The 57,671-nt window shown below is 71.5% G+C and carries 36 protein-coding genes, 1 tRNA gene and 1 pseudogene (2 of these 38 only partly in view); 11 read left to right on the top strand and 27 right to left on the bottom strand.

The genetic code is table 11. The annotated features are described in order from the left end of the window. Both ACFXKZ_RS40700 and ACFXKZ_RS40695 read right to left on the bottom strand, forming a co-directional pair. A protein-coding gene (locus ACFXKZ_RS40700; protein WP_380009232.1) for a transcriptional regulator crosses the window boundary here: on the bottom strand, positions 1-137 show its 5' end (the start). 964 nt of this gene lie to the left of the window's left edge; only the first 137 of its 1,101 coding nucleotides appear in the window; it begins with the start codon at positions 135-137; the stop codon falls past the left edge of the window. Between the two features lie 978 nt (positions 138-1,115). Then, positions 1,116-1,292: pseudogene (locus ACFXKZ_RS40695) on the bottom strand (helix-turn-helix domain-containing protein); the annotation flags it as partial. 175 nt (positions 1,293-1,467) lie between these two features. On the opposite strand from ACFXKZ_RS40695, the gene ACFXKZ_RS40690 reads away from it, so the two are divergent. Both ACFXKZ_RS40690 and ACFXKZ_RS40685 read left to right on the top strand, forming a co-directional pair. Beyond that, positions 1,468-2,175: a DUF4232 domain-containing protein gene (locus ACFXKZ_RS40690; RefSeq protein ID WP_380009136.1), complete on the top strand. Its 708-nt coding sequence runs from the start codon at positions 1,468-1,470 to the stop codon at positions 2,173-2,175. A 136-nt stretch (positions 2,176-2,311) separates the two neighbouring features. Beyond that, positions 2,312-2,387: transfer RNA gene (locus tag ACFXKZ_RS40685), tRNA-Arg, on the top strand. A 49-nt stretch (positions 2,388-2,436) separates the two neighbouring features. On the opposite strand, the gene ACFXKZ_RS40680 is transcribed toward ACFXKZ_RS40685, so the two are convergent. The 15 genes from ACFXKZ_RS40680 to sbnA all read right to left on the bottom strand — a co-directional run bounded on the left by ACFXKZ_RS40680 (position 2,437) and on the right by sbnA (position 30,042). Then, a complete protein-coding gene (locus ACFXKZ_RS40680; protein WP_380009133.1) occupies positions 2,437-3,081 on the bottom strand; it encodes a LuxR C-terminal-related transcriptional regulator in 645 nt (214 codons plus the stop codon). Then, complete coding sequence (locus tag ACFXKZ_RS40675) at positions 3,033-4,364, bottom strand: sensor histidine kinase (RefSeq protein WP_380009130.1); 1,332 nt, start codon at positions 4,362-4,364, stop codon at positions 3,033-3,035. Before ACFXKZ_RS40675 ends, ACFXKZ_RS40680 begins: the two co-directional genes overlap by 49 nt. A gap of 136 nt (positions 4,365-4,500) precedes the next feature. Continuing rightward, positions 4,501-4,977: a MaoC family dehydratase gene (locus ACFXKZ_RS40670; protein ID WP_380009127.1), complete on the bottom strand. Its 477-nt coding sequence runs from the start codon at positions 4,975-4,977 to the stop codon at positions 4,501-4,503. 144 nt (positions 4,978-5,121) lie between these two features. After that, positions 5,122-6,153 carry a 2,3-diaminopropionate biosynthesis protein SbnB gene (sbnB, locus tag ACFXKZ_RS40665; protein WP_380009125.1) on the bottom strand — a complete coding sequence of 344 codons (1,032 nt, stop codon included), beginning with the start codon at positions 6,151-6,153 and terminating at the stop codon, positions 5,122-5,124. A 73-nt stretch (positions 6,154-6,226) separates the two neighbouring features. Further along, the gene (locus ACFXKZ_RS40660) at positions 6,227-7,939 is read right to left on the bottom strand and encodes a phytoene desaturase family protein (RefSeq protein ID WP_380009122.1); all 1,713 of its coding nucleotides are present in this window, start codon (positions 7,937-7,939) and stop codon (positions 6,227-6,229) included. Next, positions 7,939-8,667 (bottom strand): 3-oxoacyl-[acyl-carrier-protein] reductase, encoded by a 729-nt coding sequence (fabG, locus tag ACFXKZ_RS40655; RefSeq protein ID WP_380009119.1) that lies wholly within the window; start codon positions 8,665-8,667, stop codon positions 7,939-7,941. Before fabG ends, ACFXKZ_RS40660 begins: the two co-directional genes overlap by 1 nt. Next, the gene (locus tag ACFXKZ_RS40650) at positions 8,664-9,791 is read right to left on the bottom strand and encodes a beta-ketoacyl synthase N-terminal-like domain-containing protein (RefSeq protein WP_380009116.1); all 1,128 of its coding nucleotides are present in this window, start codon (positions 9,789-9,791) and stop codon (positions 8,664-8,666) included. Before ACFXKZ_RS40650 ends, fabG begins: the two co-directional genes overlap by 4 nt. A gap of 7 nt (positions 9,792-9,798) precedes the next feature. Beyond that, the gene (locus ACFXKZ_RS40645) at positions 9,799-11,061 is read right to left on the bottom strand and encodes a beta-ketoacyl-[acyl-carrier-protein] synthase family protein (RefSeq protein ID WP_380009113.1); all 1,263 of its coding nucleotides are present in this window, start codon (positions 11,059-11,061) and stop codon (positions 9,799-9,801) included. A gap of 61 nt (positions 11,062-11,122) precedes the next feature. Next, a complete protein-coding gene (locus tag ACFXKZ_RS40640; RefSeq protein WP_380009110.1) occupies positions 11,123-11,371 on the bottom strand; it encodes an acyl carrier protein in 249 nt (82 codons plus the stop codon). Positions 11,372-11,482: 111 nt separating this feature from the next. After that, complete coding sequence (locus tag ACFXKZ_RS40635) at positions 11,483-12,370, bottom strand: ABC transporter permease (protein ID WP_380009107.1); 888 nt, start codon at positions 12,368-12,370, stop codon at positions 11,483-11,485. Next, entirely contained in the window at positions 12,367-13,344 is a 978-nt protein-coding gene (locus ACFXKZ_RS40630) for an ATP-binding cassette domain-containing protein (protein WP_380009104.1), read from the bottom strand. The genes ACFXKZ_RS40635 and ACFXKZ_RS40630 overlap by 4 nt, the downstream gene beginning before the upstream one ends. After that, entirely contained in the window at positions 13,341-13,547 is a 207-nt protein-coding gene (locus tag ACFXKZ_RS40625) for an MbtH family protein (RefSeq protein WP_078975915.1), read from the bottom strand. Before ACFXKZ_RS40625 ends, ACFXKZ_RS40630 begins: the two co-directional genes overlap by 4 nt. 77 nt (positions 13,548-13,624) lie before the next feature. Next, on the bottom strand, positions 13,625-20,947 hold the full coding sequence (locus ACFXKZ_RS40620; protein WP_380009100.1) for an amino acid adenylation domain-containing protein: 7,323 nt from the start codon (positions 20,945-20,947) through the stop codon (positions 13,625-13,627). Next, entirely contained in the window at positions 20,944-28,938 is a 7,995-nt protein-coding gene (locus ACFXKZ_RS40615) for an amino acid adenylation domain-containing protein (protein WP_380009097.1), read from the bottom strand. The genes ACFXKZ_RS40620 and ACFXKZ_RS40615 overlap by 4 nt, the downstream gene beginning before the upstream one ends. Positions 28,939-29,010: 72 nt before the next feature. Then, the gene (sbnA, locus tag ACFXKZ_RS40610) at positions 29,011-30,042 is read right to left on the bottom strand and encodes a 2,3-diaminopropionate biosynthesis protein SbnA (protein WP_380009094.1); all 1,032 of its coding nucleotides are present in this window, start codon (positions 30,040-30,042) and stop codon (positions 29,011-29,013) included. A gap of 176 nt (positions 30,043-30,218) precedes the next feature. Between sbnA and ACFXKZ_RS40605 the strand changes: the two genes are divergently transcribed. Next, on the top strand, positions 30,219-37,490 hold the full coding sequence (locus ACFXKZ_RS40605; RefSeq protein ID WP_380009091.1) for an amino acid adenylation domain-containing protein: 7,272 nt from the start codon (positions 30,219-30,221) through the stop codon (positions 37,488-37,490). Between the two features lie 81 nt (positions 37,491-37,571). Here ACFXKZ_RS40605 and ACFXKZ_RS40600 read toward each other — a convergent pair whose 3' ends face one another. From ACFXKZ_RS40600 to ACFXKZ_RS40580, 5 genes are all read right to left on the bottom strand, one after another. Continuing rightward, the gene (locus tag ACFXKZ_RS40600; RefSeq protein WP_380009229.1) at positions 37,572-38,249 is read right to left on the bottom strand and encodes a BTAD domain-containing putative transcriptional regulator; all 678 of its coding nucleotides are present in this window, start codon (positions 38,247-38,249) and stop codon (positions 37,572-37,574) included. A gap of 216 nt (positions 38,250-38,465) precedes the next feature. Then, positions 38,466-38,756: a helix-turn-helix transcriptional regulator gene (locus ACFXKZ_RS40595; protein ID WP_078975919.1), complete on the bottom strand. Its 291-nt coding sequence runs from the start codon at positions 38,754-38,756 to the stop codon at positions 38,466-38,468. 267 nt (positions 38,757-39,023) lie between these two features. Continuing rightward, on the bottom strand, positions 39,024-41,219 hold the full coding sequence (locus ACFXKZ_RS40590) for an MMPL family transporter (protein ID WP_380009088.1): 2,196 nt from the start codon (positions 41,217-41,219) through the stop codon (positions 39,024-39,026). A gap of 161 nt (positions 41,220-41,380) precedes the next feature. Then, positions 41,381-42,163 carry a 4'-phosphopantetheinyl transferase family protein gene (locus tag ACFXKZ_RS40585; protein WP_380009085.1) on the bottom strand — a complete coding sequence of 261 codons (783 nt, stop codon included), beginning with the start codon at positions 42,161-42,163 and terminating at the stop codon, positions 41,381-41,383. A gap of 422 nt (positions 42,164-42,585) precedes the next feature. Next, a complete protein-coding gene (locus ACFXKZ_RS40580; protein ID WP_380009078.1) occupies positions 42,586-43,566 on the bottom strand; it encodes a trypsin-like serine peptidase in 981 nt (326 codons plus the stop codon). 448 nt (positions 43,567-44,014) lie between these two features. Between ACFXKZ_RS40580 and ACFXKZ_RS40575 the strand changes: the two genes are divergently transcribed. The 3 genes from ACFXKZ_RS40575 to ACFXKZ_RS40565 all read left to right on the top strand — a co-directional run bounded on the left by ACFXKZ_RS40575 (position 44,015) and on the right by ACFXKZ_RS40565 (position 46,673). After that, a complete protein-coding gene (locus tag ACFXKZ_RS40575; protein ID WP_380009075.1) occupies positions 44,015-45,556 on the top strand; it encodes an ATP-binding protein in 1,542 nt (513 codons plus the stop codon). After that, complete coding sequence (locus ACFXKZ_RS40570; RefSeq protein WP_380009072.1) at positions 45,489-45,965, top strand: Rieske (2Fe-2S) protein; 477 nt, start codon at positions 45,489-45,491, stop codon at positions 45,963-45,965. The genes ACFXKZ_RS40575 and ACFXKZ_RS40570 overlap by 68 nt, the downstream gene beginning before the upstream one ends. Positions 45,966-46,097: 132 nt before the next feature. Then, entirely contained in the window at positions 46,098-46,673 is a 576-nt protein-coding gene (locus tag ACFXKZ_RS40565) for a DUF4383 domain-containing protein (RefSeq protein WP_380009069.1), read from the top strand. A 99-nt stretch (positions 46,674-46,772) separates the two neighbouring features. Here ACFXKZ_RS40565 and ACFXKZ_RS40560 read toward each other — a convergent pair whose 3' ends face one another. Next, complete coding sequence (locus tag ACFXKZ_RS40560) at positions 46,773-48,290, bottom strand: MFS transporter (protein ID WP_380009066.1); 1,518 nt, start codon at positions 48,288-48,290, stop codon at positions 46,773-46,775. 166 nt (positions 48,291-48,456) lie between these two features. Between ACFXKZ_RS40560 and ACFXKZ_RS40555 the strand changes: the two genes are divergently transcribed. The 4 genes from ACFXKZ_RS40555 (at position 48,457) to ACFXKZ_RS40540 (ending at position 52,666) form a co-directional block, all read left to right on the top strand. Continuing rightward, positions 48,457-49,179: a TetR/AcrR family transcriptional regulator gene (locus ACFXKZ_RS40555; RefSeq protein WP_380009063.1), complete on the top strand. Its 723-nt coding sequence runs from the start codon at positions 48,457-48,459 to the stop codon at positions 49,177-49,179. Positions 49,180-49,285: 106 nt separating this feature from the next. Next, the gene (locus ACFXKZ_RS40550) at positions 49,286-50,383 is read left to right on the top strand and encodes a P1 family peptidase (RefSeq protein ID WP_380009060.1); all 1,098 of its coding nucleotides are present in this window, start codon (positions 49,286-49,288) and stop codon (positions 50,381-50,383) included. A gap of 132 nt (positions 50,384-50,515) precedes the next feature. Continuing rightward, entirely contained in the window at positions 50,516-51,385 is an 870-nt protein-coding gene (locus ACFXKZ_RS40545) for an MHYT domain-containing protein (RefSeq protein ID WP_380009057.1), read from the top strand. A 150-nt stretch (positions 51,386-51,535) separates the two neighbouring features. Then, positions 51,536-52,666 carry a hypothetical protein gene (locus ACFXKZ_RS40540; protein ID WP_380009054.1) on the top strand — a complete coding sequence of 377 codons (1,131 nt, stop codon included), beginning with the start codon at positions 51,536-51,538 and terminating at the stop codon, positions 52,664-52,666. Between the two features lie 217 nt (positions 52,667-52,883). Here ACFXKZ_RS40540 and ACFXKZ_RS40535 read toward each other — a convergent pair whose 3' ends face one another. The 4 genes from ACFXKZ_RS40535 to ACFXKZ_RS40520 all read right to left on the bottom strand — a co-directional run bounded on the left by ACFXKZ_RS40535 (position 52,884) and on the right by ACFXKZ_RS40520 (position 57,443). Next, entirely contained in the window at positions 52,884-54,008 is a 1,125-nt protein-coding gene (locus ACFXKZ_RS40535; RefSeq protein WP_380009051.1) for an NAD(P)H-dependent flavin oxidoreductase, read from the bottom strand. A 114-nt stretch (positions 54,009-54,122) separates the two neighbouring features. After that, on the bottom strand, positions 54,123-55,280 hold the full coding sequence (locus ACFXKZ_RS40530; RefSeq protein ID WP_380009048.1) for a thiolase domain-containing protein: 1,158 nt from the start codon (positions 55,278-55,280) through the stop codon (positions 54,123-54,125). Further along, positions 55,277-56,386, bottom strand: coding sequence for a lipid-transfer protein (locus tag ACFXKZ_RS40525; RefSeq protein WP_380009045.1), 1,110 nt, complete (start codon positions 56,384-56,386; stop codon positions 55,277-55,279). The genes ACFXKZ_RS40530 and ACFXKZ_RS40525 overlap by 4 nt, the downstream gene beginning before the upstream one ends. 61 nt (positions 56,387-56,447) lie before the next feature. Continuing rightward, entirely contained in the window at positions 56,448-57,443 is a 996-nt protein-coding gene (locus ACFXKZ_RS40520; RefSeq protein WP_380009042.1) for a Zn-ribbon domain-containing OB-fold protein, read from the bottom strand. Between the two features lie 177 nt (positions 57,444-57,620). Between ACFXKZ_RS40520 and ACFXKZ_RS40515 the strand changes: the two genes are divergently transcribed. Further along, a protein-coding gene (locus tag ACFXKZ_RS40515; RefSeq protein ID WP_380009039.1) for a VOC family protein crosses the window boundary here: on the top strand, positions 57,621-57,671 show its start. Its footprint extends 360 nt past the window's final position; only the first 51 of its 411 coding nucleotides appear in the window; it begins with the start codon at positions 57,621-57,623; its stop codon lies off the right edge, out of view.

Below are 57,671 nucleotides of genomic sequence, written 5' to 3'. Positions count from 1 at the left end.
TCGTCGCTTCCCGGGCCCTGCTCGGACGAGCCGACCGAACCGGCCGAGGGCACTCCGGCCGAGCCCGAGAAGCCGACCGAAGCCGCTTCACGAGAAGCCGCCGAGCCGGCCGGGGACGCCCCGGAGCCAGAAGCCACAGCAGCACCACCCCCGGCTTCCGCCCCTGAGCCCACCCCCGGCCGGGCACCTCCGCCCGCTTGGCCCACCCCGACATCCCGACCCACGCCCGAAGACGATTCGGCCAAACCCGGACGAAAACCCCCAGTCGCACCCGAACCCCCAGCCGAGGCCCGACCCGGGCTCGGAGCCTCAGCCGGAGCCGCAAGCCCGGGCGAGGCAGAGGCCGAAGCCGAAGCCTCGCCCCAGGTCGGCGTCGGGGTTGAGACCTCAACCGGAGCCGGGGCCGCCGTCGGGGCCGAGGCCGAAACCTCAGCCGACGTCGATGCCAAGACCGGCGCCGGAGCCGAGGCCCCGGCCGGAACCTGGCCCCCGGCCGGGCTCCGGGCCGGGGCCGAGGCCGAGGCCGAAACCCCGGCGGCACTCGAACGCGCCACCTCGGCGACAGCCGAAGCCTCAGCGTCAACCGGAACCGGAGCCCCGGCAGGAATCGAGGGCGAAGTCGGCTCCGAAGGCGAAGCCCCCGCAGGAGGCGTAGTCGGGCCCGGATCCGAGCCCTCCGCCGGGGCCGAGGCCACAGTCGGACCCTGCCCCCCGGCCGGGGCCCAGGCCAAAGCCCCGGCGGGAGCCGGAGGCGAGGGCGGGCCCGATGCCGGACCCCCGACAGGAGCCGGGGGCGGGGTCGCGGCCGAGGACGGCCCCCCGGCGGGAGCCGAGGGCGGGTCCGAGGCCGAAGCCCCGACAGGAGCCGAGGGCGAGGGTGTGGCCGAGGGCGGACCCTCGGCGGGGGTCGGGGGCGCGGGCGGGTCCGAGGGGGAAGTCCCCGCCGGAGGTGAAGTCGGGTCCGGGGCCGAGGTCCCGGCCGGCGCCGGCGTACGCGGACCGGCCGTAGCCGGCCGGCGGCCTCGCATCGCGTCCGCCAGGATCCAGTGTCGGTGCAGCTCCACCAGCTCCTGTGGGGTCGCCCGGCACGCCCTCGCGAAGCGCTCCACCGGTGCGTACTCGTTCGGCACCGCGGTGCCGTTGCAGTAGCGGTGCAGCGTCGAGGTACCCATGTGCAGCCGCTTGGCCAGCGCCCCGTAGCTGAGCCCCGAGCGGTCCTTCAGCCCCCGCAACACACGCGCGAACGCCTCCGTTTCCGCTGCTCCCGCTGCCTCCGACACCCGTTCCTCCATCGCCCCGTGTCCCAAGCCGGCGTTCCAGGGGTCCGGCATTTCCCCTGGTCAGACCCGGTTTCGCCGTTCCGGCGTCCCCAATCGGCCGCTGTCCGTAGCCGCTGGGACGAACCCTGCCACAGGCTCGTGGTCGTTCAAGCAGCGCATCACCCGAACTCCCGAGGAGCCCGATCACATGTCCCGCGTCCGCACTTCCCGCACCCGTCTCGCCGGTGTCACGACGCTCGCGCTGGCCGCGCTCCTGCTGACCGCGTGCAACAACGACTCGGACAAGGACGGCAAGCCCGCCGCCGCCCCCGTCGTGACCACCCCGCCGAGTGCCCCCGCGGCCGCGCCGACCGCGGCGCCGATCGCCTCGACCCCCGCCGGCGCCCCCTCCTCCCGACCCGCCTCCTCGAACACCAAGCCGGGCGCAGCCTCCGGCCAGGACTCGGGCGGGCGAACCGATCCCGACAACGCGGTCACCTGCGAGGGCTCCAACACCAAGACCGTCGCGGCCCCGCTGAACCGCCCGATCAACCACGTGCTTCTGACCGTCACCAACACCGGCGGCAAGATGTGCTTCCTCTACGGCTACCCGGCCCTGCGCTTCGGCGAGGCCCAGTCCGTACCCCCGGTCATCGACGAGTCGAAGCCGCAGGCGGTCGTCACGCTCAAGCCCGGCGAGTCCGGCTACGCCTCCGTCAGCCTGTCCGCCGCGGACGGCAGCGGCGGCACCGGCCACACCGAGAAGACCCTCACCGTCTACTTCCACGGCCCCTCGGGCAACCAAAGCGTCGGCAGGGGCGCCACCCCGTCGCTGCCCGCCCAGGGCCTGTACATCGACGACTCCCTCAAGACCACCTACTGGCAGCAGTCCATGGACGACGCCACCAGCTGGTAGCCCGCCCGCCCCGGGCGCCGAGCCGGCACCGCCCGAAAACGCCCCGACGTCCACCCGACCCCGTCCGCTATCCTGTGCGCGGGATCCGATCCCGGGGACCGAAAGCCCATCGCCCCCGGACCCGGTTCCCCGCCCCGCCTCCATAGCTCAGGGGATAGAGCACCGCTCTCCTAAAGCGGGTGTCGCAGGTTCAAATCCTGCTGGGGGCACCACGCCTGAACAGGCAGGAAACCCCGGCCTCGGCCGGGGTTTCGGTGTGGGTCACTGGTCCAGGTATGCGAGGACCGCCAGCACGCGGCGGTTGTCGCCGTCGGCCGGTAGTAGGCCCAGCTTGGTGAAGATGCTGCTTATGTGCTTGGCGACGGCCTTCTCCGAGATGAAGAGGGACTGGGCGATGCCCGCGTTGGAGCGGCCCTGGGCCACCCACACCAAGACCTCGCGTTCGCGACCGGACAGGGTGCTCATGCTCTCGTCGCGCTCCTTGCGCACCAGGAGCTGGGAGATCACGTCGGGGTCCATCACGGTGCCGCCCTCGGCCACCCGTCGGATGGAGTCCAGGAACTGCGCCCCGTTGGTCACCCGGCCCTTGAGGATGTAGCCGATCCCGTTGCCGCCGCTGCTCAGCAACTCGCGCGCGTACAGCGGTTCGACGTACTGGGAGAGGAGCAGCACCGGCAGGTCGGGCATCTCGCGCCGGGCGGCGAGGACGGCGCGCAGGCCCTCGTCGGTGAAGTTCGGCGGTAGCCGGACGTCGACGATCGCGACGTCCGGTCGCTCCTCGGTGAGCGACTCCAGCAGGTCCGCTCCGTTTTCCACCGCGGCCACGATCTCGTGGCCGTGTGCCTCCAGGAGGCGGATCAGTCCGTCCCTAAGGAGGAAGTGGTCTTCGGCGAGGACAATTCGCACGGAAGCTCCATCGTCACCATCGTCGGGCCGTTGACGGGGCTGTTCACGGCCAATACACCGTCGAAAGTGGCAAGTCGTCGCTCGACGCCCTGCAGACCGGTGCCACGGGCGGCGTCCGCGCCGCCGTGTCCGGTGTCGGTGATGGTGACGCGCAGCATTCCGTGATCGTAACGGACGTCGATCCAGGCCCGGTCCGCGTTCGAGTGCTTGGCGACATTGGTGAGGATCTCCGAGATCGCGAAGTACGCGGCCGACTCGATCGGCATCTCGGGGCGGCCGGGCAGGTCGACGGTGACCTCGGTGGGGACCGGGCAGACCATGGCCAACGACCGCACCGCGTCGACGAGTCCGCGGTCGGCGAGCACCGGCGGGTGGATGCCGCGGACCAGATTGCGCAGTTCCTGCAACGCCTTGGCCGAGGACTGGCGTGCCTCGATCAGCAGGGCGCGCACGGCCTCGGGGTTGGTCTCCAGGAGGCGTTCCGCGGCGTCCAGGTTCATGCCCATCGCCACCAGGCGGGCCTGAGCGCCGTCGTGCAGGTCGCGCTCGATCCGGCGGATCTCGGCCATTTGTGTGTCCGCCGCGTCCGAGCGGGTCGTGGCCAGGTGCTCGATGCGGCCGGCCATCATCTCGTTCTCGCTCGGGGCGAGCATCGCGTAGGTGTACAGGGCGTGCTTGTGGACGGCGCGGGGCGCCAGCCACAGGGCCAGCGGCAGGTGCAGGACGCCGAGGATGCCCGCGAGCACCGCGGTGGCCGATCCCCCGACCGGGATGAAGTAGTACCACAGGCCGTCCCACTCCTCGGAGAGCGAGACGCCGAAGAAGGCGAGGAAGATGCCCCACGCGCTGCCGAGGAGCAGGGCGATCGGGAAGAAGGCCAGGAAGGCGCCGGCGACGGGGTCGGAGAGCACCCAGACGAACTCCCGCCGCAGTTGTGGGTCGTTCATGATCCAGCGGTAGCGGGCGACGACTCCCGAGGCGCCCGCGGGCACCGGCGGCTGCCGGCCGGCCGGGGTCGGGATCCGCACGCCGGACCAGCGCGCGGCCAGCACACGTTGGCGGTTGCTCAGCCCGCGTACGCCCTCCATGGCGCGCGGCACCATGCCGAGGCCCGGACCCACCAGGGTGATCGCGGAGGAGACGGCAAGAGAGCGGCCGAGGGCCGCGATCGACATCCAGCACAGGACCAACGCCCGCCGCAGACCGACGAACCCGGCAGGGACGGAGAACCCTTTGATCTCGCCCGACGACGGGCTTTCCCCGAGCTGCCTCGTGCCGTCCATGTATTCACTCCTCTTGCCATTCGCGGTGTCCCGGCCACAGTGGCCGTGTCGCTATTGTGGCGGAGGTCGGGCACCGAAATCGGTAGTATTTACTCCCCTCTTGGACGGCGGAGGGGGGGTGTTTCCCCTACCTCCGTCAGGGCGCGGCCAAAGGCGTCCCGGGGGCGACGAAGAGCGACAGGGTATCCGCCACGCAGGCCGCCTGTTGCCGGCCCTCGACCTCCACCGTCATGCGCACCGCGGTCAGGTGACCCGAGGGTGTTTCGCGGACGTTGGTGAGTCTGGCGCCGCCGCGGACCCGGGCCCCGACCGGCACGGGGCGGGGAAAACGCACCTTGTCCAGGCCGAAGTTGACGCCCAGCTCCACCTTTTCGATCGCGAAGATCGCCCGCATCATCGCGGGCAGCAGCGCGAGCGTCATATAGCCGTGGACGATGGTCCCGCCGAACGGTCCGGTCGCCGCCCGCTCGGGATCCACGTGAATCCACTGGAGGTCGCCGGTCGCACCGGCGAATTGGTCGACGCTTCCCTGGGTGACTTCGAGCCATTCGCTGTAGCCGAGGTGTTCGCCGGCCGCGCCGGCGAATTCCTCAAGGCTGGAAAAGGATCTCATGCGGCAGATTCTGTGTGGGCGTCGAGGACGCGGCAAGGTGCTCCGGGGCCGGTTGTTCGTTCGGTCAGCGCGCCGTCAGCCGGCTGTCAGCGGTCGCCGGGGATCACCCCGTCGCGGCGCGCTCACAGCCGGCCCGGCACGGCGTCAGCCGTAGCGCTTGAGCTCGTGGAAGAAGTCCGGGACGGTGTGCAGTCCGTCCGTCTCGCGCACGCGGTCGTACACGTACTTCGCGACGGCCATGTCCAGGACCCCCAGGCCGAACGGCGAGAAGACCACCGGCCGGTCGGCCGGCGGGGTGATCGCCCCGGTGAGCACGTCGTACAGGGTTCCGGCGACGAACTCGCGGTTGCCGACCAGCTGTTCGGCCAGATGCGGCGAGGTGTTCGCCTTCATGCAGTGCTCGATGTCGTCGACGATGTTCCACGAGTCCAGGACGATCTCGGGGGACAGGTCCCGCAGGGAGACGTGCAGCACCAGCGGGTTGTGCGCGAACCATCGCGGGTCGCTCACATGCGGCTCCCCCGCGACGGTGGCGAAGACCACCAGATCGCTGGAGCGGATCAGGTCCTCGGCCTTGTCGTGGATGGTGATCCCGCGGTCCTCGCCCTCGGCCCGGCGCAGGTAGCCCGCGAAGCCCTCGGCGTACTCGGCCGACACGTCGTGCACACCGATCGACTCGAAGGCGAAGCCGCTGCCCGCGAGGTACCGGTGCACATAGCGGGCGATCAGACCGACCCCGAAGAAGCCCACCCGCGTGGGGCGTTGCCCGCGCGCCTCGCCGAGCCGCGCCGCCGCGAGGGCCGCGGACGCGGCGGTGCGCGCCGCGCTGATGATGGAACTCTCCAGGCACGCGAACGGGTAGCCGGTCTCGGCGTCGTTGAGAATGAGCACGGCCGAGGCACGCGGGATGCCGGCGGCCACGTTCTCCGGGAAGCTGGAGATCCACTTGATGCCGTGCACCTCCACGTCGCCCTTGATCGACGCGGGCAACGCGATGATCCGCGACGACGGACGATCGGGGAAGCGCAGGAAGTACGAGTCGGGGTTGACCGTCTGCCCCTCGCCGTGCAGCCGGTAGGCGGCCTCGATCGTTGCGACGACCTCTTCCTCACGCCCGCTGAGGACGCGGTCCACCTGAGCGCCGGAGACCACGGCGAAGGAAGGTACCTGATTCATGGGAACACTGCTCCTGGTGGGACGAAAGGACCGGGTCGGGATGGGAAGGTGACGGTCGCGGGCCGGCCGGCCCTCAGCCGATGCGGGCCAGGCCCTTCGCGCCCTGCCGCGCCTGTCCGCGCGAGACGGCCAGTGGGTCCCAGTCCGGTGCCCGTTCGGGCAGTCTGGAGGCGTCGCCGAGCACCTTTCCGGTGTACGCCTCGGCGAACAGCCCGCGGCCGAGGATGCGCGAGGCGGCGGCGATTCCGCAGGTCGCCACGCCGCCGATGCCGCTGCCGTAGCGGACGTTCTGGCCGACCACGTACAAACCCTCGACCTCGGTCCGCACGTCGGGCCGCCGGGCCGTGCCGCCCCAGGTGGCCATGCCGTACGGGGTGCCGCCGCCGGCTCGGATGTAGCGCTCGTTGGTCAGCGGAGTGGCCGTCTCCACGTGTGTGATGCGGCTGCGGAACGGGCCGAGGATCTTCTCGGCGGTGTCCAGCATCGCCTCGGTCAACTCCCGTTTGCGGGCGAGGTAGACGGGGTTGCGGCGGTACGGCTCGCCGTCCACCGGTCCGCCCGGCACCCCCCAGAAGTCGTAACCGAACGGGCAGTTCATCATGAGCTGGAAATTGCTGTGGCCGGGCGGGCACACGGCGTGCGCCCCCGGGTCCCGGAGGGAGGCGAAGAACAGGGCGAGTTGCGACACCGTGTCCATCGTTTTGTCGCGCGCGTACCGCTCCAGCATCGCCGCGTGCGCGCCCTCCATGTCGTCGCTGCCGTGCCACCAGATGTTGGCGTTGGGCAGCGCCGGCAACTCGGTGTCGAGCGCGACGTACACCGAAACGATGGCATTGCGCATGGTCGCCTCGCGGGTCCGTGCCACGACGCCGGCGGGGAAGGCCGCCTCACCGCCGCACAGGTCGAGGACGGTGCGCCGGTAGTCCGCGTTGGAGATGATCAGCGGCGCCGAAATGCGCTGCCCGTCGATGAGTTCGACGCCGGTGGCGCGCCCGTTCTCGATCAGGATGCGGCGCGCCTCGCACCGGGTGCGCAACTCGCCGCCGTACGCCTCCAACGCCTCGACGAACGCGGCCACCAAGGCTTGGCCGCCGCCCTCGGGGTAGTACGCGCCGCGCAGGTAGTGGTCGGTGATGTTGACGTGCTCGGCGAAGCCGACCCCGTCGGGCATCGAGCCGTAGTTGCCGGCCTGGGCCGCGATCAGGGTGCGCCCCTTGGCGGACAGGCCGCAGTGGTCCAAGGCCTCGCCCAGCGTACGGCGAGTCCAGCGCATCGCCTCAGGGAACCTGCGGCACAACTGCGCCATCGAATCACCCGTCAGACTGGCCCGGTTCACGGCGGCCAGCGCCGTGGCGAGGTCGATGAACCGGTCGACGCGGTCGGCCTCCTCGGGCAGTGCCTGCCGAAGCCGGTCGGCGTAGGCGTCCCACCCGGCCGGCACGTCCAGGGTCGCGGTGGGCGTCATGACCCGGTCGAAGCCGTGCTCGTTGTCCATGGGCAAAAAGCGCACCCGGTCACGGACGCCGAGGCCGGACAGGATCGTGGGGATGAGCCCGTCGGGCCCACAGTCGCCGAGGTAGTGCATGCCGACGTCGAACTCGTACTTGCGCCGCCGACGGAAGGCGTGCGCGTTTCCGCCCGCCACGTCGTGCTGTTCGAGGATGAGCACGCGGCGCCCGTCGGCGGCCAGATAGCCGCCGGTGACCAGGCCGCCGATGCCGCTGCCGACGACGATCACGTCGTAGCTGTCCCGAAGGCCCCCGGCCCCCTGCGTTCCGGTCCCCATCAGAAGGTGCCACCACCGTGGATCTCGAAGACCGACCCCGTGATGTACGAGGCCCGGTCCGACACCAGGAAGGACACCAGGTCCGCCACCTCCTCGGGGCGGCCTGCGCGCCCGAGCGCCACGCTCCCCAGCATCCGCTCCACCGCGGCCTCGGACATGTCGTCGACCATGTCGGTCGCGATCAGGCCCGGGGCGACCACGTTGGCGCGCACACCGCGCGGTCCGCACTCCTTGGCGAGGGACTTGGTGAAGCCGATGATCCCGGCCTTGGAGGCGGCGTAGTTGGCCTGCCCGATGTTTCCGTGGATCCCGGACACCGAGGACAGATTGACGATCGCGCCGTTCCTGCGCTTGCTCATGGAGAACGCCGCGGCGCGGCACACGTGGTAGACGCCGTCCAGATTGGTCCGCAGAACTTGGCCCCAGTCCTCCTCGGGCATCAGGATCACCGGCCGGTCCCGGGTGATGCCCGCCGAGGTGACGGCGACGTCGACGGGGCCGAGTTCGCGCTCGGTTCGCGCGTACCAGTCGCGCACGTCCGCCGCGTCGGACACGTCGCAGCGGGCGGCGCTGACACGCGTGCCGAACTCGCTTGCCTGCTTGACCAGTTGCTCGGCGGCCTCGTCGTTCGAGCGGTAGCAGAACGCGACGTCGTACCCGTCCCGGGCCAGGCGCAGCACGATGGCCTTGCCGATGCCCCGGGACCCGCCGCTGACCAGCGCGATCATGCGTGCTCCCCGAGCAGTCGCAGGACGGCACAGGCCACCGCGCCGTCCCGGTCGACGGCGGACACCAGCGCGATCCGACCGGACGAGGTCGGGTCGGCCTCGGCCACCCCGAGCACCGCCTGGATCTGGAAGGAGGCGGAGGCCGCGCTCGTATCGCCGAGCAGCTCCATGGACGGCACCCGGGACAGCGCGTCGGCGGGCAGCAGCGCCGCCAGCGCCTCCGACTCGGCCCGGCCGGCGGCGGTGGGGGCGGCGCATGGGACGGCCGCCCACACCTCGTCGGGGGTGACGCCCGCGCGGTTCAGGGCGCGGCGCACGCAGCCGGTGACCGCGGCCCGCGGGTCGTCGTCGATGTCGATGCCGCTCTCGATGCTCAACACGGCGGCCAGCGCGGGGCGTTCGGCGGCGCCGGCGTGCTCGACCAGGAAGAGCCCGCAGCCCTCGCCGAGCAGCGGCTCGGGGTCGCCGGCCGCGAGGGCGGTGTACTCGAACCAGGCGTGGATGGCGGAGAACTCCTCGACCGAACCCACCAGGTACTTCGTCGCACGGCCCTGCCTCATCAGCCGCCGCGCGTAGTTGAGGGCGAGCAGCCCGCTGACCCGGCCGCCCGCGACCGTCGTGTTGGGGCCCTTGAGGTCGTGCCGGATCGCGCAGGCGCCCGCGGCGTGGTTGAGGCTGCCGAAGGGGATGCGGCCCGCGTCGACGTGGAAGGGCAGCGCGTTCGTGTAGGACTGACGCAGGAGGTCCGTCATGTTCTCCAGGCTGCCCATGGAGATCCCGAGAACCACACCGGTGGCCTCGTCGGTCCGCACCGCCCTGTTGCCTTCGGCGTCCAGGAGCAGCCCGTCGGAGGCGACCAGGGCCAGCGCGGTGAGCCGGTCCATCTTGGCCGTGCCCTTCGGACCGAGCAGGCCCGGGATGTCGAAGTCCGGGACCGTGCAGACGTTGGGCGACGGCAGCGTGCCGAGCGCCGCGTCCGCCTTCACGGCCGTCTTCGCGCCGCCGCGCACGCCCGCGGCGAAGGCTTGCCGGGTCACGCCGTGCGGGGATACGGCCGACCAGCCGGTGATGACTAGCGTCTCCGGTGGCAGCGAGGCCGCCGGGGTGACTGCTGCGGTACTCATGTGGGACTCACTCTCCGTACGTCCCCAGAATCAGGATGGCGTTGTTGCCGGCGAAGGCGCTGGAGTTGTTCTGCACGAGCCGCACGTCCGCGTCGAGGGCGTGGTTGGGTACGACGTCGAGCGGGCAGGCCGGGTCCGTCTCCCGATGGTGGATGGTCGGCGGAATGAACCCGTGCTCGATGGCGAGGCTGCAGGCGATGGCGCCGAGGGCGCTGGCCGCTCCCATCGCGTGGCCGAGCATCGACTTCAGGGCCACGGTGCGCGGCGGCGCGTCGCCGTACACGTCGAGGATGGCGGCCGACTCCGTGCGGTCGTTGGCCTTGGTGCCGGTGCCGTGCGCGGAGATGAAGTCGATCTCCTCCTTCTTGACCCCGGCGTCGTCCAGGGCGAGGCGAATGCCGCGCGCGATGCCGAGGCGGTCCGGTGCGGTGGCGTGATTGGCGTCGCAGCTGAGGCCGTAGCCGAGCACCTCGGCATAGATGTGCGCGCCGCGCGCGAGCGCGGATTCCAGGCTCTCCAGGACGAGGATGCCCGCACCCTCGCTGGTGAGGATGCCCTGCCGGTTCTTGTCGAAGGGCCGTACCACGTCCGGGGTGAGCGCGCCGAACCGCTTGAAGGTGAGGTACGCCTTGCGGCACACCGCGTCGGCTCCGCCGCACAGCGCGACGTCGACCTCGCCGGAGCGGATCGCGTCCAGGCCGTAGCCGATCGAGTAGTTGCCCGCCGCGCAGGCCGTCGTGATGGTGGTGGCCTCCACGTTCGGTATGCGCAACTCGCGGGCGATCACGGTGCTCAGCCGGCCCGCGTTGATGCGGCGGGACAGGACCGGGTCCATGGCCTCCGGGTCCCCGGCGGCCAGTTCCTGCTCGACGAGCACCCCGATGTCGTGCGACTCGCCGTCGGTGGTGCCGATGCTGATGAGCGCCTGCCGCTCACGCAGGTCGGCCTCGCTGAGTCCGGCGTCCACCACCGCCATCCGGGCGGCGGCGACGGCGAACTGCCCGGCGCGGCCCATGTCGTCGAGGGGTACGTTGCGGATCCAGCGCTCCGGCTCGAACTCGGAGACCTCGCATGCGGTGTTGTGGCCGAACCCCTCGGTGTCGAAGCGGGTGATCGGCCCCGCGCCGGAGCGACCGGCCCGCAGCGCCGCGGTGAACTCCTCGACACCCGTGCCGATGCTGGAGATCGCGCCGAGGCCGGTGAGGACGGCCCGGCGGCGATCCGCCGGTGCGCGGGCGGGGGGCGCCGGTGGTGGCTGTGCGGTGGACATCGGACTCCTTAAGCAGTGGGATGCCTGTGGACGGGGGGTCCGGGACGGGGACCCCCGCTGCTCACCAACCGGCGGCGGCGGCGGTCACCTGGTACGTGGTCTCCACGTTCACCATCTTCGGGAGCTCGTCCATGTCGATGACGATGGAGTACTCCATCTCCAGGGCGCTGAGCACGTCGATGAGTTTCAGGGAGTCGGCGCCCAGTTCGTCGATGAACAGTGTGCTGTCCGCGAACTCGGTGTGAACATCGATGTTCTCGGCGATGATTTCCCTGATGCGGGTAAGGCGCTCGGGCACAACCGTGGTCATGTTTTTTTCTCCGTTTCCCAGGTTCTCGAATTTGCCTTACGGCAAAAATTAGTCAGCCTCGATGACGGGCCGATGACATTCAACTGACCGCTCACTGACGGCAGTTGCCGGTCACCTTCCGACGGCCTTTTCGAAGCCCCGTACACTGCCGGCGACCGCGATGACCAGGATCGTCGTCAGGGTGATGGCGGCGACCACGCCCGGATGGTCGGCGGCGAACCCGCTGCCCGCCGCGCCCGAGGGGTCGTTGCCCCACAGCCTGCGGCAAGTGGTGATGACGGCGGTGACCGGGTTCCATTGGGCCACCGGGCGCAGCCATTCCGGCAGGCCGTTCACACCGACATACGCATTGGAAAGAAAGCTGAAGACGACGAGTACGAGCGCGCCCGTGCCGTCGATGGCCTCGACATTCTTCTGGGTGGTGCCGAGCAGAATTCCGAGCCACAGCATGGTGTAGATGAAGGCGAGCAGCACGGCGAATCCGGCGGCGGTGCGCAGCACGCCCTCGTGTGGCCGCCAACCGACGGCCAGGCCGACCAGGGACACCGCCGTCAGACTGACCGCGCCGACGCACAGGTCGGCCAGGGTGCGGCCGATGAGCACCGAACTCGGTGCGATCGGCAACGAGCGGAACCGGTCCACCAGGCCGTGGCGCAGATCGAGGGCGACACCGATGGCCGTGGGGCCGACGCCGGACAGGCCGACCTGGACGGCGATGCCCGCCAGGATGAAGTCCTCGTACGGGACGCCGCCGGGAACGTTCATCGACTTGCGAAAGAGGTAGCCGACGGCGACGAGCATCACCAGCGGCGTCATCGTCACGAGCACGAGCCGGCCCGGGGAGCGGCGCAGATGGATCAGATGGCGTCCGGCCAGGGCGAGGGTGTCGCCAAGGTAGCCGAGCAGCACGCCCCTGGACTCCGCGGATCGCGGCACCGGGGACGAGGCCGCGGGGGCGAGCGCCGTCGGCGACACCGCGGCGTCGGTCGTCGATGTCATCGCCGGCTCTCCTTCTTCTGTCCCGTGCCCGTGAGCTGGAAGAACACGTCGTCGAGCGTGGGCTTGCAGACCTCGAAGTCGACGGTGTCCACGCCCTTTTCGCGCAGCGCGACGGCGGCACGCGCCACCTCGTCCAGGCCGCCCCGGTCGAGGTGCACCGATACCCGCAGAGTGGCCGGATCGGCGACCGGTTCCTGGGCGCTGCCGAGTGTGGCGAGCGCGGCGACCGCGTCGGCCAGGCTCTCCGGGCGGGCCACGGTCACCTCCAGGCGCTCGCTGCCGACCATGCGCTTGAGCGCCGCGGGGGTGTCCTCGGCGATGACGCGGCCGGCGTCGATGACGGCGATGCGATCGGCGAGTGCGTCCGCCTCCTCCAGGTACTGGGTGGTGAGCAGGATGGTCACGCCGTTGGCGACCAGGTCGCGCACCACGTCCCACAGGACGCTTCGGCTGGTGGGGTCCAGGCCCGTGCTGGGTTCGTCGAGGAACAACACCTGCGGATCGCCGATGACACAGGTCGCCAGGTCGAGCCGGCGGCGCATGCCGCCCGAGTAGGTGCCCACGGTGCGGTCGGCGGCGTCGGTCAGCTCGAACCGTTCGAGCAGCTCGGCCGCGCGCAGGGCCGCACCGCGTCGCCCGTAGCGCAGCAGCTTGGCCAGCAGGACCATGTTCTCGCGCCCGGTGAGGAGTTCGTCGACGGCCGCGTACTGTCCGGCGAGGCCGATGCGCCGCCGGACCTCCTTACCCTCGCGCACCACGTCGTGCCCGGCGACGACGGCGCGGCCGGCGGACGGCTCGACCAGGGTGGCCAGGATGCGGACGGTGGTCGTCTTGCCGGCGCCGTTGGGGCCGAGTACGCCCAGGACGGTGCCTGCCGGCACCGCCAGATCGACGCGGTGCAGTGCCGTGTGGCCGCGGTACTGCTTCTGCAGCCCTTCGGCGAGGATGGCCAGGTCGGACGAGGCCACGGTCATCCCGCCCGACGCTGCAGGCTGAGCGGACGCATGTCCGTCCAGTCGCGCTCGATGTGGGCCACGGCCGTGGCGCGGTCGGTCTCTGCGAGCGTCACCCGCCAGCCGTCGGGCACGGCGGCGAAGGACGGCCACAGCGAGTACTGCCCCTCGTCGTTGACGAGGACGAGGAACCGGCCGTCTTCGCGGTCAAAGGGGTTGGCCATGGATGTTCTCCAGATCTCGGTTGGTGCTCGAATGCGTCGAGTGCGGCGAATGCGTCGGGTGGTCGGGTGGTCGGGGGTCAGGCGGGCTCGGCGGCGGCCCGGGCCGCCGCCAGGGCGGAGAGCGCGTGCTCGACGGCCCGGCCGATGGCCGCCGCCGGGGCGGGTCGCATCATCTGTTGGTGGGTGCAGTCCACGTCGTACGTGTCGATGGCCCGGCCGACGTGCGGCTCCCAGCTCTTGAGCTTGAGGGCGCGCTCGTCCCGCGTGCCCCTGTCGCTGCCCCCGGTCGCCACGAAGAGCGTCATGGGGCAACCGTCGAAGCGGCCGGGGGTGAAGCTCCGGAACAGCTCCAGGTTGTTGCGCATGACGCTCAACAGGCGCTCCAGGGTGGCCTGTTCGAACGCGGCGAGCGGGCCGCCGGAACCGGCGAGGTGCGCGGCGACGCCCTGCGGGGTGAGCCGGTCGAACCCCGCCGGGTCGACACCGGCCTCCGTCAGGAAATCGGCGAGGAACTCCTCGTCGCTCGGTGCGGCGCCGTGCGCGTCGTCGGGGTAGGCGTCCAGGTTCGCCAGGTAGGCCACTTCCTCGCCCGCCGCCCGCAGTCGCACGGCCATCTCGTGGGCGACGACACCGCCGTAGGACCAGCCGAGCAGGTGATACGGGCCGGTCGGCTGGATGGCCCTGATCCGGGCCAGGTAGTCGTCGGCGACCTCCCCGATGTGCTCGGGCAGCGGGCCCGGCTCGGCGATGCCGCGCGCCTGGAGGCCGTAGACGGGCTGCTCCGGGTCCAGGTGCTCGGCGAGCGCGGCGAACGGGATCGCGAAGCCCAGGCCGCCGTGTACGCAGAACAGCGGCGGCCTGCCGCCGGTCGGGCGGATCGGCAACACGGGCCCCAGCGGGTCGCCGGCCTCGCCCTCGGTGACCGCGCTCGCGGCGAGGGCCTCGACGGTGCGATGCTCGAAGACCGCGCCGAGGCTGATCCGCAGCCCGAGCCGGGCGGCGCCGTCGACCAGCCTGATCACCTTCAGACTGTCCCCGCCCAGTGCGAAGAACCCGTCGTCCGGACCCACGCCGTCGACATCGAGCACCTCCTCGATCGCCGCGCACAACAACCTTTCCCGCTCGGTGCGAGGCCGCTGCGGCGCGCGGTCGGCGCCGGCCCGGGGGCGGTCGGGGGTGGGCAGGGCCTTGACGTCGAGCTTTCCGTTGGCGTTCAGCGGCAGCGCGGGCAGCGGGAGATAGCTGTCCGGCACCATGTAGCCGGGCAAAAAGCGCGCCAAGTGCCGTTGCAGCTCCGCCGGTTCCGGGTTCCGGCAGCCGGGGGCGGGCACCACGTAGGCGACCAGGCGACGCTGGCCCGTGCGCTCGGCGGGAGCCAGCACGGCGGCCCGCGCGATCGCCTGATGAGCAGTCAAATGACGCTCGATCTCGCCGAGTTCGACGCGGTAGCCGCGGATCTTCACCTGCTGGTCGGCGCGCCCGACGTAGTCGATCCGGTCGTGCCGGTCCCAGCGCACCAGGTCGCCCGTCCGGTACATCCGCTCGCCCGGCGCCCCGAACGGGCAGGCCACGAAGCGGTCGGCGGTCGTACCGGGCCGGTTGAGGTACCCGCGGGCGAGGCCCTCACCCGCCAGGTACAGCTCGCCGACCACACCGCGCGGCACCAGTCCCAGCGTCTCGTCCAGGACGTAGGCGCAGGTGTCCCCGATCGGCAGCCCGATGGGGACGGTGGCCCCGCCGCCGACCAGGGCGGTGTTCTGGGAGGTGGCGAAGGTGGTGGCCTCCGTCGGGCCGTACACGTTGAATACGACGGTGTCCGGCAGCGCGGCCCGCAACCGCTCGATGTGGTCCGGGGACAGCGCCTCGCCGCCGGTGAACAGGGCCCGCACGGGGGCCATGGCGCGGGGCCGGGTGTCGGCGAGGGTGTTGACGAGTTGAGTGGTGAGGAAGGCGATCGTCACCCCCGCCCGGCCGACGAACGCCTCCAACGTCTCGGGGTCGGCGGGCCCCGGCGGGCAGATCGCCAGCCGCGCGCCGTGGGTGAGCGGCGCCCAGATCTCGAAGGTGGACGCGTCGAAGGCGACCGCCGCGAAGCACAGGAAGGTGTCGTCCGGGGTCGGCGCCAACTCCGGCAGCCCCCCGACCAGACGCACGGCGGCCCGGTGCGAGACGGCGACGCCCTTGGGCTTTCCGGTGGAGCCGGAGGTGTAGATGACGTAGAGCAGGTCGTCGGGTTCGACGACCACGGCGGGCCCCGGGGCGGCGGGCAGCGCGGCCGACGCGGCCACGGTGTCGGGGGCATCGAGGACCACGACCTCGACCCCGGCACGCTCGGCGCCGAGGGCGGCCCGGCTCGCCAGGGACTCCTGGGTCAGCAGCAGGCGGGCACCGCTGTCGGTCAGCATGTCGTGGACCCGCTCGGCGGGGTACGACGGGTCGAGGGGCAGATAGGCCGCGCCCGCCCTGGCGATCGCCAGCACCGTGATCACGGTGGCCGGTCCGCGCTCCAGGAGCAGGGCCACCAGGTCGCCTCGGCCGATGCCGCGGGCGATCAGCAGGTGCGCCAGACGGTTCGCCGCCGCGTCCAGTTCGGCGTACGTGACCCGGACCAACCGCTCCGGGGCACCCGGCTCGGCGTGGATCAGGGCCACGGCGTCCGGCGCGGCCGCGACCCGGGCCGCCACCAGCTCGGTGACCGTGGTGTGCGGGGTGCCGATGCGATGGGTGCCGAGGGCGAGCAGTTCGGCGTGCTCCCGGGGGTCGACGATGTCCAGGCGGGACAACGGCCGACCGGGCTCGGCGAGCGCGGCGGCCAGCAGCCGCAGGTAGGCGTCGGTGATGCGGCGCGCCGTCGCGGGCTCGAAGAGGTCGGCGGCGTACTCGACGGCCAGCGACAACCCCGGCCCGGCCGCGTCCCCCGCCTCCTCGGTGAGCTGGAAGAGCAGGTCCCACTTGGCGGTCTCCCCCGGCACGGGCTCCTGCGTCACCGAGACCCCGGCGTCGGCGTCCTCGGGGGTCTTCGCGTCCGGGCCCGGTGCCGCCTGCTGGAAGCCGAGCATCACCTGGACCAGCGGGTGCCGCGACATCGACCGCTCGGGGTTGAGCACCTCCACCAGCTTCTCGAAGGGCACGTCCTGGTGCCGATAGGCGGCCAGGTCGCACTCCTTGACCCGCTCGACCAACTCCCGCAGGCTCGGGTCGCCCGAGGTGTCGGTGCGCAGCACCAGCGTGTTCACGAACATGCCGACCACGTCGTCGAGGCGCTCGTCGGTGCGGCCCGCCACGGGACTGCCGAGCGCGATGTCGGTGCCCGCGCCCAACCGGGTGAGCAGCGCCGCGAGCCCGGCGTGCAGCAGCATGAACACACTGACGCCCCACTCGGCCGCGAACCGGTACAGGTCCTCGCCGAGCGCCCGCGGCACCGCGGTGCGGACGTGGCCGCCGCGAAAGCCCGCCCGGGCGCCGCGCGCGAAGTCGAAAGGCAGCGCCGGCTCCTCCGGGAGACCGGCCAACGCCTCGGTCCAGTAAGCGAGTTGGCGAGCCAGTTCGCTGCGCGGATCATCCGCGTCGCCGAGCAGTTCCCGCTGCCACAGGGCATAGTCCGCGTACTGCACCGGCAGCGGCGGCAGTTCGGGCGCACGCCCGGTGCGTCGGGCCCGGTAGCACTCGGTCAGATCACGGGTGAGTGGGGCAAGGGACCACCAGTCGGCCGCGATGTGGTGCACCACCAGCAGCAGCACGTGCTCTTCGGGTCCGAGCGCGAACAGGGTGGCCCGCACCGGGATCCGGGTCTCCAGGTCGAAGCCGCGCGCCGCCTCGGCGGCGAGCGCGGCGGGCAGGCGATCCTCGGTCGTCTCGCTCACCGGCATCGGGACGAGGGCGTCGGCCGGCGCGAGCACCCGCTGTTCGGCCGGACCCGCGCCGTCGTCCCCGGCCGTGGCGCGCGCCGGGAAGACGGTGCGCAACGCCTCGTGGCGCGCGACGACGTCCCGCAGCGCCCCCTGGAGCGCCGTGACGTCCAGGGGGCCCGAGAGCCGGACCGCCAGCGGAATGTTGTAGAGCCCGTCGGGCGCGCCGAGGCGTTCGATGAACCACAGCCGCTGCTGCGCGTACGAAAGCGGCAGCGACGCCGGACGCGGGCCCGCGACGAGCGGAGCCCTGCCGCGCTCCGCACCGGGCAGCCGCTGCGCGAGGCGCGCCGGCGTCGCGGCCTCGAACAGGTCCCGGATCCGCAGTTCGGCGCCGAGTTCGGCGCGGACCCGATTGACGATGCGCGTCGCAAGCAGCGAGTGGCCGCCGAGCGCGAAGAAGTCGTCCTCCACGCCGACACGTTCGAGCCCGAGCACCTCGGCGAAGACGCCGCAGAGCAGTTCCTCCTCGCGGGTGCGCGGGGCGCTCGCCGACGTGGCGTACTCGGGTGCGGGCAGCGCCCTGCGGTCCAGCTTGCCGTTGGCGGTCAGCGGCAGCGCGGCCAGCCGCACCACGGCCGCCGGGACCATGTAGTCGGGCAGCCGTTCGCCGACGAACGCCCGCAGTTCCGCGCCCGGTTCGGCCGCCGCCTCCTCGCCCGCGTCGTCGCGCAGCACCACGTACGCGACCAGACGCTGGTCGCCCGGCCGGTCCTCGCGGGCGACCACGGCCGCCTCGGCGACGCGCGGGTGCCGGCCGAGTACGGTGGCGATCTCGCCCGGCTCGATCCGGAATCCGCGCAGTTGCACCTGCTCGTCGGCGCGCCCCAGGTATTCGAGGGTGCCGTCGGATCGCCACCGGCCCAGGTCGCCGCTTCGGTACATGCGGGCGCCCACGGGCTCGAACGGGCAGGCCACGAAGCGCGCCGCCGTCAGGTCGGGGCGCCCCAGATAACCGCGCGCGAGGCCGGGACCGGCGACGTACAACTCGCCGGGCACGCCCGCCGGTACGGGCTGGAGGGCGCCGTCGAGCACGTACACCCGCAGGTCCGCGATGCCGCGCCCGATCACGCTGCCGCCGTTGCCGGCCGCCGTCGCGGCGTGCAACTCCTGGTAGCTGACGTGCACCGTCGTCTCGGTGATCCCGTACATGTTGACCAGCAGCGGCAGGTCGGGGGCATGCCGGGCGTACCAGTCGGCGAGCTTGCCGACATCGAGCGCCTCGCCGCCGAACACCACACGACGCAGTGCGAGTTCGCGCGGGCTCTCGGAGTCGGCGCGGATCAGCTGATAGAACGCGGACGGCGTCTGATTGAGGACGGTGACCCCTTCCGCGGCAAGCAGGTCCAAGAACGCGCCGGGCGAACGTGACACGTCGTACGGCACGACGACCAGGCGCCCGCCGCGCAACAGCGCCCCCCACAGCTCCCACACCGTGAAGTCGAAGGCGATGGAGTGGAAGAGGGTCCACACGTCGTCGGGCCCGAAGCCGAACCGATCGTCGGTGGAGTCCAGCAGTCGCACCACGTTGTGGTGCGGTACCACCACGCCCTTGGGACGGCCGGTGGAACCGGAGGTGTAGATGACGTACGCGGGGTGCTCCGGATCCGCGTCGACACCCGGCTCCGTGTCCGGGCAGGCGGCGAGCGCGGCCGCGGTCTCCTCGGCCCCGAGGTCGACGCGCTCCACGGCCGGTGCGTCGGGCAACTCCGGCAGTCCCGCGTCGACGCACGTCAGCAGGAGCGTGGGGCGCGCGTCGCGCAGGACGTAGGTGATCCGGTCCGCCGGATGGCCCGGTTCCAGGGGCAGATAGGCCGCACCGGCCTTGAGGACGGCGAGGACCGCGACGATCAACTCCGCGCCGCGCGGGAGCGCCAGGGCCACGAACGTCTCGGGCCCCGCGCCCCGCGCGGCGATGAGGTGGGCGAGCCGGTTCGCACGGGCATCCAGCTCTCGGTAGGTGAGGGCGCCGCCGGGCCCGTCGGTCCCGGGCACGGTGACCGCGACGGCGTCGGGGGTGTGCGCAGCCTGCGCGGCGAACAGCGCCGGGATGGTGGTGCGGCGCGCGGGCTCGCGAGGAGCGGCCGACGCGCCGCTCCACTCGGTGAGAAGGCGCGCCCGCTCGGCGGGGTCCGGTGCGCCGAGGCGGGCGAGGAGCGTGTCCGGCTCGTCCGCGACCTCCTCGAGGATGCGGACGAACCGGTCCAGGACACGTGTCGCACCGACCCGGGCCGTCGCCTCGCTCCGCCCCAGCGTCGCGTCCTTGTAGGCGAGTCGCAGATCGAGGCGCTCGCCGGGGAACACCGTCAGGCTCAGCGGGTAGTGGGTGGCCGCGTGCATCTCGGCCGCGCTCACCTCACCGCCGAACTCGCGGCGCAGCGTCTCCCCGTCCAGCGGATAGTTCTGGAACGCGAGCACGGTGTCGAAGAGTTCGCCCTGGATGCCGGAGGCGGCCTGCGCCTCGGCGAGCGGCAGGTGCTCGTGCGGCATCATCTCGACCTGCTGCCGGGCCAGCGCCCGGAACAGCTCGCTCGCCCTCAGGTCCGGGCGCAGGTCGGCCCGCACGGGCAGGGTGTTGGCGAAGAGCCCGATCATCGACTCGACGTCCGGCACCTCGGCGGGCCGGCCGGAGGTCACGACGCCGAAGACGACGTCCTGGCGGCCGGTGAGCCGGCCGACCAGCAGCGCCCAGCAGCCCTGCACCACGCTGTTGAGGGTCAGACCCTGCCCGCGTGCCCACCCGGCGAGCGCCGCCGTGCTCCGCGGTGACAGGACGTGCTCGACGAACGAGGGCGGTTCGAGTGCCCGGCCCGCGTCGGGAAGCACCCGCACGGGTCCCTCCAGGCCGGCGAGCAGCGCGGCCCAGGCCGCCCGCGCCGCGTCCCGGTCGCGGTCGTTCAGCCAGGTCAGGAAGGACCGGTACGGCGCGGGCGCGGCCAGTGCCGCCCGCTCGCCCCGCGCGCCGAGGAGCAACAACTCGTGGACGGCGAGCGGAAAGGACCAGCCGTCCATCAGGATGTGGTGCACCGACCACAACAGCCGGTGGCGTCGCTCGCCGAGCCGGATCAGCGTGAACCGCATCAGCGGCGGACGCGACAGGTCGAACCGGCGCAGCCGGTCCTCGTGCGCGAGCCGCTGCGCCGCGGCCTCCCGCGCGGCCTCGGGCAGCCCCGTCAGGTCCCGGAAGTGCCAGTCCGGCTCGACCTCGCTCTCCTTGAGCACGATCTGCACGGGTTCGCCGCTTTTGCGATTGCGGAAGCAGGCTCTGAGGTTCGAGTGTCGGCTCAGCAGCGTCGCCGAGGCCGCGCGCAGCCGGGCGGCGAGCCGGGGCCCGTCGTCCGTGTCCCGGTCGTCGATGTCCGCGACGAACTGGAGCGTGTAGAGGTCGGGTGCCGCCGGGTCGTACGAGGACAGGAACAGCAGCCCCTGTTGCAGCGGTGAGAGCGGCAGTACTTCGCTGATCTTCGACCCGGCTCCGGGAGCGGTCGTCACGACAATTCCTCATTCAACTCGAATTCGAGATCGGCCAGTTCCTCGTCGGAGAGGGAGATCAGGCTGCCCTCGGGCTCCACGGCGGCGCGTTCGGGACCGTCCTGCTCGTGTTCGGCGGCGATCTGTGCCAGGGCGGCGGCCGTCTTGTGGGTGAAGATGTCGCGGGTGGTGAGGGCGAGGCCGGCCTTGCGGGCGCGGCTGACGAGTTGGATCGAGCGGATGCTGTCCCCACCCAGGGTGAAGAAGTCGTCGTCGATGCCCACATCGGCGAGGCCCAGGACGTCGCCGAGGATGCCGCACAGCAGCCGCTCGTTCTCGTTGCGCGGGCCGCGCGCGGTATCGCGGTCGGCGGTGGCGGGCGACGGTAGGGCCTTGCGGTCGAGCTTGCCGTTCGAGGTCAGCGGCATCGCGTCCAGCACAACCCAGGAGGCGGGAATCATGTACGCGGGCAACAGTTGCGCGAGTTCCCCGCGTACTGTCGCCGCGTCCACACCGGGCCCGGTCAGGTAGCCGACCAGGCGGGGGTTCCCGGACGCATCGGGCAACACCGCGACGGCGGCGTCGGCAACCGTCTCCAGAGAGCGGATGACGGCCTCGATCTCACCGGTCTCCACCCGCCGTCCACGGATCTTGATCTGGTGGTCACGGCGCTCGATGAACTCCAACTGCCCGTCGGCCCGTTGCACGACCCGGTCACCGGTGCGATACATCCGGGCACCGCCACCCACGAAGGGATCGACGACGAACGTCGCCGCGGTACGGGCGGGATCATGCAGGTAACCGCGGCCGACACCCGCGCCGCCCACATACAACTCGCCCGGCACACCGGCCGGAACCGGCCGCAGCTCGTCACCCAGCACGTACAGACGGGTGTTCCGCACGGCCGTACCGATCGGCACCCGCGACCCGAGGATGTCCGAGGCGGTGATCACGGCGTGCGTCACATCGTCCGAGCACTCGGTGGGCCCGTACGCGTTCATCAGCGGGATCTTCGGATGACGGGCATGCCAACGCCAGCACAGGTCGACCGGCAGCGCCTCCCCCGTAGTCATCAGCCAACGCAGATCCGGCAGTTCCGGAGCGGCGTCCTCGACATCCCACGCGTCCAGGGCCGCGCGCAGCAGCGAGGGAACGACCTCCAGGACCGCAACCCGTTCGTCGCGGACCAGCGCGAACAGCGCGGCGGGGTCGGCCGCCATGTCGGTGCCACACACCCGGACCCGACCACCGACCACCAGCGGAGCGAACATCTGCCACACCGACACGTCGAACGTCAGCGGCGCGTTCTGCACGACCGTCTCACCGGCCGCGAGGTCGAGATCGGCGACCTTGGCCCAGAGATGGTTGAGCATGCCCGACCGCTGCACCATCGCCCCCTTGGGACGACCGGTGGACCCCGACGTGAACATCACATACGCCAGATCCGACCCACCGCCGACGCAAGCCGGCAGCTCGCCGGGAATCGGCGCGCCCTCCAGGTCGACGACCGTGACGGGGACGGTGGTTGTCGAGGCGGCAAGCTCGGCCGCCGCCGTCTCGTATCCCGCGCCCACGAGCAGATGGCCGGCGCCGCTGTCCCCGAGCAGGGACGTGTTGCGGGCGGCGGGCGCGTCCGGATCGAGCGGCAGATACGCGCCACCCGCCCCCAGCACACCCAACACACCCACCACGAACGGCACCCCGGGATCGGCGAACATCGCCACCACCGCACCCGCCGACACCCCGGCCTGCGCCAGCCGGACGGACAGTCCACCGGCCGCGGCGACCAGCTCCCCATAGGTGAGGGATGTGGTGCCGTCCGACACGGCGGTCTCGTCGGGAATGCGGGCGGCCACCGCCCGTACCCGCTCGACGACGCCGAGGCTCTCCTCGGGGATCGACGGGTCCCATGTGCCGAGCAGCCCGCCCAGCTCACCGCTCGTACCGGGGCCGGCCGCGGTCGCCGGGGCGGTCACATCGATGTGGGCGAGCGGCAGTTCGGGCCGCTCCGCGACCGTGCGCAGCAGGTGCTGGAAGATCACCGCGGTTCGCTCGACGTCGTCCCGGGTGAACCGGTCCGGCGCGTAGTCCAGGCGCAGGGTCAGGGCGTCGCCGGGGAAGACCACCATGCTCAGCGGATGGTGGCGGGCGTCCCTGGCCTCGGCGCGCACCACGCGCGGACCGTCGGCGCCGGTGTCGAGGCCGTTCTCGTCCAGTGGGAAGTTCTCGAAGAGCACCACGGTGTCGAAGACTTCGCCGGAGAGCCCGGCGGCCTTGTGGATCTCGGCGAGGCCGAGGTGTTCGTGCGGGAGCAGCGCGGTCTGCTGATCCTGGAGGGCGTGCAGCAGTTCGGTGAGGGTGGCGCCGGGGTGCAGCCGGGCGCGCACCGGCACGGTGGTGAGGAACATGCCGATCATCGACTCGACGTCCGGGACCTCGGCGGGGCGGCCGGAGGTGACGGCGCCGAAGACGACGTCCCGGCGGCCGGTGAGCCGGCCGAGCAGCAGTGCCCAGCAACCCTGCACCACGATGTTGAGGGTCAGCCCCTGTGCCCGCGCCCACCCGGACAGGGCGGCCGTCAGCTCGCGGGGCACCTCGGCCTGTACCGATTCGGGCAACATCGGGGCGTGGTCGCGATCGCCCGGGACGAGCAGCGTGGGTTCGGCCACGTCGGCGAGCACCGCGTGCCAGGCCGCCTTGGCCGCCTCCCGGTCCTGCGCGGTCAGCCAGGCGAGATAGGAGCGGTACGGGGCCGGGTCGGCGGACAACGCGACGTCCGCGCCGGTCGCGCACAGCGTGAACAACTCCCGTACGAGCAGCGGCATCGACCAGCCGTCGACCAGGATGTGGTGGCTGGTCCAGATGAAGCGGTGCCGGTCCTCGCCGTGGGTGACCAGCGTGAAGCGCAGCAGCGGCGGCGCCGCGAGGTCGAAGCGACGGGCCCGCTCGGCGTCGGCGATCCGGTCCAGTTCGGCGGCCCTCGCGGACTCCGGAAAATCCGTCAGGTCGATTTCCCGCCAGGGCAGTTCGGCGTGCCGCGGGATGAGCTGTACGGGTGCGCCGGTGGCGCGGGCCCGGAACGAGGCGCGCAGATTCGGATGCCGATCGAGCAGCGCCTGGCCCGCGGCACGCAGCATCGCGGGGTCGAGGTAGCCCTCGATGTCCGCGACGATCTGCAGGGTGTAGACGTCCACCGCGTCCGTGTCCGCGTCGTCCTCGGCCTCGGTCGCGCCCGCGGTGTCGTAGTCGGCGTGGAAGAGCATGCCCTGCTGCAGCGGGGTGAGCGGCAGGACGTCCACGAGGACCGTGCCGGTCCGCGCGAACTCGGCCTCGTACTCCTCGATCTCGTCCTGCGCCGGCTCCACCAGCGGCAGGTCGGACGGAGTGAGGCCGCCCGCGCCCGGCGCACCGGCGTGCCGGGCGAGCAGTTCCAGGGCGCGGAACCAGGTCTGCGCGATGTCCTGGGCGTCCTCCTCGGCCACCGTCCGGCCCGCCCACGCCCAGTTGGCGATCAGGTGCGGTCCGTCGTGGCGGTCCTCGGTCGCCGGGGTGACGTCGAGCAGGTGCGGCAGCGGCATGCCCGGGTGCGCGCCGGTGCCGACGACGCCGTTGCCGGCGACGGGTTCCCACAGCCGGGTGTCCCGGGCGTCGAAGCGGCCCATGTAGTTGAAGCCGATCTGCGGCCGGTTTCGGCCGGCGAGGGCGCGGGCGGCGTGCGGGTTGAGGTAGCGCAGCAGGCCGTAGCCGACGCCGCGGTCGGGCAGCGCGCGCAGCTGTTCCTTGATCCGCTTGAGAGCCGTGGACAGGGCGGGGCCGCCCGTCCACACCTCGTCCCAGTCGAGCGTGCCGGGGTCGAGGCGCACCGGGAAGGCACTGGTGAACCAGCCGACGGTGCGGGACAGGTCGAGGTCGTCGCCGAGCTGCTCGCGGCCGTGGCCTTCCAGCTCGATGAGGGTCTGCGCGTACCGGGCGTGGCCGTGCCGCCGGCGCCAGTCGGCGACGGCGAGCGCGAGGCCGGTCAGCAGGACGTCGTTGACCTCCGCGTGGAAGGCCGCGGGGACCTCCGTGAGCAGCGGCCCGGTGACATCGGGGCCCAGTTCGAGGCGGAGGGTGCGCCGGGTGCCGTACACGTCCGTGGCGGGGTCGAGCCGGTGGGTGCCGACCAGCGGGTCGGGTCCGGCCAGGATGTCCTGCCACAGGGCGAGTTCGGGCCCACGCACCTGGGTGCGGGCCTGCTCGGTGAGCAGTTTCGACCAGCTGCGGTACGAGGTGCCGACGGGGTCGAGGGCCGGGGCGCGGCCGGCGGCGAGTGCCTCGTAGGCAGCCGCCAGGTCGGGCAGCAGGATGCGCCACGACACGCCGTCGATGACGAGGTGGTGGGCGCAGAGCACCAGCCAGGCGGTGTCGGCGTCGGCTCCCGCGCCGATCAGCACGGCCTGAACCATGACGGCGCCGGCGGGGTCGAGCCGGGCGCGGGCCGCGGCCGCCTGCCGCTCGGTGTACCCGAGGACGTCCTCGGCGTCCGCACCGCCGTCGAGGCCCTGAACGGCGATGACCAGGCGTTCGCCGGAAAGCGCGCCGGGCGCCAGGACCTCCGTGTGCCAGAGTCCCGGGGCCGGTTCGGTGGCCCGGGTGCGCAGCGCGTCGTGGTGGTCGACCAGGGCGTGCAGGGCCGCGTCGAGCCGGTCGGCGTCGAGCGCGGCGGGAACGCGCACCACCACGTGCTGGCTGTACTTGACGACCGGCCCGGTGAGACTGCCGCTGTCGTCGTGCAACTGGGCCATGATCGGCGTGAGTTCGTAAGGACCGCTGCCCTCGTCGTCCGCACCCGCGCCGGCGCTGCCCGCGGCCTCGGCGTCGATCCTGCCCGCCGCCTGTGCGAGGGCGGCGGCGGTCTTGTGGGTGAAGATGTCGCGGGTGGTGAGGGCGAGGCCGGCCTTGCGGGCGCGGCTGACGAGTTGGATCGAGCGGATGCTGTCCCCACCCAGGGTGAAGAAGTCGTCGTCGATGCCGACGTGGGTCAGGCCCAGGACCTCGCCGAAGATGCCGCACAGCAGCCGCTCGTTCTCGTTGCGCGGGCCGCGCGCGGTGTCCCGGTCGGCAGCCGTGGGCGAGGGCAGCGCCTTGCGGTCGAGCTTGCCGTTCGAGGTCAGCGGCATCGCGTCCAGGACCACCCAGGAGGCGGGAATCATGTACGCGGGCAGGAGTTGGGCCAGCTCGGCGCGTATCCTGCCGGCGTCCACGCCGGGCCCGGTCAGGTAGCCGACCAGACGGGGGTTCCCGGACGCATCGGGCAACACCGCGACGGCGGCGTCGGCAACCGTCTCCAGGGAGCGGATGACGGCCTCGATCTCACCGGTCTCCACCCGCCGTCCACGGATCTTGATCTGGTGATCGCGGCGCTCGATGAACTCCAACTGCCCGTCGGCCCGTTGCACGACCCGGTCACCGGTGCGATACATCCGGGCACCGCCACCCACGAAGGGATCGACGACGAACGTCGCCGCGGTACGGGCGGGATCATGCAGGTAACCGCGGCCGACACCCGCGCCGCCCACATACAACTCACCCGACACACCGGCCGGAACCGGCCGCAGCTCGTCACCCAGCACGTACAGACGGGTGTTCCGCACGGCCGTACCGATCGGCACCCTTAGGTCGAGGGTGTCGGAAGCGGTGATCACGGCGTGGGTGACGTCGTCGGAGCACTCGGTGGGCCCGTACGCGTTCATCAGCGGGATCTTCGGGTGCCGGGCGTGCCAGCGGTGGCACAGATCGACCGGCAGCGCCTCCCCCGTGGTCATCAGCCAACGCAGATCGGGCAGTTCGGGGGCAATGCCCTCGATGTCCCAGGCATCCAGGGCCGCGCGCAGCAGCGAGGGAACGACCTCCAGGACCGCAACCCGTTCGTCGCGGACCAGCGCGAACAGCGCGGCGGGGTCGGCCGCCATGTCGGTGCCACACACCCGGACCCGACCACCGACCACCAGCGGAGCGAACATCTGCCACACCGACACGTCGAACGTCAGCGGCGCGTTCTGCACGACCGTCTCACCGGCCGCGAGGTCGAGATCGGCGACCTTGGCCCACAGGTGGTTGAGCATCCCGGAACGCTGCACCATGGCGCCCTTGGGGCGACCGGTGGACCCCGACGTGAACATCACGTACGCCAGGTCCGACCCGGCACCGACGCAAGCCGGCAGCTCGCGGCAGGCAGACGTGTCCGCCAGGCCCACGACCGTGACCGGGACCGTGGTGACCGAGCGGACGAGTTCGCCGGCCGATGCCTCGTATCCCGCGCCCACCAGCAGGTGGCCGGCGCCGCTGTCCCGCAGCAGCGCACCGTTGCGGGCGGTCGGCGCGGCCGGATCGAGCGGCAGATACGCGCCACCCGCCCCCAGCACACCCAACACACCCACCACGAACGGCACCCCGGGATCGGCGAACATCGCCACCACCGAACCCGCCGACACCCCGGCCTCCGTCAGCCGGACGGAGACACCTGCGACGCGCGTAACCAGCTCGCGATAGGTGACGCTCTCGGCGCCGTCGGACACGGCCACGGCATCGGGCGTTTCCGTCGCCACGGCACGTATTCGTTCGATGAGCCCTTCGTCTGCCTCCCCCTCCGCGGCGGGGTCCCACTCGCCGAGCAGGCCGAGCAGCTCACCGGTCGCGCCCAGACCGACCCGGCCGAGCGGCTGGTCGGCGGGCATGGCGGCGAGCGCGGCCAGGAAGGTCTCGAAACGGGCGAGGTGGGTGGCGAGTTCCGCGGAACCGTACAGCTCGGGGTTGCCGTCGAGGTGGATCTCCATCGTGCCGTCGGCCGTGTTCAGGACCGTCATGATGAGGTCCTTGACGATGCCGGTGGACAGGTTGACCACCAAACCGCGGCAGTCGTCGGAGAAGGCCAGCTCCGGGTCCTGGTTGAGCACGTTGATGAACGGCCCGAAGGCGCGCTGGTCGTCGGTGCGCAGGCCGATGTCGCGGCGGATGCGGTCGCCGCGGTAGCGCTGGTGTTTGAGCGCGCTCGCCACCTCCACCCAGGCCCGGCGCAGCAGCTGGGTACGGGTCATCTCCGGGCTCACCCGCACGGCGAGCGGCAGGTAGTTGGCGAGCATGCCGGGGATCTGCCGGCTGATGGCGCCGACCCGACCGGTCACCGGCAGGGTGAGCAGCGGCCCGGCGACACCGGTGACCCGCTGGGTGTAGGCGGCCATCGCGGCGACCATCAGGACGGGCATGGTGACCTTGCCGTCCTGGGCGAGGGCGCGCAGCGCGTCGGTGGCCTCGGGAGAGAGGCGGGAGGTGTGGCGCAACGCACCGCGGCCGGGGGCAGGCTCCTCCTCGGAGAGGGAGACCAGCTCGGGCGCCGGCCCGTGCGCACCGGAGGTGAGACGCTGCGTCCAGTAGGTACGGTCCCGCTCGACCAGCGGCGAGTCGCGGTATTCGCGCTCGGCGTCCAGAAGGAGGTGGAACGCCGGGATCGCGCCGGGGTCCGCCGCCGAATCGGCGATGCCGGCGACGAGCCGGGTGTACAGCTCGGCGAGCCTCGGGTAGAGGAGCACGCGGCTGTAGCCGTCGATGAGGATGTGGTGCATGCACAGGTAGAGCAGGTGGTGCTCGGGTGCCAGCTTGATCAGCGCGCCGCGGTACAGCGGGAAGTCGGTGACCTTCAAAGGCTCGGCGTGGTCGGCGCGCATCCACCGCTCGGCGGCGGCCAACGGCTCGGTCTTTTCGCTGAAATCGAAGATCTTGAGCGGGAGTTGGGCGAGTGGACGGATGATCTGCCCAGGGACGCCGTCCTCTTCGAGGAACTGCGCGCGCACTCCCTCGGCCTCGTCGGCGAGGCGGTGCATCGCCTGTACGAGCAACTCCACGTCGAGTGGCCCGCGCAGTTCGATGTAGTCCGCCATGTTGTAGGCCAGCGGCCCGGTGGCGAACCGCTCGTCGAACCAGATCTCGGCCTGCGCCGCGGTGAGCGGAAGGACAGTACCCCGGTTGTTTGCCATCGCTTTGCTCTCCGTCATCCTCAGCTCAGCCTCGAATCGACTCTCGATCCTTTGGTACCGCTCGGTCCGCGGTCAGCCGGAAATCGTTTCGAGTCCGGCGGTGAATTCGGACCCGATGTCCGCGTATTCGACGCCTGCCGTGAGACCTTCCGGGCCGATCGAATCGCGCACCCAATCGTCGCGGTAGACGGTCTCCATATAGCGCTCGCCCAGGTCGGGCGAAATGGTCACGGCGGTCACCTGGTCGGGTGCGCCGGCGGTGCCATAGTGCTCGTCGAGCCAGTGCAGCGCTCCGCTCACGGCGGTTCCGGTGGAGCCGCCGAAGAGGAACCCGTGGCGCATCAACTCGCGGCAGGTGCGGACGGTGTCCGCCTCCTCGACATGGATCGCGGCGTCCACCAGCGACTCGTCCAGGAGCGGCGGACGCACGCTGGTGCCGAGGCCCGGGATGTGCCGGGTGGCCGCGGGGCGCCCGAAGGTCACGGAGCCGACGCTGTCGACCGCGATCACGCGCACCGACGGGCGCCGCTCACGGAAGTAGCGCGCGCAGCCCATCAGGGTGCCGGTGGTGCCGGCGCCGATGAACAGCACGTTCAGGTCGGGGAACTGGCGGGCGATGGCGGGCGCGGTGGTCCGGTAGTGGGCCATCCAGTTGCCCGGGCTCAGGTACTGGTTGAGCCAGACCTTCTTGTCGTCGGCGGCGAGCAGCGCCTTCACGTGCCGGATCCGCGCGCCGAGGAAGCCCTCGGTCTCGTGCGGCTCGGTGACCACGTGCACCTCGGCGCCGAAGGACTCCATGGTGCGCCGGGTCACCTCGTTGCACCGGGTGTCGGTCACGCACAGGAACCTGAAGCCCCTGTTCGCGGCGAGCACGCTCAGGGCGACGCCCATGTTCCCGGACGAGGACTCCACCAGGGTCGAGCCGGGGCCGAGCACACCCGCGGCCTCCGCCTGCGCGACGATCTCACGGGCCGCCTTCAGCTTGATGGACCCGGCGAAGTTGAATCCCTCGACCTTCAGAAAGAGCCGACGCCCGAAAAGCGGCTGTAAATTCACGAAGAGGTCGCTGACCTCGAATTCATGCGACGCGGAAATAACCGGCACTGGCGACTCCTGGCCCTCGGCAACCAATTAGCCTGGACGGCCAGCCTCTCGCCGTGCGCTGACGAGGTGCTGACGGACTGCTGACGAGGGCGGCGTCACGAGCGCGCCGCCCACCTCGCAAGATGCGTCAGTGGCCCGTCAGTTATCGGTCACTTGAGTGTCAGTGCGATCGGCCTATGTTTGTCATTCCGCCCGTCCAGCTCTTCCGCGAGGAGTCCGGTTTGAATCGGCCGTCCGCGATCAGCGAAGTCCTCTCGCTCTCGCCGCTGCAACAGGGACTGCTCTTTCTTTCGGAGTACGACCGCGAGGGAACGGATGTCTACACCATCCAGCTGGTGCTCGATTTCCGGGAAACGACCGACGCCGACACCGCCGCGCTGCGCGCCGCGGCGACCGCGCTGCTGGAGCGGCACTCGAATTTGAGGGCATGCTTCCGGCATCGCAAGAACGGCGAGGCGATCCAGATGATCCCCAAGTCGGTGGCGCTGCCGTGGCACGAGGTGGAGGTCGGCGCCGGGAGTGGGCGGGCCGCGTCGGTGGAGGCCGAGTTCGACCGGGTGGCCGAGGAGGACCGGCTGCGCCGCTTCGACCTGGCCCGGCCGCCGCTGCACCGGTTCACCCTGATCCGGGCGGACGACGGGCGTTGCCGCCTGGTGTGGACGGTGCACCACATCCTGGTGGACGGCTGGTCGATGGTCTCGCTGATCGGCGAACTGAGCGCGCTGGTCGAGGAGTCGAAGTCGGGGTCCGCCCACCCCTCGCCGACCGGCGCCGCCTCGGCCTCCTACCACGCGTACCTGGCCTGGCTCGGCGCGCAGGACAAGCCGGCCGCCCGGCAGGCCTGGGCACGGGCACTGGCCGGTGTCACCGAGCCGACCCGGCTCGTCCCGGTGGGCCACGCCCACGCCGAGGGCCGGGGCGCGCTGCCCGAGTCGGTTCCACTCGACCTCTCCCCCGAGGTCTCCGCCGACCTCGTCCGGTTCGCCCGCTCGCGGGGGCTGACCGTCAACGCGGTGGTGCAGGGCTGCTGGGCGCTGCTGCTGTCCAGGTCGACCGGCCAGGACACGGTGTTGTTCGGCGCCGTGACGTCGGGCAGGCCGGCCCAGATCCCCGATGTCGAGCACATGGTGGGCCTGTTCGCCAATACGCTGCCGGTCCGCGTCGACGTCGACCCGTCCCGCACCCCGGCCGAGTTGTTCGCCGCGGTGCAGCGGGCCCAGGCCGACCTTCTGCCGCACGAGCACCTGCCTTTGGCGGAGGTGCAGCAGCTCACCTCCGTGCGCGGTGAACTCTTCGACACGGCGCTGATGTTCCAGAACTATCCGATGGGGCCGATGCCGCACACCGCGGCCGCCGGCTCCCTGGTGACCGGCGTCGACATCCGCTCCGCCACCCACTACCCGATCACCCTCACGGTCTTTCCGGGCACCCCGCTCGGCCTCGCGGTCAATCATCGGCCCGGGGTGGTCACGCGCGCCGAGGCCCACCGGATCGGGCGGCGCTTCGCGCGGCTCCTGGAGTCCGCCGTCGCCCGGCCCGACGTGCCCTGCGGCCGACTCGACATCCTGGACCGGGCGGAGCGGGCACACATCGTCGACGGGCGCAACGACACCGGGGTACCGCTCCCCGGCCACTGGCTGGCGCCGCTGCTCGACGCCCGGGCCGAGCACACCCCGCACGCACCCGCCGTCAGCTGCGGCGACGAGCGGCTCGACTATCACGAACTGCGGACCAGGGCGGATGAGTTGGCCCGCGCGCTGCGTGCGGCCGGCGCGGGCCCGGAACGCACGGTGGCCATCGCGCTCGACCGGTCCTGCGCCCTTGTCGTGGCTGCCCTGGCCGTGCTCAAGTCCGGCGCGGCCTACCTGCCGCTCGACCCCGACTACCCCGCCGACCGGCTGCGCTACATGCTGGCGGACGCCGCCCCCGTGGTCACCCTCACCGACCGACGGGTGCGCGAACTCCTCATGGGCGACGACGAGACGAGCACGGGGCAGTGGTGGGCCCTGGACGAACCGGGGTCCGTACCCACGGTGCCCGTCGTCCCCGGGGAGGCCCCTGCTCCGACCCCGCACGCCGACCATCCGGCGTACGTGATCTACACCTCGGGCTCGACCGGCCGCCCCAAGGGCGTCGTCGTGCCGCACGGCGCGCTGACCAACCTGGTCCACGACATGGTCGAGCGCTTCGCGGTGACCGCCCGGGACCGATTCCTCGCGGTCACCACCTTCGGCTTCGACATCGCCAACCTGGAGCTGTTCGTACCGCTCGCGGCCGGCGCCGAACTGCTCGTCGCCGCGCGCGAGACCGTGCGCGACCCGGCCGTCCTGGCCGCCGCCGTCACCGACCTCGGCGCCACCCTGATGCAGGCCACCCCCAGCCTGTGGGAGTCCCTCGCCGCCGACCACGCCCCCCGGCTGGCGGGTCTGCGGGCCCTGGTGGGCGGCGAGGCGCTGCCCGAGCCGCTGGCGCGCACGCTCACCGCGCACTGCGCGTCCGTGACCAATGTGTACGGCCCGACGGAGACGACGATCTGGTCGACAGCCGCGCCCCTCACGGCGGACACCCCGACCGCGCCCGGCCCGCCGCCCATCGGCGGCCCCCTCGCCAACACGCGTGTGTACGTGCTCGACGGCGCCCTGCACCCGGTGCCCGACGGCACCTTCGGCGAGCTGTACATCGCCGGGTCCGGGCTCGCCCGCGGCTACCTCAACCGGCCGGGCCTGACCGCGGAGCGGTTCGTCGCCGACCCGTTCGCGCCGCGCGGCGCGCGCATGTATCGCACCGGGGACGTGGTCCGCTGGGACGGCACCGGCAGTGCCCTGGAGTACTCGGGGCGCAGCGACCACCAGGTCAAGATCCGCGGCCACCGCGTCGAACTCGGCGAGATCGAGTCCGTGCTCGCCGCGCAGCCCGGTGTCCGGCAGGCCGCCGTCACGGCCGCCGCCGACCGGGCGGGGCACACCCGCCTGGTCGCCTATGTCGTACCGGCGGGGACCGATACCGACCGGCTGCGGGAGCGGGTCGCCTCGGTGCTGCCCACGCACATGGTCCCCGCCGTGTACGTTCCCCTGGACGCGCTGCCGCTGACCCCGAACGGCAAGACCGACCGCAAGTCCCTGCCCGCGCCGCCCGACGAGCGGGCGGGCACCGGACGGGCGCCCGTGGGCGAGCACGAGGAACTGCTGTGCGCGGTCTTCGCGGAGGCACTCGGACTCGAACGTGTCGGCGCCGACGACGACTTCTTCGCCCTGGGCGGTCACTCGCTGTCCGCGACCACGGTCACCAACCGGCTGCGCGCGGCCCTGGGTGTGGACGTCCCGGTGCGATCCCTGTTCGATGCCCGCACGGCCGAGGCGCTGGCCCCCACCCTGTCCCCGGCCCTCCCCGGTACCGAGGCCGGGCCGGACTCCGGCGACGCGCGCTCCGCGACGGTGTCCCGTACCCGGCGCCCCGTGCTGCGCTCCGTGCCGGGTCGCCCGTCGTCGGTGCTCCTGTCCTACGCCCAGGAGCGTCTGTGGTTCCTGGACAAGATGGACGGCCCTTCGGGCGCGTACAACATCCCGCTGGCCGTGCGCCTGACCGGCCCGCTCGATGCCGGGGCGCTGACGGCCGCCGTACGCGACGTGGTGGCCCGACACGAGAGCCTGCGCACCGTGTTCGCCGAGGCCGACGGGCTGCCCTCGCAGTTGATCCTGTCCCCCGACGAGGCGGACCGGGCGGGTGCGCGGCTGGTCCACGTCACCCTGCCGGGCTCGGCACCGGCCGGCCCGACCGCGGACACCGAAGCCGCGCTCGCCGACGCGCTCGCCGCCGAGGCCGTCCACCCCTTCGAGCTGTCCGCCCAGGTGCCCCTGCGGGTCCGGCTGTTCACGATCGGGCCCGACCGCCACGTGCTCGCGCTGACGGTGCATCACATCGCGGCCGACGGCTGGTCGCTCGGCCCGCTCACCCGCGATCTCGCCGACGCCTACGCGGCGCGGCTCACGGGCGGCGCGCCGCGGTGGGAGCCGCTGCCCGCGCAGTATGCCGACTATGCCCTGTGGCAACGGGAGCTGCTCGGTGCCAAGGCCGACGCGGACAGCCTGGTCGCCTCCGAACTGGCCCATTGGCGCCGGGCGTTGGCGGGCATCCCGGAGGAGCTGGACCTGCCCACCGACTTCCCGCGCCCGGCGCGGGCCGGTCACCGCGGCGCGGAGGTCGCGTGTACGGTGCCCGCCGACGTCCACGTGCGCCTCGCGGAACTCGCGCACACGAGCGGCGCCAGCCTGTTCATGGCGGTCCAGGCCGGACTCGCCGCCCTGCTCACCCGGCTGGGAGCGGGCACCGACATCCCCCTGGGCAGCGCGGTCGCGGGGCGCAGCGACGACGCGCTCCGCGACCTCGTCGGCTTCTTCGTCAATACGCTCGTACTGCGCACCGACACCGGGGGTGATCCCACCTTCGGCGCCCTGCTCTCGCGCGTACGCGAGAGCGATCTGACCGCGTACTCGCACGCCGAGCTGCCCTTCGAGCATCTTGTCGAGGAGCTCAACCCGGTGCGCTCGATGGCCCGGCAGCCGCTCTTCCAGGTGATGCTGGCGTTCGACAACGCGGACCCGCTGCCCGGACTGTCGGGGATCTCGGCCGCGGTCGAGCCGATCGGCACGGTGACGGCGAAATTCGACCTCTCCTTCCACGTGACGGAGCAAACGACCGCGGACGGCGCGCCGAACGGCCTCTACCTTCGCCTGCACTACCGCGAGGACCTGTTCACCGAGGCGACGGCGGATCGCCTCGCGCGGGCCCTCGCCACCCTCCTCGGCTCCGCCGCACGCGCCCCCCACTCCCCCCTCAGTGCCCTCGACCTGCTCACCGCCGAAGAGCGCTGCACGCTCCTGTCGGACCGGAGCGGACGCCTGGTCCCGCGGCCCCCGGTCACGCTGCCGGCCCTCTTCGAGGCGTACGCGGCCCAGGCGCCGGACCACGCGGCGCTGATCACTCCCGACGGCGTACCCGCCGGCCCCGGCTCGGTCCGGCTCGGCTACGCGGAACTCGACACCCGGGCGAACCGTCTCGCCCACCTCCTCCTGGCCCGCGGGATCGGCCCCGGGGACGTGGTCGCGCTGGCCCTGCCCCGGTCCGCGCGGATGGTCGTCGCGCTGCTCGCCGTCCTCAAGGCCGGCGCGGCCTATCTGCCCGTCGACCCCGCGTATCCCGCCGAGCGCATCGCGTACATGCTCCGGGACGCGGCGCCGGCCGCGGTGTTGACCGACGCGGCGGTCGCCGACCGGCTCCCCGACCTGCCCGAGGGCGCCGTCCCGCTCGTCCTGGATGCCCCCGCCGTTCTGGCCGAGTCGGCCGAGCGGCCCGGCACCGCCCCCACCGACGCCGACCGCACCCGGGCGCTGACCCCGCAGGACACCGCGTACGTCATCTACACCTCCGGCTCGACCGGTCGCCCCAAGGGCGTCGCCGTGCCGCACGCGGGGGCCGCCAACCTGGCCGCCAACCTGCGTTCGGGCCTGGGCGCGGGGCCCGACACGCGGGTCCTGCAGTTCGCCTCGTTCAGCTTCGACGCCACCGTGTGGGAGTTGTGCGCCTCACTGTTCTCCGGCGGCGCCCTCGTCTTCGCCACCGACGACAGCCGGCTGTCCGGCGAACTGCTCGCCGACCTGATCGCGGAGCACGGCGTCAACCACACGATCCTGCCGCCCACCGTCGTCGCCGGCATCCCGGATGCCGCGGTGTTGCCCGAGGGGATGACTCTGCTGGTCGGCGGCGAGGCCTGCCCGCCCGCCGTAAGCAATCGTTTCTGCCGGCATGTCGAACTGCGCAACGCCTATGGCCCGACCGAGGCTTCGGTCTGCGCCACCTGGAGCGACCCGCTGACTCCGGAGGGCAGGCCGCCGATCGGACGACCCCTGGACAACTTCCGGGTGTACGTCCTGGACACCGGCCTGTCCCTGTCACCCATCGGCGTCACCGGCGAGCTGTACCTCGCCGGGGCCGGCCTCGCGCACGGGTATCTGGGCCGCGCCGCCACCACCGCCGAGCGTTTCGTCGCGGACCCGTTCGGGCCGGCCGGCACCCGCATGTACCGCACCGGCGACCTCGTGCGGTGGCGACCCGACGGCACCCTGGACTACGTCGGCCGCTCCGACCACCAGGTCAAGCTGCGCGGCTTCCGCATCGAGTTGGGGGAGATCGAGGCCACCCTCGTCCGCCACCCGGTGATCACCCAGGCCGCCGTCGCCGTCGTGCCCACGCCCACCGGAGAACCCCAACTGATCGGGTACGTCGTGCCCGTGCCCGGCGTCGCTGCCGTCGATGTGCCGGTGCTGCGCGCGTTCGCCGCCGAAACGCTGCCGGCGCACATGGTGCCCGTGTCCCTGGTCACCTTGCCCGCGCTGCCGTTGACGGCGAACGGCAAGCTCGACACCCGCGCCCTGGCGGCGGCCGGAACGGGCATCGCCGCCCCGGTCCCGGTGCGCGCGCCGGGCACGGCCGCCGAGCAGGTCGTCGCCGGGGTCTTCGGCGAGATCCTCGGCCTCGAACAGGTCGACGTCGACGGGGACTTCTTCGCGCTGGGCGGCGACAGCCTGCGCTCGGTACAGGTGGTCAGCCGCGCCGCGAAGGCCGGGCTCACCCTCTCGCTGGCCGATGTCTTCACCCACAAGACGGTGGCGGCCCTCGCCGCGGCGGCCCGGCCCACCACCCCGCGGGCACCCGCCACACTCCCGGCCGCCATGACCGCGCCCGTCCTGCCCATCCGACCGGCCGGCACCGCGGAGCCCCTCTTCTGCGTGCACGGCGGGGTCGGCTTCGGGTTGCCGTACGCGGAGTTGGCCCCGCACATCGACGCGGCCCGGCCCGTGTACGCGCTGCAGTCCGACGGCATCGCGCCGCACGGGGACGACGCGGAGCAACCCCGGGACGTACCGGCGCTGGCGGCCACGTATCTGGCGCGCGTCCGGCAGGTGCAACCACAGGGTCCCTACCACCTCCTGGGCTGGTCCTTCGGCGGTCTGGTCGCGCACGAGATGGCCGTCCAGCTCCAGACAGCGGGTGAACGCGTCGCCTTCCTCGCGGCGTTGGACATCTACCCCGTGGCCCCGCACGACCCGAATCCCTCCGACGAAGAGGTCCGTGCCGCCTTCGTCGAACACCACGCCGCGGGGACCGCGATCACCGAGGAGGAACTGCGCCGGCTGACCGCGATCATGCGCCGACACATCGATCTGGCGAGGGTGTTCACGCCGGGCCGCTTCACCGGAGCGCTGACCCTGTTCGTCGCCACCGGCGAGCAGCGGGAGATTCCGGTCGCCGAACTCGTGGATCGCTGGCACCCGCACTTGGACGGACCACTCACGGTGCACGAAGTGCCGTGCGACCACGAGCAGATGCTCTCCCCCGAGGCTGCCCGGCAGATCGGCACGGTCACCGACGCGGCCCTGAACCGGGCCTGACCGGGCCTGACCGGGCCTGAACGCACGACGGCAGCTCCGCGGGGAGCTGCCGGTATCAGTGACGAGTCGCCGTCTCGGCGCTCACAACGAAGGGTCCTGCATCAGGATCGCCTGGTAGAGGTGGTGAAGGCGACTGTTCGGCTTGAGCCCCAACTCCTGGTCGAGCCACTTGCGCGTGCGGTGGAAGACGTCGACGGCCTCGGACTGCCGTCCGCAGCGGTACAGGGCGATCATCAACTGCTCGCTGAACCGCTCGCGTTCGGGGTACTGCGCGAGCAACTGCTTGAGTTCGGCGACGACGGTCCCCGCCTCGCCGAGCTGGAGCTGGGCCGCGATGAGGTCTTCGCGCGCGGTCTTGCGCTGTTCGTCGAGACGCAGCGCCACGGCCCGGCACCAGGGGCCGTCACTCGTGTCGAGCAGGGCCGGCCCGCGCCACATGCCGAGCGCCTCGCGCAGCAGATCCATGGCCTCGTGCGGCCGGTCGACGACCAGGCTCGCGCCCTTGCCCGCCGTTTGCAAAAAGCGATACGCGTCCACGGCGTCGGCGGGGATGTTCAGCGTGTAGCCGTTGTCCACCGTACGAATCAGCTCGTGGCCGGGCCCGCCGAGCCCTAACTCGGCCAGTGACCTGCGCACCCGCTTGACGTTCGCCTGTAACGCGTTGCGCGTGTTCTTGAGCGGAGCCTCACCCCACAGCTCGTCGATCAGCTCGTCGAAGGTGACCACCTGACCGATGTTGAGCGCCAGCATGGTGAGCATCACCCGGTTCTTCTTCGCGCGTATACCGACGGTTTTCTGACCGTCTCCTAACAGCAGCGGACCCAATATGGAGATGTACACCAAAATCCCCCGTCTACCGTTGAATTCCAGTCACAAGTTGTTCGCTTGCAACGCCGGGCCTGCCACATGGAACAACGGTCGACTCGTTCCCGGCGACCCGAAGGAGGGTAAGAATCCAGGTGGTATTCACGATGGTCAATTATCGGATACGCTTGACGGCTCCGATACTGTACCTTCGTACATGCTTTCGTAGACTTGCGCAACCAGGCCCGCCTGAAGGCGGGATTCCACTTGTAGCTTGACCAGGATGTTTGCCACATGAGCCTTTACGGTTCGTTCCGTGACGTCGAGTCGGGTGGCAATGCCGCGGTTGGAATGCCCGGCCCCGAGGAGCGCGAAAACCTGTTTCTCGCGCCCGGAGAGCGCCCCGACTCGGGCAAGTTCGGTCTGCCAGCGCACCGAAGCAGGGCCGCTGTCGCTGTGCATGAGTCACCCCCGTGATCGCCCCGCTTCCCGGTTGTGCGCACGTCGGAAGGCGCAGACCTCCGCCACGAGGCAGTTGATCATGCGCCGCCGAACACGCATGCGATTCTATGTTTCCCATCGGAATCCCCACACGGTTTACGGAACCCCCGGCTCGGTGGTTCAACGTGAGCCGGCGAAATTTCCGCGCGCGGAACGCACGAAAAAGGTGGCCGGGGGTGGGCCGAAGCCCATCCCCCGGCCACCCGGAGCCCGACGCGCGAAGAGCGGTCAGGGAACCGACGTCCCCTCCGCGACCACGGCCGGCATCCGCGGCCCCCGGGAACCGTGCTGATAGGCGAGCCGCGAGGGCCACCAGGTTTTCCAACCGACCAGCATGACCACGGCCGGCAGCGCGACGATGCGGATGAGTGTGGCGTCGAGCAGCACCGCACCCGCCATACCCACGCCCAACTGCTTGAACTCGATGAAGTTCAGCGACGCGAGCAGGGCGAACACGGAGACCATCACCATCGCGGCGCCCGTCACGACGCCCGCCGTCCGGGTGATGCCCTGTTCGACGGCGTCCCGAATGCCGAGCCCACCGCGTGCGGCCTCTCTGATCCGGCTGACGACGAAGACGTGGTAATCCATCGACAGGCCGAGCAGGATCACGAAAAGCATCAGTGGCAGCCATGCCACCACCCGACCCGTGGACTGGAAGCGCAGGATGCCTTCCGCCCAGGTCCCCTGGAAGATCAGCGCAAGCAGACCGAAAGACGCCACCGCGGACAGGACGTTGAGGACCACCGTGATCAGCGCGAGCACCAGGGATCGGAAGGCGATGGCCATGACCAGAAAGGTCATGGCCAGCGCCGCCCCCAGTACCCAGGGCATCTTGGCGACGACGTTCGCCCGGTAGTCCACGTCGTACGCCACATCGCTGCCGCCGACCGCAAACTCGGCGCCCTCGACGCCGCCGAGGGTGTTCGGGGCGATGTCCTCGCGCAACTTCCTCAGCGACTCGCGCGCCTTGCCGGAGCTGCTCTTGAAGCGGGTGCCGACGGCGATGGTGCTGACGGTGCCGTCCGCCGACGTCCGTACCAGGGGCTGCGGAGTCTGTACGAAGAGGTCGTCGCGCCGCGTGCGGTCGACCAGCGCGGCCACCCCCGTGCGCAGCTCCGCGGCCCGGTCGGCGGAGACCTTCACGGCGATCATGTGCGTGTCCGCCGGGCTGGGGAACGACTTCGTCAGGCGCTCGTTGGCCTGCATCGCGGGGATCGACTTGGGCAGGTCGTCGATACCGGTGGCCTTGAGCCGCAGACCGAGGGCGGGCAGCGCGAGGAGGAGGAGCACGCCGACGGAGAGCACGAGCGCGAGAACCGGGTGGCGCAACGACGGCTTGAGCATCGCCGACCACAGGCGAGGCTTGACGCCGCCGTTCTGCGTGAGCCGCCACACCAGGGGCACGCGCGGCTTGTCCAGGTAGCGGCCGAACTTGGACAGCATGGCCGGCAGGACGGTCAGCGAGGCGCCCATCGCGATGGCGACGACCAAAATCGCGCCCGTGGCCATCGCCTGGAAGGCGATGTGCCCGGCGAAGTAGAGCGCGCACATGGAGACCATCACCACCAGGCCGGAGACCAGCACGGCGTGGCCGGACGTGGCCGCGGCGACCTCGATGGCATCGACCTCGTTGGCGCCGAGCGCGCGTTCCTCGCGCTGCCGCTTGAGGTAGAAGAGCGAGTAGTCGACGCCGATGGCCATGCCCACCAGGACGATGATGTGGGTCACCGGGCCCGGATCCGGCACGAACTGGGAGGCCACTCCCCACAGGCCGAGTCCGGTCAGTACCGAGGACAGGCCCAGGACGACGGGGACGCTCGCGGCGACCATCGCGCCGAAGACGAAGACCATGACGAGTAACGTCACCGGCAGGCTCAGCACGGTCGCCCGCCGGCGGCCGTCGTCCAGCAGGTCGTTGAGCCCGGCCCGGATGGAACCCTCGCCGACGAGCTCCACATGTACGTCGGAGTGCGCGTCCTGGGTCTTCTGCACGCTGTCGAGCAGCGGTCGCACCCGGCTGTCGGCGGTCTCGGGGTCTCCGTTGAGCGTCACCGGGACCAGCAGGGCCGAGCCGTCCGAGGCGAGGATCGGCTCGCCGATCGAGGCGATGCCCCTGTCGCCCTTCAGGCCGGACACCGTCTCGTCGGCCGCGACCCGGGCCTTGGCCACATCGAGCTTGCCGACGTACGGCGTGACCAGGATGTTCTCCACCGCGCGGACCTGGAGACCCCCGCTCTTGGCGATGGCGGCCGCCCGGCCGGACTGGCCTATGGACAGGTCCGAACTGGTGGCCTGCCGGGTACCCGTGGCGGCGCCGACCGCCAAGGCCCCGAGGACGACCACGAGCCAGAGCGCGAGTGCCCACCAGGGGTGGACAGCGCTCCACCGCGCGGCCTTGGTGATCACGTTCCTGCCTTCCACGATTACCTCCCCCTCCTCGAAAGGAATACCCGGCACCAAAACACGGTCCTGGCTCAAGAATCCGGCCGGTGCTTTACCATCGTGCTCTCGCGCCCTTAAATCTAGCGACGCTCCGGCACGCGACCACGGGTACGACTACGCCTTTTTGAGGGGAGTTTCTTCTACTTGACACCCGGCCTGTGTCGCATGCCGTCGGTTTCTGTCGGCGACATTGGGTACCACATCCTCGGTGAAACGTAAAAGGGCCCGTCACCGAGCAGCGCGACGGACCCCGCATATCCTTCGGGAAGCGGCAGGTCGGCAACTCTCCACGGTCCCGCGAGCGGACCCGAGCGCGAGTACACCGTGGCCTGCCGCGCGGTATGGGCGACGGGAATCGCCATGCTCTCGGTGAGCCTGCCGCCCACCGCCTTCACACACGCCTCCTTCCTCGTCCACAACCGAGTGAAGGCGCCGTTCCCGCCGCGCGCCACCAACTCCCGCTCCTCGTCACCGAAGAAGCGCCGAGCCAACCGCTCGGTGTCCAGGTTCGGGCGGGCCAGTTCCACGTCCACCCCGACCGGTCGCGAGGCCAGGGCGAGCAGCGCGATGTCGCCCGAGTGCGACAGGCTGAAGTGCAGGTCCGCCCCTTCGACCACCGGCTTTCCCCACCGGCCGCGGGTGAAGCGCAGGGCGGCCGGCGGGCGGCCCAGACGCTCGCCGACGACAATCCGGGTCGCGGCGTGCGCGATCACGAAACGGCGCCGCATTCCCGGCACGAGCCCGCGCCCGGCACGGGCCTTCTCGTCCTCGTCGAGGAGATCTTCGAGGGAAGCCGGACAGTGGTCCGGGTCGTCCTCGTCGCCGAGCGATATCCGCCAGACCTCCACCCGTTCCCGACCGTTCTCGTCCTCGACATCCGGCCGGCCACGCGTGCGGCCGATGTCGCCGCGGTCCGCGCTCACCGGGAGGGCGACCGTGGCATGTCCACGGCAAGCGGCCCGAAGGCGCGAGCGTGGTGCGAGACGAAGCGCCGGTACCGCCTCGGCCGGACAACCGTCGGCTGAAGTTCCTTCCGAAAAAAGGCAATCGACATAGTGTCGGGAAGGCAGCCGGAAACCGCCGAGAGCGACGTCATGCCAACCACATTGGCGGAGAGCGCTGACGCCCAACTGACGGTGGACTGACTACAGTCCCGATGGTGTCGCCGCTTTCCCGGGAGAGCGCGCCCCGGGAGAGCCCGAGGCGCGTCGCGTAAACATCCGCCCCGGCGCACGCAATTGCGCGCACGGCGCGTGCGGGCGCGTGCGCTCGTTCCGACACCCGCCGACATTCGGCGGTATCGGCGCCCCATTTCGCGGTGCTTCGGCGGCCTCTCCGTCGCCCGTCAGGTCGTCGGGGTCTGTGTGGGGTCCGCCGTGCCGGCTCGGTTGTAGAGGGCGGCGATGTCGGGGCCGAAGCGGCTGCTGTACGAGGTGAGGTCGTCGCCGCCCTCCTGGTAGCCGCCGATGACACCGATCACCGTGCCCCGGCCGTTCGCGGGGTCGATGTCGGTGAGCATCGGGCCACCGCTGGTGCCGTCGGGGAAGTCCGCGCAGTCGAAGCGCACCTGGGTGTCGGACAGGGCTGTGGTGGTGTTCTGGCAGCCGATCGGCTGCTCCTCGCCGTCCGGGTAGCCGATCAGTCGGGCCGCGCGATCGACCGGGGAGTCGAAGGACACCTGTTCGGCGCCGGTGACATCCTCGATCCGGTCGCCGGTGCCGGGGCGCCGCACCTGGAGGAACGCGACGTCGTAGGCCGGATCCCGGTCCGAGATCCAGCGCGGGTCCACGTCGATCCGGGACGGGACCCACACCCCGTACGGCATGAGCCCGTCGTGATAACCGGGGGCGAAGGCGATGTCGGACGCGAACGCCTCGCCGTAGACGCAGTGCGCGGCGGTGATCACCAGGTTGCGGTTCGGCGAGTGCACCACCGTCGCCGTGCAGAAATGCTCCGGCTCCGTGCCCTCGCCCACGTGCAGGAGCGCGCCGACCGCCGGCGTCGGCGCGATGGCGCCGGCCCGCAGCGGCTCGGACACCGGCAGCGGCTCGACCGCCTCCGAGCTGATCGTCGGCACGGGTGTCCCGGACGGGGCCGCGGGCGCCCCGCCCAGCAGGCTGGCCGCGATGCGATCGCCCTCGGCCGGATCCGGCAGGTGATAGCCCCGGGCCGCGTCGCCGCCCGCCCGCGACCTCGGATGCCCAAAGATCCGGCCCATCGAGGCCAGACCCGCCACCACCAGCACGGCGACCACACAGAAGGCGGTGCCGACCAGCAGTCGGCGCCTTCCCCGGGTCGCTTCGGAATCCGCGGTTCGTCGCGACACTCGATCACCAATCTCGGCGTAAATTCGGCCTCGGCCCTCGGACGCTACCGGGTGGATCGCTACCCGGGTGAGGACGAATCAGACCGCCGATCGCACGGTCACACGCTCGTGACGAAGTGTTCTTGCGACCGTCGCCCCAACAGGTGGGAGGGGGGCGACGGTCGCAGGAAACCCCCGTTATCGCACGCCGGCTCGACGCCGTCTCTCCAAACCGCCCGACCGGCCCTGCGACCGTATCCCGGGGCTCGTCACCGACGGCACCCCGGTATGGGTGATTTATGACTGGCTTAAGGAACCTCCGGGGCTCGGGCCGGTGCTCCGCGGTGACGGGCGGCCGGATCATGCCCTCGTGCCGAGGGGGCCGGCGCTGCCACACTTTCCTTGTTCCGCAGGGGTTGTCGGCGGGGTGTCGGCGGGGCGACGGCGGGCCGGAGAGGGCGGGGTACCGATGGCGGGTTCCGACGACTCGTGGTGGACGGTCCGCGCCCGGCTGCGGCTGATCTGGGTGCCGTGCGCGGCGGTGATGCTGGCCACGGTCGCGGCGCTGGTGGTCGGGCTGACCCTGGACGGCGACGCGCGCTCGCGCGGGCTGCTCCTGGTGCTCGGCGGCGACCTGCTGCTCGTGGTCGGGCTGACCGTGCTGATCGAGGCCGCGCTGCGGCGCACGGTGGAGCGGCCGCTGACCCGGCTGGCCGATCCGAGCGAGCCGCCGAGCCGGGCCGCGCGCTACGACAGCCGGGAGTTCGGCGCAATCGCCGGCGCGATGGCGAGCCTGCGCACCCGGGCCCGCGCCGGGGAGGACCGGGCCCGCCGGGAACGCGAGCACGTCGCCACGCTGACCGCCGTGGTCGCCGAGCGGGACCGGGAGTTGGCCGCCGAGCACGAGCGGGCCCGAGCGTCGGCGCGGGAGCGGGACGACCTGCGCGCCCGGCTCGACGAACAGGACCGCCGGGCCCGACTCGCCCAGGCCGACCTCGACCAGTTCGCCCACGCCGCGACACACGACATGCAGGATCCGCTGCGCCGGATCGTGTCCTTCGGCCGCATGCTCCAGGAGCGCTACGAGGACGTGTTGGACCGGCGCGGCCGGCAGTACATCGACTTCACCATCGACAACGCGCGCCGACTCCAGGTGCTCATCGACGAGATGGTCACCCTGACCGAGGTCGGCCGCTCGCGCGCGGAGAGCGTCGCGGTGGACCTGGACGAGGTGGTGCGGCAGACGTGGTTGGACATGGCGGATCGGGTCGAGGACACCGGCGCCGAGTTGGCGCACGCCGAACTGCCGGTGGTGGACGCCGATCCGGTGTTGCTGGCCACCCTGATTCGGCATCTGCTCGGCAACGCGGTCAAGTTCGCCCGCCCGTACGAGCGCCCGCTGGTACGGGTCGACGCCGAACCGATCGCGGAGGGATGGCGGATCACCGTCACCGACAACGGGATCGGCATCCCGGCCGAATCGGCGGAACGGGTGTTCGCCGCCTTCCGCCGACTGCACCCGCGCGAGACGTACACGGGCAGCGGGATCGGCCTGGCGATGGCCAAGCGCATCGTCGAACAACACGGCGGCCGAATCGCGGTGGACACCGAGTACACGGCGGGCACGCGGATCGTCTTCACGCTGCCGGAACCCTCGGCGGAGGACGCGGAGCCGAAGGAGATGTCGCCCGAGGGCACGGAGGCGGAGGACATGGCGCCGGCGGGCACGGAACCGGAGGATGTGACGCCCGACGGCACGGAACCGGAGGACTCGGCGCCGGAAGGCACCGAGCCGGCGGACGCGGAGCCGGAGTACGGACAACCCGAGCCGATTGAACCCGTTCGCTTCACCGATCCGTCGAACCACGAACCCCTCGCGTACGTTTCCGTTGCGTCGGCGCCGCGTGAACGACCGGTGCCGGGAACCACGACGGAGGCAGCCCATGCGAGCGACGGACCCGAGCACCGACCCGACGACCGTCGACCCGACGGGCACCCCGTCGACGAGTAGTGCCGAACCCACTCGGCGGATCCTGCTCTGCGGCGCCCTGGTCGCGGCCGGCGGCGCCACGCTGGTGGCCTGCGGCAGCGGCGGCGACGACGGCAAGGACAAGGCCCCGGCCGCCGACAAGGTGCTGGGCCCGGTCGGCGACGTACCGGTCGGCGGCGGCAAGGTCTACGACGACGCCAAGGTGGTGGTCACCCAGCCCGCCGCCGGCGACTTCAAGGCGTTCACCGCCGTGTGCACCCACCAGCAGTGCCTGGTCGGCAGCGTCTCCGGCGGGCAGATCCACTGCCCCTGTCACAACAGCAGCTACGATGCGAACACCGGCGCCGTACTCGGCGGCCCCGCCCCGCGCCCGCTCGCGGCCAAGTCGATCGTGGTCACGAACGGTCAGGTCGTTCTCAAGCCCGCGTAACCGACCGGCCCCGCCCAAGCCCGTGGCCGCGCCCGCACCCGTGTCGACGATCTCGAACCGGTACGTCCCGGCAAATCCGGGAAAAGAGATCAAGTAGGAGTTTTCACGCACACCGGATGTTGGGAGGCGGCCATGACGGGCTTGGACGAGGCGCTGCCGGTCGACCATCGACTCGGGCAGGTCTACCGGTACGGCGGCGGCTTCATGGGCCTCGCGCTGATCGTGTTCGGCATCCTGGGCTTCACGCACAACGTCGGCTTCTTCTCCACCACCGGACGCGAGGTCGCGGGCATGTCGACCAACGGCGCGCTCAGCCTGATCTCGGTCGTGGTCGGCGCGATCCTGATCATCGGCGCGATCATCGGCGGCAACACCGCCTCGACGGTGAACATCGTGGTCGGCGCGCTGTTCGTGATCAGCGGCTTCGTGAACCTGGGTCTGATCGGCACATCCGACATCAACTACCTGTCCTTCAAGATGCCGAACATCATCTTCAGCTTCGTGGTCGGTCTGCTGGTGATGACGTTCGGCCTGTACGGGCGGGTCAGCGGCCATCTGCCGCACGACAACCCGTACTGGCGCGCGCGCCACCCCGAGCAGGCCGCCCGCGAGGACGCCTTCCGCAGCCGGGCCTCGGTCCTGGCCCGCGACGGCGCGTCCGCGCTCGGGACGGGTTCGTCCCGCCCGGGCATCGCCGGCAGCCGCTGAGTCGCCCCCGGCGGGCGATCACCGTACGCGAAGGCGCCGGAACGGAGAGCATCCCGTTCCGGCGCCTTCCCGCGTACTCGCCCACGCGGGCCCGCACGCTCAGTGCCCGGCCGTCCCCTCCGCACCGGGCGGGCGCTCGAAGCGCGGCATCAGGAATGCCAGCCCCCACGCCACGGCCAGGGCGGCGGCGCTGCCGAGGGCGCCGACCGTGAACGCGTCGTCGAACACCCCGCGCACCGCGTCCAGGCTGTGTGCGGCGGGCGCGTTGTCCTCCACGTGGGTGAAGAACAGCGTCCCGAACAGCGCCACCCCCAGCGCCCCCGCGAGCTGCTGCACCGCGTTGAGCACGCCGGAGGCCGAGCCGACCTCGTGATCGGCCACCCCGGCCAGCGCGATCCCGAAGAACGGCGCCATCAGCAGCCCGAACCCGAAGCCCGCGACGGCGGTCGCCGGCAGCAGGATCCAGGTGTTCACCGGGCCGTCGTGCATCGTGATGGTGGCCGCGGTCCCGAGCACGCCGAGCAGGCCGACCACCAGGCCGGCGTGCAGCACCCGACGGCCGTACTTCGCGGCGAGCACGGCCCCCGCCAGGCCCGCGCCGACGGTCGAGCCCAGCGACCACGGGATCAGCGCGAGCGCCGCGTGCGTCGCGGACCAGTCCAGGCCGATCTGAAGATAGACGCCGAGCACGAGCATCAGGCCGATCATCGAGGCGAACATCATCAGGCCGACCGCCAGGGCGCCGGTGAACGCACGATTGGCGAACAGGCTGACCTCGACCAGCGCGTCGCGACCCGCACGGGTGGTGCGCAGCTCGTACCAGGCGAACAGCCCGAGCACCGGCAGCGAGGCCGCCAGGCAGCCGAACGTCCAGGCGGGCCAGCCCTCTTCGCGGCCCTGGACGAGCGGGTAGACGAGCAGCATCATCGCCGCGGTGACCAGGACGACACCGACGAGGTCCAGGCCGGGTCGACGGGTGGTCGTACTCGGCTCGGGCCGGGGCACCACGCGGGCGCCGGCAACCAGGGCGAACAGGCCCAGCGGCACGTTCACCATGAACACCGCGCGCCAGCCGAGGCCGAACACGTCGGCGTCCATGACCACGCCGCCCAGGATCGGGCCGAGCACCGCGGCCAGCCCCATCGAGGGGCCGAACACCGCGAACGCGGCGCCGACCTCGCTCTCGTGGAACATGTCCCGGATCAGGCCGAGCGCCTGCGGCACCATCATCGCCGCGGCCAACCCCTGCAGGCCGCGGGCCCCGATCAGCATCTCCGGCGACTGGGCCAGCCCGCACAGCGCGGAGGTGACGGTGAACGCGGTCACCCCCATCAGGAACATCCGCCGCCGGCCCAGGATGTCGCCCAGTCGGGCGCCGGTGATCAGGAACATCGCGAACGCGAGCGTGTACGCGGCGGAGAACCACTGGAGGTGGGTGGAATTGCCGCCGAGCGCGTCTCGGATGCCGGGACCGGCGACGTTGACGATCGTCGCGTCGAGCAGGTCCATGATGTCGGCGCCCATGACCACCGCGAGGCCGATCCAGCGCAATCGGTAGGACGTGCGCTTCCCCGTCTCGGCCGCGGCCGGCGCGGCGTTGGTGACGTCGGTGTCCATCGTCTCCCCCGTCTCCCCTTCTGCTTCTGCTCCGGTTTTCGAACACTGTTCGTACTCCGAACAGTGTTCCCGTCTCGAACACTGTTTTAGGTGCGAACACCGTTCGAGTCAAGTACAGTGTTCGTAAAGTCGCAGGATTCGTGGGATTGGTCGAGGAGGTGGCGCCGTGTCCGAGGCTCCCGAAGTACCCCTGCCGCCGTGGCGCACGACGCCCAAGGCTCGGGGCCCGCGCAAACCGGCGCTCTCGCAGGAGGCGATCGTCACCGCCGCGCTGGAGATCATCGACGCGGAGGGCATGGACGCGCTGAGCATGCGCCGGCTGGCCCAGCGCTTCGAGACGGGGGCGGCGTCGCTGTACGCCTACGTCGCCAACAAGGAGGAACTCGTCGAACTCGTGGTGGACCGGGTCAACGGTGAGGTGCACATCCCGGTCGCCGATCCCGAGCGCTGGCGCGAGCAACTGCGCGAGACGATGTTCGCGATCCGCGACGTCTACGCGGCACACCGCGACCTGGGCCGGGCCACGATCGGCTCGGTGCCGATGGGTCCCAACTCGCTCCACTCGTCGGAGCGGCTGCTGGCCATCCTGCGCGCGGGCGGACTGTCCAAGCGGGTCTGCGCGTTCGCCGCCGACGTGTTGTCCATGTACACCGTGATGTCCGGCCTCGAACTGGGCGGGCCGGAGGCCGGGCACGGCTCGACCGACGCCGAGCGCGGCGCCTACTACGCGCGGATCCGGGAATACTTCACGGCCCTGCCCGCGGCCCGTTTCCCCACGCTGGCCTCGCTGAGCGCCGAGTTGACCAGCGGCGATGGCGACGAGCGTTTCGCGTTCGGGATCGACGTCCTTCTGCTCGGCCTGATCGCGTACTCCGAACGGGAGTCCTGACCCGGACCCGACGTCGACACCTCCTCGCGCCGGCTCCCCGCCGATAGGTGTGCAGCAGCATGGGGAACAGGGACCACGGCACGGTCCGACGTTCTCGGGAGGCTGCATGTTCGACATCGGGGAATTCAAGGCCGGACCGCGCAACGCGATCACCGACGTGGCCGGGCTGCGGGTCGGGCACGCGGCGTACACCGACGCCGGCGCGATGACCGGGACCACCGTCCTGCTCGGCCCGGTCGGCGGTTTCGTGGCGGGGGTGGACGTGCGCGGCGGCGCACCGGGCACGCGCGAGTTGGACGCGCTCGATCCGCGCAACCTGGTGCCGCGGATCGAGGCGATCGTGCTCAGCGGGGGCAGTGCGTTCGGGCTCGACGCGGCGGGCGGGGCGGTGGCGTGGTTGGCCGAGCGCGGGCGGGGGTTCCCGGTCGGCGCCGAGCCGCACCAGGTGGTGCCGGTGGTGCCCGCGGCCTCGCTGTTCGACCTCGGGCGCGGCGGCGACTGGCGGCGCCGGCCCGACGCGGCGCTCGGGCGGGCGGCGATCGCGGCGGCGGACGCCGAGCCGGAGCACGCGCCGGTGCCGACGGGCAGCGTGGGCGCGGGCACGGGGGCGATGGTCGGCGGCCTGCGCGGCGGGGTGGGTACGGCGAGCGTGGTGCTGCCCGGCGGGGTCACGGTCGCCGCGCTCGCGGTGGTCAACGCGGCCGGGTCGCCGGTCGACCCGATCGGCGGGCTGCCCTACGCGGTCGGCCTCGGCCTACCCGGCGAGTTCCCGCTCACCCCGCCCGAACACGCCGAGCACGCCGCCGCGTTGACCCGCGCGGCGGCCGCGGCGCAGACCCCGCCCACGCTCAACACCACGATCGGGATCGTCGCCACCGACGCGACGCTGACCAGGTCCCAGGCGCAGAAGGTGGCGGGCGTCGCGCACGACGGGCTGGCCCGGGCGATCCGTCCCGTACACACCCTCTACGACGGCGACACGATCTTCGCGGTGTCCACGGCCCGCGTCCCGCTGCCCGCGCCCGACCCGACCACGCCGTACGGGGTCAACGAGGAGGCCGCCGCGCTGACCCTGCTGCACGCCGCGGCGGCGGACGTGTTCGGCCGGGCCGTCCTGCACGGGGTGCTCGCGGCAAAGCGCGGCGGGTCGGTGCCGGCGTACCGCGATCTTTATCCGAATTCCACCTGTCGATACGACGGGTGACGTTTCGGCGAATTCCCAAACCCGGTCGCGGCTCGGCTTCGGAGCCGGCCTATCATCTTCGATTCGAGGACGAGTTTTCCCGTTTCCGAAGGGGCTCGAAAAACTGACGGAGCGGTCGCCGACGTGGGTCACGTGGATCATTTCCAGTACGGAGCGTTGACCCCGGTCATCGCCTACCTGATGTCGTGTCTCGGCTCGGCGCTCGGGTTGTTGTGCACGACGCGGGCCCGCGCGGTGCGCGGTTGGGTGCGGGCACGCTGGTTGGTACTGGGCGCGGCCTCGATCGGCGGTACCGGAATCTGGGTCATGCATTTCATCGGCATGCTCGGTTTCTCGGTGCGCGGCACGCCGATCCGCTACGACGTGTCCAAGACCATCACCTCGCTGGTGCTCGCGGTGATCGTGGTCGGCATCGGCATGGCCATCGCGGGTCGACGCAACGCGGGCTGGGTCGGCCTGGTGCTGGGCGGCGTGGTCACCGGCGGCGGCGTGGCGAGCATGCATTACATGGGCATGGCCGCGCTGAGCCTGGACGGCAGGATCCACTACGACACGCTGCGCGTGACGTTGTCGATCGTGATCGCGGTGGTCGCGGCCACCGCCGCGTTGTGGGCCGCGCTGCACGTGAGCGGATTCGCGGCGACCGGGGGCGCCGCGTTGATCATGGGCCTGGCGGTCGGCGGAATGCACTACACGGGAATGTCGGCGATGAGTGTGCGTACCGAGGGTGCGCACGGGTTGGCACACGGTGTGGAGGCGACACAATTCCTCGCGCCGTTGATCACCGGCATCAGTCTTTTCACGGTGATCACGTTGTTCATGGTGGCCCTGTCGCCGTCCGCCGACGAGATCAGGGAAGAAGCCGAACTCAGGGCCCGGCTGGCCCGGTTGGAAGACAATCGGGGCACCCCGTTCGCGGCCGGGAATGCCGGCGGCGAACGGGTATCGCATCGGCGGCGCGCCGAAGACGATCCCCGGGATTACTTCCGCGGCGGACGCTGATCCGGGCTTCGTGCCGAGCGAGGCGGGCCAAAGCGGTCGAGGCGGCCCGGATAACGCTTGATTGCGTCAATGATTTGGCGCAGACTCGCACGACGTCTCAACCAGCCCGACGCGTCGGCGCACCGTCGGCGCGTGGTCAGGAGGAACCCGATGCCGATCCCCGTGCCCCTGGACGAATATCCGGTCCACCAGGTCCCGCTGTTCCACAGCGAGGTCGGCTCGACCGACCGGAACTTCTACGACCGCTGCATCATGCACGCCTACGACCGCACGGGCGGCGTACAGATCGCCACCGGCCTGGGCGTCTACCCGAACCTGGGCGTGATCGACGCGTACGTGGTGGTCCGCAGGGACGGTCGCCAGCACGCGGTGCGGATGTCGGGCGCGCTCGGCCCGGACCGGATGCGGCAGGAGGTCGGCCCGTACCGCATCGAGGTGTTGGAGCCGCTGTCCAGCGTGCGCGTGGTGTGCGACGCGCCGGAGCAGGGCATCACGATCGACCTCACCTTCACCTCGCCGTTCGCGCCGCTGCCGGAACCTCGACACGTGCAGCGCAGCGACTTCAAGCCGATGCTGGACGCGTCGCGCTTCGTCCAGATCGGCGACTGGACCGGCACGGTGACCCTGGACGGCGAGGAGATCACGGTCACCCCGCGGACCTGGTCCGGCTCGCGCGACCGCTCGTGGGGCATCCGCCCGTCGGGCGAGGCGCCGCCGGCCGGACGGCCCGCGCAGACCGCCGGGTTCTGGTGGAACTGGATCCCGCTGCACCTGGGCGACCAGGCGCTGATGATCATCGCGCAGGAGTCCGCCGACGGGCACCGTTTCCTGACCGAGGCCATCCGGATGTACCCGATCGCCTCCGGGAAGGCTCCCGAGCAGTTGGGCTGGCCCGAGTTCGACGTGCGGTACACGCCCGGCACCCGGCACCCCGAGGGCGCCGACATCCACCTGACCGACCGCAAACGCAACGCGCTCACGCTGCGCCTGGAAAACCACGGGTACATCGCGCTCAACGTCGGCGCGGGCTACGGCGGCGACCCCGACTGGGGGCACGGGCAGTGGAAGGGCGAGGACTACCTCGACGGCGCGGTGTACGAGCAGAAGGACCCCGGGGTGGCCAAGCGCATCCCGTTCGGTGTGATCGACCATGTGGCCACCGCTCGGCTGCTCGGTCCGGACGGCGCCCTGATCGCGGAGGGTCTGGGCATCTTCGAGCACGGCACGTTCGGGCGGCACGACCCGTCGGGGTTCACGGGGTGGGATTCGGTGGCGCCGTAGCGGCGGGGGCTCGCCCCCGGCGCTACCCGCGCACCTTACCGGACATGCACCGTTGATGCCCGCAAAACGCATAGATTGCTGAAATACCGGGACAGTTCGCGGTATTCATAGGTGCGGGACCGGTGTCACTCACTCCCGTGACCCGCCGACCGCCGGGCCGTGCACGCGAGTCCTCCCGCGCGCCCGGCCCGGCCGGTCTCGGCCGGAGCGGTCCGGCTCAGTCGTCGGCCAGGAACGCGTTCAGCCGCTCCGTGGTCTCGATCCACTCCTCGACCAGCGACATCACGACCTCCTGGGTCGGCCGGACCCGGTCGAGCATGCCGACCACCTGGCCGACCGGCCAGCCGTTGAGTTCCTTGTTCTTCGTCCGGGTGAACCGCCGGGACGCCGCGTTGAAGATGATGCCCTGGAGCGGCATCGGCAGCGGGTCGGGGTTGGCCGGGTCCTCCCACGCCTCGGTCCACGCGCTCCTGAGCTGGCGGGCGGGCTTGCCGGTCATCGCGCGCGAGCGCACGGTGTCGGTGGACTTGGCCTCCAGGAGGTTTTGTACCGAGACCTCGTGGGTGTCCGCCTCGGCAACGGTGAGCCACAGGCTGCCGGTCCACACCCCCTGCGCGCCGAGCGCCAGCGCGGCGGCCATCTGCCGGCCGCCGCCGATGCCGCCGGCGGCGAGCACCGGGATGTCGGGGCCGACCGTGTCCACCACCTGCGGGATGAGCACCATCGTGGAGATCTCGCCGCAGTGCCCGCCGGCCTCGGTGCCCTGCGCGACCACCACGTCCACGCCCGCCTCGACCTGCTTCTGCGCGTGCCGGGGGCTGCCGCACAGGGCGCCGACCAGGACCCCCGCCGCGTGGCAGGCGTCGATGATGTCGGCCGGCGGCGGGCCGAGCGCGTTGACGAACATCTTCACCAGCGGGTGCTTCAGCGAGACCTCGATCTGCGCGCGCGACTCCAGGTCCACGTTCAACCCGGCCGCCTTGACCGGTCGGTCCGCCAACTCCGGGGGCAGCGGCGGGATGTGGTGCGTCTCCAGGAGTTCGTCGACGAACTTCCAGTGCTGCTCCGGGATCAGCTTCTCCAGGTTGGCGGGCAACGCCGCCTCGCCGCCGCCCTTGCCGATGTAGGCCATCGGGATCGCCAGGTCGACGCCGTACGGCTTGCCGTCGGTGTGCTCGTCGAGCCAGGCCAGCTCGACCTCCAACTGCTCGGGGTCGAACGCGAGCGCGCCGAGGACCCCGAAGCCTCCGGCTCGGCTGACCGCCGCGACCACGTCGCGGCAGTGGGAGAACGCGAAGATCGGGAACTCGATCCCTAGCTTCGCGCAGATGGGGGGCTTCATCGGCACAACCTCCGGTCACCGGGTGAAGGCCCCAGAATAGGAAGGCTCCTTGACCAAATCAAGGTCAAGGAGCCTTACCATTTGCACCGGGGCGCCGGGGCGGCACCCGCGCCGCTACGGCTTGTCCGTGCCGACCGCCCACATCGCGAAGTACTGCGCCGCCGCGCCGTACGCCTGGGCGAGGGCGACCTTCGCGCCGTCCACTTGGTGCTCGCCGGCCGTGCCCCGGACCTGGAGCGCCGCCTCCAGGAAGCGGAGCATGCCGGAGGCGCCGATCGGGTTCGAGGACAACACGCCGCCGGACGGGTTGACCGGGAAGTCGCCGTCGAAGGCGGTCTCGCCCCGGTCGACCATCTTCCAGCCCTCGCCCACCGGCGCGATGTCGTGGCCCTCCAGCCACATCGGCTCGTACCAGGAGAACGGCACGTACAACTCGGCCACGTCGATCTGCCGGCGCGGGTCGGTGATGCCGGCCTGGCGGTACACGTCCCACGCGCAGTCGACGCCGGCCTGCGGGCGGATCGGGTCGCGGCCGTTGAAGGACGACGGCTCGGAGCGCATCGAGGTGCCCAGGACCCAGGCCGGCGCCCGCCCGTCGGCCGCCGCCGCGTCGCCGCCCGCCTCGTCGGTGAGCACGATCGCGCCGGCGCCGTCGGAGGACGGGCACGACTCCAGGAAGTGCAGCGGGTCCCACATCATCGGCGACTCGCGGACCTTGTCGATCGAGATGTCCTTGAGCTGGAGATGCGCGTACTCGTTGCGCAGCGCGTTCTGCCGGTCCTTGACCGCCACCTGCCAGCCGATGTGCTCGGGCGCGCCGGACTTGCGGATGTAGGCGCGAATCCACGGCGCGAACGCGCCGCCCGCGCCGATCGAGCCGGACTTGCCGCCGCCCAGGCCGAATTGCGCGTTCCCCTCGGACTGCTTCTCCCACGCCACCGCCAGTACCCGCTTGTGGACGCGGCTGCTGATCAGGTGGGAGGCCACGATCGCGGTGGATCCGCCCACGCTGCCGGCGGTGTGTACCCGGAACACCGGCTTGCCGGCGCCGCCGAGCGCGTCCGAGAGGTAGAGCTCGGGCTTCATCACGCCCTCGAAGATGTCGGGGGCCTTCCCGATCACCACCGCGTCGATGTCGCTCCACGTCATCCGTGCGTCGTCGAGCGCGCGCTGGGCGGCCTCGCGGACGAGCCCGGCGATCGACAGGTCGTCGCGCCGCTTCTTGTGCTTGGTCTGGCCGATGCCGACGACGGCAACGCGCTCATGGGTCATCGGTTGTCACCTTCCAGGACACAGACGAGGTTCTGCTGGAGTGCCGGGCCCGAGGTGGCGTGCCCGAGCGTGCGCGAGCGTCCGTCGACGAGGATCGCCTCGGCCGCGTCGGCGATCCGGACCAGGCCGGTGGCCATCAGCGGGTTGCCGGTGAGCGCGCCGCCGGAGGGGTTGATCAGGACGTCGTCGGCCAGGCCGAGCGACTGCCGCAGGATCACCTCCTGCGCGGTGAACGGCGCCATCAGTTCGGCCACTTCGACGCCGGTCACGCCGCCGGCGCGCGCCGCGGCGAGCCGGGTGGAGGCGGAGTCGGTCAGGTCGCGCAGGGCCGGGTTGTGCACCTCGCTGCGGTGGTCGATCCCGGTGATCCAGGCCGGGCGCTCGGTCAGTTCGGCGGCCCGCGGGCCGCGCACCAGGACCACCGCGCAGGCGCCGTCCGAGATCGGCGGCAGATCGCTCCTGCGCAGCGGATTGCGCAGGTAGCCCTCGGCGAGCAGCTTGTCCACGTCCTGCTCGGCGGTGCGTACCTGCTGGTTCGGGTTGCCGGCCGCGTCCCGGCGCGAGCGCGCGGCGATCTCGGCGAGTTCGCGTTCGGTGCTCTTGCCGGACTCGATCAGCTGCCGGGCCTGGAGCGCGGCCAGCGAGACGGGGTCCAGGCCGAGCGGCGCGAGGTAGTACGGGTCGAGTTCGAGCGGGTAGATCGCGGCCGGGTCGCCGGTGGAGGACTTGCCCGAGCCCATCGCCACCGCGATGTCGATGTCGCCGTGCCGCAGCCGCACCCACGCCTCGTACATCGCCCACGCGCCGTCCATCTCGACGTGCGATTCGTGGATCGGCGGCCAGGCGCCCATCGCGTCCAGGTTCGGCACGAACGAGAACGTGCCGCCGGAGATGTAGTCGCACGACCCCTGGCAGCTGAAGCCGATGTCGGAGCGCCGCAACCCGACCTTGCCCAGCGCCTCGTCGACGACGATGAGCAACATCTCGGTCTCGGTGAGCTCCTGCCGGCGTACCGCCGGGAGCTGCGCGGTCGCGACGATCGCGATGTCGCTGTCCTGCCGCACTGCCGTCTCCCTTGTCTCGCCCGCCTTTTGACGTGTCGTCATTTTTGACCTGCCGTCATGTGACCTGCCGTCATGTGACCTGCCGTCATGTGACGCGTCGTCATCAGAACACCCGGTTCATGTAGTGCTCGGCGGGCTCGTCCGGCTCGCCGGTGGGCCGCCAGCCCTTGATGAAGCCCGCGACGGTGCCCCAGCCCTTGCTGGTGATCTCCGCGGCGTCGCGTTCGGCCTCGGGCATCCACTCCGCTTGCACCCGCATGCCGACCCGGATCTCGGACACGGGGAGGTCCAGGATCTGCTGCTGGGCGATCACCATCTCGTCGCCTTCGAGCACGACCGAGGCGCGCGCGAACGGCTCGGTCTCCTTCTGCCCGGGGTACGGGGTGGGGGTGATGATGGTGTAGTTGGACACCACACCCCGGTCGGGCAGGTCCTCGTCCAGCTCGGGGCCGAGTCGGATGGCGTCCACGGAGCAGTAGCCCCGGCCCAGGAACACCCGGTTGCACTGCGGGCAGCGCTGACCGGTCAGCTTGCCCGCGCGCAGGTTGCTCGCGTAGCGGACCAGGGTGGGCGAGAGCACGTCGGTGTAGGTGATCGTGGAGAAGTACTCCATCGTGGTCACCTCCTGCGCCTCGCCGGGCTCGCCCTCCGGGGTCTCGGCGTGCTCGCCGGGGACGAAGCAGATGATGTCGTCGATCCGGCCCACGGGCTCGTCCCGCCAGCGCGGCGCGACCCGCATGCCGGTGTACACGGCGTCCTCGGCGCCCGCGTCGAGCACGTGCACCAGGTCGGTGTCGGCGCCGTCCAGGCGGATCAGGACGAAGGCGAACGGGCGGTCCAGCGGGTGCGATGCGATCGGTTCGGCGACCCAGGTCCAAGACCGGACGGTGCCGGCGGGGCCCACCTCGACGAAGTCGCGCGCGAGCTCGTTCCCGGTCTCCGGGTCGTACTCCATCGGCGGCACGATCACCCGCTCGCCGGAGCGGATGCCGACGATCCGACGGGCGGTCAACTCGGAGAAGAAGCGGCCCATGACCGGCCCGAGTGTGCGCTTGTAGGGGAACTGGATGGTACTGACGGTCTGTGTCGACACGGTCATCCTCTCGGCCTTGGAACGAGGTCGGCCACCGGCCGAACGATAGGTAAGGTTCCTTGACGAGGTCAATGGATAGCGAAAACATGTTCTCTCCAGGGCTGTTCGAGGGCCCTGGGGCGACGGGTCGACTCAGCGGTTTTGGATAAGTTTTCGACCGGGCGGCGAACTAGCGTTGGGGCCATGTTCACCTCGATCTTCCAATCACAGATCTTCGTCCTCGACCAGAACGAG

It is taken from the genome of Embleya sp. NPDC059237 (assembly GCF_042754105.1).
Taxonomy (GTDB): Bacteria; Actinomycetota; Actinomycetes; order Streptomycetales; family Streptomycetaceae; genus Embleya.
The sequence above is the reverse complement of the archived record's forward strand: the minus strand, read 5'-3'. Positions and strand labels throughout refer to the sequence as shown.

Excerpts from the sequence above, each read along its gene's own strand:
- ACFXKZ_RS40615 (WP_380009097.1), bottom strand. The coding sequence starts at position 28,938 with ATGGCAAACAACCGGGGTACTGTCCTTCCGCTCACCGCGGCGCAGGCC.
- ACFXKZ_RS40625 (WP_078975915.1), bottom strand. The coding sequence starts at position 13,547 with ATGGCCAACCCCTTTGACCGCGAAGACGGCCGGTTCCTCGTCCTCGTC.
- ACFXKZ_RS40540 (WP_380009054.1), top strand. The coding sequence starts at position 51,536 with ATGCCGATCCCCGTGCCCCTGGACGAATATCCGGTCCACCAGGTCCCG.
- fabG (WP_380009119.1), bottom strand. The coding sequence starts at position 8,667 with ATGATCGCGCTGGTCAGCGGCGGGTCCCGGGGCATCGGCAAGGCCATC.
- sbnB (WP_380009125.1), bottom strand. The coding sequence starts at position 6,153 with ATGAATCAGGTACCTTCCTTCGCCGTGGTCTCCGGCGCTCAGGTGGAC.
- ACFXKZ_RS40605 (WP_380009091.1), top strand. The coding sequence starts at position 30,219 with ATGTTTGTCATTCCGCCCGTCCAGCTCTTCCGCGAGGAGTCCGGTTTG.
- ACFXKZ_RS40675 (WP_380009130.1), bottom strand. The coding sequence starts at position 4,364 with ATGGACGGCACGAGGCAGCTCGGGGAAAGCCCGTCGTCGGGCGAGATC.
- ACFXKZ_RS40550 (WP_380009060.1), top strand. The coding sequence starts at position 49,286 with ATGTTCGACATCGGGGAATTCAAGGCCGGACCGCGCAACGCGATCACC.
- ACFXKZ_RS40630 (WP_380009104.1), bottom strand. The coding sequence starts at position 13,344 with ATGACCGTGGCCTCGTCCGACCTGGCCATCCTCGCCGAAGGGCTGCAG.
- ACFXKZ_RS40640 (WP_380009110.1), bottom strand. The coding sequence starts at position 11,371 with ATGACCACGGTTGTGCCCGAGCGCCTTACCCGCATCAGGGAAATCATC.
- ACFXKZ_RS40600 (WP_380009229.1), bottom strand. The coding sequence starts at position 38,249 with ATGCTCACCATGCTGGCGCTCAACATCGGTCAGGTGGTCACCTTCGAC.
- ACFXKZ_RS40570 (WP_380009072.1), top strand. The coding sequence starts at position 45,489 with ATGCGAGCGACGGACCCGAGCACCGACCCGACGACCGTCGACCCGACG.
- ACFXKZ_RS40560 (WP_380009066.1), bottom strand. The coding sequence starts at position 48,290 with ATGGACACCGACGTCACCAACGCCGCGCCGGCCGCGGCCGAGACGGGG.
- ACFXKZ_RS40635 (WP_380009107.1), bottom strand. The coding sequence starts at position 12,370 with ATGACATCGACGACCGACGCCGCGGTGTCGCCGACGGCGCTCGCCCCC.
- ACFXKZ_RS40525 (WP_380009045.1), bottom strand. The coding sequence starts at position 56,386 with ATGACGACACGTCAAAAGGCGGGCGAGACAAGGGAGACGGCAGTGCGG.
- ACFXKZ_RS40650 (WP_380009116.1), bottom strand. The coding sequence starts at position 9,791 with ATGAGTACCGCAGCAGTCACCCCGGCGGCCTCGCTGCCACCGGAGACG.
- ACFXKZ_RS40520 (WP_380009042.1), bottom strand. The coding sequence starts at position 57,443 with ATGACCGTGTCGACACAGACCGTCAGTACCATCCAGTTCCCCTACAAG.
- ACFXKZ_RS40595 (WP_078975919.1), bottom strand. The coding sequence starts at position 38,756 with ATGCACAGCGACAGCGGCCCTGCTTCGGTGCGCTGGCAGACCGAACTT.
- ACFXKZ_RS40670 (WP_380009127.1), bottom strand. The coding sequence starts at position 4,977 with ATGAGATCCTTTTCCAGCCTTGAGGAATTCGCCGGCGCGGCCGGCGAA.
- ACFXKZ_RS40660 (WP_380009122.1), bottom strand. The coding sequence starts at position 7,939 with ATGGGGACCGGAACGCAGGGGGCCGGGGGCCTTCGGGACAGCTACGAC.
- ACFXKZ_RS40565 (WP_380009069.1), top strand. The coding sequence starts at position 46,098 with ATGACGGGCTTGGACGAGGCGCTGCCGGTCGACCATCGACTCGGGCAG.
- ACFXKZ_RS40690 (WP_380009136.1), top strand. The coding sequence starts at position 1,468 with ATGTCCCGCGTCCGCACTTCCCGCACCCGTCTCGCCGGTGTCACGACG.
- ACFXKZ_RS40575 (WP_380009075.1), top strand. The coding sequence starts at position 44,015 with ATGGCGGGTTCCGACGACTCGTGGTGGACGGTCCGCGCCCGGCTGCGG.
- ACFXKZ_RS40535 (WP_380009051.1), bottom strand. The coding sequence starts at position 54,008 with ATGAAGCCCCCCATCTGCGCGAAGCTAGGGATCGAGTTCCCGATCTTC.
- ACFXKZ_RS40530 (WP_380009048.1), bottom strand. The coding sequence starts at position 55,280 with ATGACCCATGAGCGCGTTGCCGTCGTCGGCATCGGCCAGACCAAGCAC.
- ACFXKZ_RS40645 (WP_380009113.1), bottom strand. The coding sequence starts at position 11,061 with ATGTCCACCGCACAGCCACCACCGGCGCCCCCCGCCCGCGCACCGGCG.